We start from the raw sequence: 57,671 nt of genomic DNA, 5'->3' as shown, positions 1-57,671 counted from the left end.
ATAGAAGATGATTATACATCTAATTAGACCTGCAATAATTTTATTTGACCCCAAATTTTTTCTTTTTCTTCTTTTTACTAAAAATTCTTTTAAGCAAGTTATCTCGTTTTTCAGGCTCGCAGTCCAGATCTCTTATTACTTGCGCAGAGGGTTTTTCAAAACTACTTTTAGTAATTGTATTAAAGGTAGTATCCGCATTCATTTTTTGATATAGTTTAGCAAAGATGGGCAGCGCAGAGTTAGCACCTTGTCCTAGAGCCGTTGTTTTAAAACCAATCTGGTACATATCATTTCCTACCCAGGTAACCGCCACTAGTTTTGGTGTGATCGCAACAAACCAACCATCCCTGTTGTTCTGAGTAGTTCCTGTTTTACCTGCTATTTCATTAGTAAGCCCAAAGATGTTTCTTATACTGGTGGCGGTACCATGATTAACAGTACTTTTCATAATTTCTAACATGGTTTGCCTGGTATATTCACTATATGCAGGTGTTTCTGATACAGAGGGTTCAAAAGACGCAATCAGGTTACCGTTTTTATCTTCAATTTTAGTAATGTAATACGGGAGCACACTTTTAGATTGATTTACATAACTAGCATATGCACCCGCTAATTCTTTAATTTTTATACCGGCGGTACCTAAGGCAATAGATGGCTCTTTTGGCAAGGGCTCATTAATTCCCATTTTTTGTACCTGATTCAATACCTTATCTACGCCTACTTCATTCATTACTTTCACAGCGATTGTATTAACGGAGTTACTCAATGCGGTTTCTAATGTATAGTTAAGATAAGGATCTTCTTGTGCAGTAGCGTTTTTGGGAGTCCAATTTTTCAGGTTCGTATAGGTGACCTCTTTAATAGGGAAATAGGTGCAGGGCTTCATCCCATTTTCTATAGCAGTGGTATACACAAAAGGTTTAAAAGTAGAACCAACCTGTCTTTTGCTCTGAGAAACGTGATCATACTTAAAATATCGATAATCAATTCCACCCAGATAAGCCCGCACTGCTCCGTTAGAGGGATCGATAGCGATCATTCCAGCATTTAAAAACTTTAAATAGTGTTGAATACTGTCTGCAACTGAAACTGTTTTGGTGGTATTACCATCCCATTCAAAGAGTTCAACTTCTCGTTTTAAAGAAAAGGAATCAGTTATTTGAGCTTTGGATACTCCTTGTTTTTCATACTCTTTATATTTTGATGATTGTTGTAGGGCATGTTGGATTAATTTTTTATTAATTTTCCAGGGAGCCTGATCTCCATACGATTTTTCGTATGCTTTTTGTAAATTCCGGAGGTGTTCTTTCATCGATTCTTCTGCAAGTAATTGCATCTTACTGTCCAGAGTAGTATGGACAATCAGTCCATCTCTATAGATGTCATAAGTGCTTCCATCTTCTTTTGTATACCCGGAGAGTATAGCTTGTACTTCTTTTTTTACTGCTTCTCTAAAATAAGGAGCTACGCCCGTATCGTGATTAAAATATTGATAATCCAATTCAATATTCTTACTCATTTCTTGAGCTGCAATAGTAGCATCCAGATATTCATATTTTACCATCTGTTGCAATACAACATCTCTGCGTAGTTGGCTTCGTTCACTAAAGAGTCGTGGATTGTAGCTATGATTTGCTTTCAGACTGCCAATCAGAGTTGCTGATTCTGCTAAGTTGAGTGCTGATGCAGGTTTGTTAAAAAACTTTAGCGCGGCACTTTCTATACCATATGTGTTATCCGGAAAGGGAACCGTATTAAAGTAGAGTGTAAGAATTTCTTGTTTAGAATACATTTTTTCGATGCGTTTTGCTACAATAGACTCTTTTAGTTTATTGATCACAATACTAAAGGCTCCGTGATCCTTCCTGCCGAATAGATTCTTAACTAATTGTAATGTAACCGTACTACCACCCCCAGATGACGAATCTCCTAATAGTATAGTTTTAAAGAAGACTCTTAGTAAACTAGTATTATCTACTCCATCATGTTCATAAAACCGTATATCTTCTGTCGCAATGAGCGCATCGATAAGATGTTGAGGTAGTTGCTCATACAAGATGGGTTGTCTGTCATAAATATAATATTTACCGATCAAGACCCCATGGGTATCCAGTACTTGTGTCGCTTCTGCTTGTTTTAATGAGCTTAACTCTTCATTAGTAGGTAGTTTGCCCCAGAAACCCAAAAAAACGCTAACATACAAAGCAAGAGACGATAAGGTGCACGTAGTTATAAAAAGCAATGGCCATTTTACCCACTTTTTTCGTATTATTTCTTGTATCCTCATATCAATTATGATCTAACGTAAGAAATGATCAGTTATTTGGTAACTATAGTATCTTCTTCTTTCTTAAAATCTTTAATAAATAATAGAATCATGATCACCATGAATAGAGAGAATGGTAGCGAGGTAATGATTAATAGTTTTTGCATAGCAATTAATACATCAATATCTTCTCTTATATTTCCTAATAGGAGTATACCAATCGCAAAAATTGTAAGTATTATACTCCATAAGATTCGATGTTTTTTAGAAGGGTTTTGCTTTCCATGATCTGTAAACATACTTAAAACAAAAATAGCCGAATCTAATGAAGTAACTAAAAAGCTTATTAATAAAAGTATGGTAATCATGTTGATCATACCCTGAAAAGGATAGTTTTCCAGAAAAATAAAGATAGAACTAAATACATTATCAAATTCTCCTGAATAATTAGATAATGTATGTATGATTTGAAAAGCAGATTCACCAAATACTGTAAACCAAAAAAAAGTACCTAGTGATGGCACTAATAAGACGCCTATAATTAGTTCTCGTAGCGTCCTGCCTTTAGAAATTCTAGCGATAAAAATACCAGTAAAGGGAGCCCAGGCTAACCAAAAAGCCCAATAATAATAAGTCCAATCTGTTAAGAATTGTTCTCCTGGATTATAGGTTCCGAGGGCTAAACTTAACGGAATAAAGTCTATGATATAGTAATATAATGAGGTTACAAATTGTGTGATTATAGCAATCATGTCTCCCTGCACAAAAACAAAAAATAACAACGCTATGGTAATATAAATATTCCACGTAGAAATGAGTTTGATCCCTTTATGAACACCTTTAAAAACAGATAAAAAAGCTACTATAGAAATAATGAATAGGATCGATATGGTACCATTAGTTCCAAAATCAAATTGAAACAAATGGTGTAGCCCTCCTTCAATCTGTGTGGTACCTAATCCAATGGCAGCGACCAAACCAAATACTGTAGTAAGAATAGCAAGAATATCAATACATTTTAGTAGTATGTTCTGATGCTTTTTTGATGCGAAGACAGATTCTACAGCACTAAATGCACTACTGGGTAATACTTTTTTTGATCTTTTAAAAAGATAATGCCCTATAACAATAGCAAATATGGTGTAAAATGCCCACGCAGTAAACCCCCATTGATAAAAGGTGTACTCTAATGCTGTAGTTGCTATAGGTCTATCATTGATAATTGGCGGGTGCTGCATCATAAAAACAGGTTCTTGTACTGCACGCAATAATATTCCTGCTCCCATACCTGCGCTGTAGAGCATGGATATCCACGCAAGGTTAGAAAATTCTGGTTTATCAGCAGATGTGCCTAAACGTCTTTTTCTTAAAGGAGATATTAATAAAGCAATTAATAGCAAAACACATCCTAATCCCAGCCATAGGTAAAACCTTCCGAACCATTGTCTGATGAATAAAGAAAAAACTTCTATCTGTTCATATGTTTCTAATGTAAAAAAATAAAGAAAGAAGGAAAAAAAGAGTAAGATCAATAAAGAAATATAAAGGAGACTATTTTTTTTAAAATGAACTGTCATTATTTTATTGCTGTCAGGTTTAGTTTAAATCATTAGTGATTAATAGTTCCTTACTAGTATTAGAAAGTACTAGTTCGTTTTAGGAATCTTTGAATATATCAAAAAATTATTATTTTTTTAATAGTAATTTATAAAGTGTCATTTTTTTTATTTAGACTTGTAATAGCAATTGAGCTGAGCATTATGACACATGTTTCTAGATTCGGGCTTATGAAAGAAAGGGAGTTTCTATCATACGTAGCTTATTGGATAAGTAACCGAAATTTAAAGCGTACTTCCTTTTTCACACTTATTTTATACCAATACGAATGTTTCTTCGTGCCTACCATTTACCAACAAATCAGAGTTTAATTTAGTTTTTATATTTCAGTTTATATTTTTTGTTTATTAATACTATACTCTAAATGAATACTAAATACATTGACCTGATTAGTCAAACATTTGACTTCCCTCAAGAGGAGTTTGAGCTCAAAGAGAATGCCCTTACTTTTCATAATATTGACTTGATGGGGCTGGTAAAGAAATACGGCGCACCATTAAAATTCACCTATTTACCTAAGATATCAGAAAATGTCAATAGAGCAAAATTTTGGTTTAAGAATGCGATAGAGAAAAATGATTATAAAGGTTCTTATCATTATTGCTATTGTACTAAAAGTTCACATTTTGAGCATGTACTTACTGAAGTGCTTCAAAATGAAGTGCATATCGAAACATCTTCTGCTTTTGATATAGAGATTGTAGAGCGCTTAAAATCTAAAGGGAAAGTTACGAATGATACGTTTGTGATTTGTAACGGTTTTAAAAGAGAACAATATATTTGCAATATAAGCAGGTTGATCAATGAAGGACATCATAATTGTATTCCAATTATTGATAATTATGAAGAAGTTGATCTGTTATCAGAAAGTATAGGAAGAAAATTTAAAATAGGAATACGTATCGCATCAGAAGAGGAGCCAAAATTTGAGTTTTACACTTCCAGATTAGGTATTGGGTATAAAAATATTATTCCGTTTTATAAAAAACACGTAGTAAATAATACTCAGGTAGAGTTAAAGATGTTACATTTCTTTATCAATACAGGTATAAGAGACAATGCCTATTACTGGAATGAGTTGCAGAAATGTCTAAAAGTATATGTGGATTTAAAAAAGATCTGTCCATCATTAGACAGTCTCAATATTGGGGGAGGTTTTCCTATTAAAAATTCATTAGCATTTGAGTATGATTACCAGTATATGATTGATGAGATTGTCAATCAGATTCATAGTACCTGTCTGGAAGGAAATGTACCTGTACCTAATATATTTACAGAGTTCGGTAGTTTTACAGTGGGAGAGAGTGGAGGAGCTATTTATGAGGTGTTATATCAAAAACAACAAAACGATCGCGAAAAATGGAATATGATTAATTCTTCTTTTATCACAACATTACCGGATACGTGGGCTATTAATAAGCGTTTTGTAATGTTAGCAGTGAATAAATGGGATCATGAATATGAGCGGGTTTTATTAGGAGGATTAACTTGTGATAGTGATGATTATTATAATAGTGAGCAACATATCAATGCAATTTATTTGCCAAAATACAGAAAAGACAGACCTCTGTATATAGGTTTTTTTAATACAGGAGCCTATCAGGAAACTATAGGAGGTTTTGGAGGGTTACAACATTGTTTGATTCCACAACCAAAACATATTTTGATAAATAAAGATGAAAATGGTAACTTGAGTACCCAATTATTTAGAGAACAGCAAAAGAGTGAAGATTTTTTACAAATACTAGGCTATAATGAAAATTAAAAACTATGCTGGTATACCAGACCAGTTCGCAAAATTAGAGAATTCAAAGATTGTTTTAATTCCAGTTCCTTATGATGGAACCAGTACTTGGCAAAAAGGGGCTGATAAAGGTCCTGAGGCTTTCTTAGAAGCTTCTGCCAATATGGAATTGTATGACATAGAAACGGATACAGAAGTCTATAAGCAAGGAGTATATCTGGAAGAAGCTGTAACCGTAAATGAATCTCCTGAAGCACTGGTGGATGCTGTCCATAAGCTCACTAAAAAGCATATTACAAGAAATAAATTTGTGACCGTTTTTGGTGGCGAACATTCTGTTTCTATAGGTACGATAAGAGCATTTAATGAGTGTTTTAATAATTTAACGGTATTGCATATTGATGCTCATGCGGATCTACGTCCGGAATATGAGGGAAGCTCTTGTAACCATGCTTGTGCCGTATATGAGGCAAGTCAACAAACCAATTTAATTCAGGTTGGGATTCGCAGTATGGATCGTATTGAGAAAACAATTATGAATACAGAGAAGACCTATTTTGCGCACGATATGGTAACCGATGAATATTGGATGGATAGTGCCATAGATCAGATGACAGATAATGTATTTATTACTTTTGATCTGGATGCCTTTGATCCTTCTATTTTACCTTCCACAGGCACACCAGAACCAGGTGGTCTATTTTGGTATGAAACTATGGAGTTTATGAAGTCGGTTTTTAAAGAAAAGAATGTAGTAGGCTTTGATATTGTAGAATTATGCCCTAATGAGCATGATAAATCTTCTGATTTTTTAGCTGCAAAACTGTACTATAAATTACTTAGTTATAAATTTATGGAAGAAAATGCAGATCAGGAATATGTGGGAGCACAACAAGAAATAAATTCTTCTAAAACAAAAAAGACGAATATATACGATGAATAATAAAGGTCCTGTATCAAAATTTATACAAAAGCATTTTCTGCATTTTAATGCTGCAACCTTAGTAGATGCTGCAAAAGGATATGAAGATCAATTAAATAAAGGAGCCAAAATGCTGGTTTCTCTGGCAGGAGCTATGAGTACAGCAGAATTAGGCAAAATCTTTGCAGAAATAATACGCAAAGAAAAAGTTCATATTATTTCGTGTACAGGAGCTAACCTTGAAGAGGATATTATGAATTTAGTAGCTCATTCGCATTATAAACGTATACCCGAATACCGGGATCTGACTCCAAAAGACGAGTGGGCATTATTAGAAAAAGGATTAAATCGTGTTACAGATACCTGCATTCCAGAAGAGGAAGCTTTCAGAAGGTTACAACAACATATTTATAAAATATGGAAGGACGCTGAAGATAAAGGAGAACGATATTTCCCGCATGAATTTATGTATCAACTACTATTGTCTGGAGTATTAGAGCAATATTATGAAATTGATAGTAAAGATTCTTGGATGTACGCTGCTGCAGAACAAAATCTGCCTATGGTGGTGCCAGGATGGGAAGATAGTACGATGGGTAATATTTTTGCTTCGTATGTTATGAAAGGGGAGCTTAAAGCCAGTACAATGAAATCAGGAATTGAGTATATGACGTTTTTAGCGAATTGGTATACTAATAATTCTAAAGAAGGAATTGGATTCTTTCAGATAGGAGGAGGAATTGCAGGAGACTTTCCTATTTGTGTAGTTCCTATGTTATATCAGGATATGGAACAGACGGAAACTCCTTTTTGGAGTTATTTTTGTCAAATTTCGGATTCGACAACTAGTTACGGTTCCTATTCTGGTGCAGTACCCAACGAAAAAATAACCTGGGGTAAATTAGATATAAATACTCCAAAATTTATTATAGAAAGCGATGCGACTATTGTCGCACCTTTATTATTTGCTTATATTTTAGACATGTAATACCCATGTTTATTTCAAGTGAAAAACGGTATAGATTGATTGACCAAAAACCTAAAGCCTACCACTATGAGACGAGTAATTGTTGACTATAAAAAATTAAATAATGACATTTTAGACCTTCTTGTAGAGAAGTTTCCCGATGGCTATTCTGATAATGATATCATAGCCTTCAAAAATCAGCATAATGAAGCGATAGAAGCAGTCGAGGTGCGTACTGAAGATACTATTTATCTGGTAAAAATCAGTCAGCGTCTTGTCGATACTATGGAGAAGTATGACGATGACGATGATACTACTTCTACCTTAGCAAGCGATGAAACTGAACTCGAAGGAATTGATGATGATTCATAAAAAGATTGTTTTTTAGTGAATTGTTCTTCAGCTGATTTTAATAAATCTAGTATTACTTTTTGTATACTAAAATTTAAAGTGACATATTTGAAAACTGAATTTCTTAAATAATTGTGAAAACAGAAGTTTCAGAATTCATTTAATTACTTTAGTTAAATCACAATGAAATAACGTTTCATTTCTTTAGTTAAAGTGAATGACACGTTTATGAACAATATATTTTATTTGCTACTTATTTTTATCGGACTAAACCTAAACGGTCAAACAGCAAATGGTCATACAAAAAAAACATTCTTTTTTATACCGGAAATTTTAACAGGAAAAACGATGGAGGCTAATACACTCTTTCCTACATCTAGTTTGCAAAAAGGAGTGTTTCTAAGTATTGGTACTAACAATGATTCTGAAGATATAGCTTGGATGAGGTACTTAGGATATCCTAAAACTGGCGCTACTTTTGGAATCACTGATTTTGGAAATACTGAAAAAATAGGAATTTCATATGCATTGATGCCTTTTATAGAGTTTGGGTTATCAAAAAAGAAAACCAATCGATGGAATCTCCAGGTTGGGTTTGGAGCATCATATCAAGATACCTTGTATGATATAGAAACGAATCCTTTTAATAAAGCGATTACCACAAAATTTAATTGGTCATACAGGTCATTTTTGTATTATGATTTTATAGCACGAGCAAAAGCTAATTGGCGTTTGGGGCTAGGCTATATGCATCACTCTAACGGGCATACAAGACTACCTAATCAAGGGCTTAATTCATTACAAGTAAGTGTTTCTTCATTGATCAACTCAAAATCCGAAATAAAGGAAACACAAGGATATAAAAAACAGTCAGAGAAAAAACGAAGTTCTCAGCGTTATTTTGAAGTAAGAACAGGAATTGGTCAGAATGTTTTATCTGAAGTTTTTAATGATAAAAAGGAGGTGTATTCTGTAGCTGCTTCTACAGGCACAATAATTAATAAGACTTTCAAATTCGGAGGAGGAATTTATTATCGATTTTATGAGCACTATTATGACTACATCAAGAATGATGGAGAACTAGTGATAGAGCAAGTACCCTTTTTTCAGGAAAACCCATTTAGATATGCTACAAACTATGGATTGTTTGGTACTGCAGAACTTCTTTTAGGTCATATAGGTCTGGAGTTTGACATTGGATTGAATATATCTAAACCTTTTTATAAAATTGATTGGCAACTTAGTCAGGGGTTTGTGTATGATGATGTCTACTATTTAGGTGAATTAGATTGGTATTATGAGGTAAAAAGAACTATCTCCAGTAGAATGGGAATTAAATATTACGTTACAAATACAAACAAATCTCCAAAGAATAATTTTTTTATTTCAGCACATATCAATGCTAATTTAGGACAGGCTGATTTTTCTGAATTGAGTATAGGGTATGTATATCGTTTTAATAAAAAAATGCGAGCACAACGATAAATCACAATCGTGTAGTTTACTTCATATGCAGATATGAATTATGATAGTTTATTAGCTAAGTTTACTAATTTCTAATAAATATGCGGCCGCAGTAAACGGAGTAATCTTTTGCTGTTGTATTGCTTCTAATTGCGAGGGTAGTGTTTCTTTAATTTTTGGGTGGTTATAAAAAGAATGCTTTAATTGCTCCTCTATTGTCTGTACTAACCAAAATTCATTCTGACGAATTCTGTTTCTTTCAAAAAATCCATTTTTTTTAGTGGTATCCAGATAGGTTTGAATAATTTTCCAGATATCGTCTATACCCTCATTAGTCAATGCACTACAGGTATGTACTTCTGGAGACCAGTTGCTTTCTGCTATAGGATAGAGGTGTAATGCTTTTTTAAACTGACTTTTAGCTTCCAGTGCAGCTTTTATGTTATCTCCATCTGCCTTATTAATTACTATAGCATCTGCCATTTCTATAATTCCACGCTTAATCCCTTGTAATTCATCTCCTGCACCAGCTAACTTTAATAAAAGAAAAAAGTCTACCATACTATGTACTACAGTTTCGCTTTGTCCCACACCAACGGTTTCGATAATGATAATATCATATCCCGCTGCTTCGCATAAAATAATTGATTCGCGGGTTTTGCGAGCTACCCCGCCCAATGATTTTCCTGATGGAGAAGGTCTTATAAAGGCTTCCGGTGATCGAACAAGTAGTTCCATTCTGGTTTTATCACCTAATATACTCCCTCCGGATATAGTACTGCTAGGATCTACAGCAAGTACAGCTACTTTTTTGCCTTGTTGTATGAGAAGATTTCCAAGCGCTTCAATACATGTACTTTTACCAACACCAGGAACTCCGGTAATTCCTATTCGTATTGCCTTATTACTGTAGGGTAAGCATTTTTCTATTAGTTGTTGTGCTTTTTTGTAATGCTTTTTTTGCGTGCTCTCTACTAAGGTGATCCCCTGGCTGAGTGCGGTAGTTTTTTTAGCAATAATTGCTTCAAAAATAGCAGGTACTGATACTTCTTTTTGCTGCAACTTCATAAAACGATCCATTGCCTTCTGATTAGTTCCGGAAGGAATAATAGGAGATTGATTTTTTGATGTTGAATTATGGCTAGTCACTGTATTGTTTTATAACAATTATTTATTTTTACTCTAGTCCTGATGTGTATAGCATTTGTTGTAGAAAACTATGAAACTTTTAATGGTATAGCTATCGCCGTTCGATCCCATGCCAGATACATAATCGTAAAATCGTTTGCTTCTTCAAAATAAATAGAAAATTGTTCAACAATGTTAAGTAAAGGTAATACTGGTACTTCTATAGTAAGCGCATCATATTCTGGATTTCTAGAGGGAGTTCCATCAATCATGCTTACTCCCCAATCATAAGAGTATCCATTAAAAATGACTTTCCAGGAATCTTTACCAGGAATCGTCCATAAAGTATAGGTTCCCTCTCTTAATACAGTACCATCAACTAATATATCTCTGTTGGTTGTAAAAGTAGTCGCTTCATTTGCTCCTGTTCTCCATACTTTTTCAAAAGGCACTAAGTCACCAAAAATGACTCTCTTTTTTTTATAAGGTCTGTTATAGAAAACCGTAAAAGTAGCATCTCCGGAGATATGACTTACAGTTTCTTCCGGACTGTGTTGCTTTGTCATGGACTTAACAATAAATACCCCGATACATCCAAGGATCAGAACTCCTGTTATGATTAATATAGTTTTTTTCAGACGCTTTGACATGTGTATGGGATTTGAAGATTAAAGATACTACTTTTACATATTAATGTATATATATTTATGTATTTTTGAAACCTTACCGCATGCGTATGGTGGAGAAATCCTATAAAAAGTTTACTTCAGACTATAGTTTTACAGATGAAACCTACGTAATTGTAGGCTCTGGAATTGGAGGGTTAAGCACGGCTGTATTTTTGGCAAAAGCAGGAAAAAAAGTTGTGATTTTAGAACAACATTATACTCCGGGAGGCTTCACACATACTTTTAAGAGACGTAATGGGTTTACTTGGGATGTAGGAGTTCATTATGTAGGTAATATGGCTAGGGATTCTCAACTTCGTAAAATATTTAATTACCTGTCTGATAAAGAATTAGAATGGGATGCATTAGGGGATCCTTATGATGTGGCGTATATAAACGGAAAGAAATTTGAATTCGTAAGTGGAAGAGAAAATTTCAGACAAAAATTTCACTCTTATTTTCCTAAAGATACTATTGCTATAGATGATTATTTAGATTTGCTTGATAGATCTTCAAAAAGTAATCTCCTTTTTTTTGTGCAAAAAGTATTTCCTTTTGTCTTGCGTAATACTGTAGGACATATTTTTAGAAAATTACATAAAAAATGGTCACAGAAGACAACGTATGATATACTTAGCAGTTTAACGAATAATCAAGAACTCATTGCTGTTCTATGCGCTCAATGCGGAAACTACGGTTTATCTCCTAAAAAAAGTAGTTTTGCAGCACATGCTATTGTAATTAATCATTTTATGGAGGGCGGGTACTATCCTAGAGGTGGTGCCAATAGAATTCATGAAACAATTAGCAAGCATTTGAAGACATTAGGAGTGGATATTTTGATCAATGCTAAAGTGAATAAGATTATTACTGCAGGAACATCAGTAAGAGGTTTAGTAATTAATGATAAAGAATTTACTTGTAAGCGCGTTATTAGTAATACAGGTATACATACTACTTTTTTACATTTACTGGATCAAAAGGTATTACAGAAGAAACATCAGATTTTAAAAAGCCTGAAACCTTCTACAAGCCATCTATGCCTGTATATAGGATTGGATAAAAGTGATGAGTATTTACAGTTACCTAGACACAATATATGGTGGTATGCACATAAGGATACGGATGAGATTCTGAATGATAAAGAAAGTTTATCAAAAGACCAGCTCTCATTTGCTTATATATCATTCCCTTCAGCAAAAGATAGTACCTGGGGTAGTAAACAACAGCATCGTGCTACAATTCAATTGATAAGCAATGCCAGGTACGAAAATTTTGAAATATTCGAAAATGAACCTTGGTTGAATAGGGGTGAAGAATATGATCAAATTAAGGAAAATTTCAAGAAAAAGGGAATTGCATTACTTAAAGAGTTATATCCTCAATTAGAAAATCATATCGTTCATGCAGAGGTATCTACACCCGTTACTACACGTACCTTTAGTAATTATAAGAAAGGAGAAATATATGGTTTATCGCATACTCCCGAGCGTTTTAATACACATGTTTTGAGACCCAAAACACATATCAAAGGATTGTATCTTACAGGTCAGGATATAACCCTTGTGGGACTGTGTGGAGCGATGTCTAGCGGTATTCTGACAGCATCTACTATTATTAAATGGGATATGAGTAAGCAATTTAAAACCATAATGACCAACTATTAAATATGTTTAGATAAACTTTGTTATTCTTACAAAGTTCATCACATTCACGGCACACGCGTTTCGTTGTGTTATAAGATCATTAGAAATTGATGCTGGAATTTCTTTGGTTTCAAGAATCGTATCAATATGGTTTATAATTTCTTTAGAACAATCTATATTATTCTGTATGAGATGGATCACATTATTTATCTCATTATTCTTCTGATGTTTTTGTACTGTTTTCATTTGCTTTATTACGCTATTAATTGTTGGTTTATTGATGTTATAATGCAGTATTAGTACTTACTTCTTATAAACCCTTACCTTACGAGTCGTTAATTTTTTATTAATATTTTGATAATCAGTATCTTCTGTTTTTTTAGTTATTTTTTATCTATAATTTTGCAACAAGAAGCGCAAGTGTCTCGTCTTTAGAAGAGAATAACACTTAGAACTGGTTTACACGTAGAATATCACTAACCAAAACAATAAAAGTTTGTTACAAAGCGACCTAATAGAAAAATGTAGGGCCAATGATCGAAAGGCACAGGTGACACTATACAATAAGTATAGCAATGGTATGTATTATGTTGCATTGAGATTCCTTAAGGATCCATTTGAGGCAGAAGAAGCGATGCAGGAAGGTTTTATAAAAGCATTTATGAAGCTTCATCAATTTACAGGTGATGTAACTTTTGGTGCCTGGTTAAAAAGAATTGTGATCAATAAAAGTATTGATATGCTAAAAGCGAAGAAGATGAATATGGTAGCGATTAATGAGCAGGTAATGGCTACGGTAGATGATCAAGAAGACTGGTCTGTTGCGGATTCTGTAACCATAGATGAAGTAAAAGGAGCAATAGAGAAATTACCCGAGAAATATAAGTACGCTGTGATGTTATTTTTGATAGAAGGGTATGATCATAAAGAAATAAGTGAAATATTAGATATTACTCCGGTTGCATCAAGAACACTGGTTCATAGAGGAAAGAAACAATTACAAGAACAATTAAAACATTTAAGAGATGGGACAGGATATTAGAGAGTTGTTAAAACAGGATAATCAGATTCCTTCCGAATATATTAGAGAAGGACATCAACAGCGGTTTATTTCCAGATTAGATAAAGAACTTCCTGTCAAAGAACGTACGCTTAATTTTGGATGGCTAAAGATAGCTGCGAGTATTGTTGTTATTTTATCTGTTTCGATACTTACATTTAATTATTCGGGTACAGCGATAGATGATGGAACAGAATTGGTACATACAGATGCGACAAATGCGACTGTAGTATTGGATAAGCAACGCTCACAGCTTGCAGAAATTTCTCCGGAGTATCAAAAAGCAGAAAATTATTTTTTAACCAGTATAAAATTTGAATTATCTCAGATAAAGGTAGATGATACTAATAGAGAGCTGGTAGAAAGTTTTATGAAGCGTTTAGAGAATTTAGATAACGAATATAAAGAGCTAAATACAGAGTTAATTAAAGTAGGCCCTAATATGCAAAGTGTAGAAGCCATGATGGAAAACCTGACCTTAAGGCTTTCATTACTTAACAGATTAAAAGATAAACTAAAAGAATTAGAAAAAATCCAAAATGAGAATTACACAGATATACAAGTTTAATATCATTGCACTCAGTGTTGTATGTGTAGCAGGAGTATTTGCTCAGAATAAGCAACATAAATTAAGTGAAAAGTTTGCTGTAAATAATGATGTTACTGTGCATCTTAATACAAGTCATACTTCGGTTGTATTCGAAACCTGGAACAAAAATACTGTAGGAGTAGAAGCATATATAGAAGGAGATCAGATTACAGAAGAAAATAAGGAACGTCTATTAGGGAACTGGCAAGTACAGGTTTTGGGTAATAGTAAAGAAGTAACTATAAAATCAATTACTGGTAATTTTTGGTCAGGAACGATATCGGCAACATCTAATGGTCAGAATAAAGGAACACAGGAATTCAATAAACTGGGATCTATGATTACTGATATGTTAGGGCCGATTCTACAGAAAATAGAAAATAATCCCATGCCTAGTGCACTCTCAGAGAATCTTGCCAGCATGAATTTTGATACTAATAAGTATAATAAAGATGAAGAGAAGTATATAAAACAATGGGGAGATCAGATTCGTGAGAAATTCGGAGATAATTCTGAGAATGTTTTAAAAGGTTGGGCAAAAGAATTACAAAATAATACCGTACAGGTAGGTCCGAAAATGGAAATTCCACTGGGAAGTTGGGAGGGAGGACAGTTTGCACAGCAGATGCAAAATTGGTCATCACAGTTTTCTGGAGATGTTCAGATTATGCAAAGAAATGGAAATAATGTTACAGTTTACAGGTATAGTTCTGGTTCCAATACGGCAAAGATCGATAGAGTTATAAAGGTAATGATACCAAAAGAGGCGGGTCTGAGACTTAATGTACGTCACGGAGATGTTAAGTTAGCAGAAAAGGCGATCAATGTTGTAGCATCATTAGCGCATACAGCATTAGAAGCTAATGTGATTGATGGAGACAATACCTTTATAAGAGCATCTTACTCACCTGTATCAATTAAACAGTGGAATACAGGGAGGTTAGTAATTAATTACGTTAAAAATTGCAGAATCCATAGTGCAAGAAATTTACGAGTGAATGCCGACTCCAGTAATCTATTCATACAAGAATTAGAAGAAAATGCAGCGATATCCGGAAGTTTTGGAGCTATTACGGTGGATGCTCTTTCAGAATCATTCTCTACATTAGATCTGGCAGTAGAAAACAGTGATTTTAAATTAAATTTACCGGAAACAGCTTTTAATTTAACATATAGTGGAGCTCAAAGCAGGATTTCATTACCCAAAACAGTAGAAGCAAATGCGCGTAGAAATTTCGGAAATGTATTTGTTAGTGGATTTCAGGATACACGTAATACGGATAAGATTATAACGATTAATGCTAAGTATAGTGATATAGTATTAAAGTAAGAATAGTTTATAGTAATAATGTGTTAATTTTAAAAAAGCTTTGCTATTATATAATAGTGAAGCTTTTTTTGTTTAGCTGATATTTGCCTCTATTATGTTTGCTATTATTTAATAAGAGAGAATGAAATAAGTTGTACAAGTGAACATTTAAATGATCTAGTTAATACCATATATAAAAAGTCTCTTTTAAAATACCCCTAAATAAAAAACATATATAGTATTACTCATTAATTGACAATTAGTTAGCGTTTTTTTTAGAGAGAAATATTCGCTTAAAATCGATTTTTAGTCTTTTCACCCGTATTATATGTTTTTCATCTATGTTATTATTGGTTTTTATTTTTTAATAAACTGAAAATGAGTGTATTAAGTTTTATTTTTGTACAAGAAGCTCTTTTTTGTGTCATTGATCGAAAATTGAAACCATTTGGTCTAAAAGGTGTCATTTTTTTTCGTGAAACGAGTTTTTAGTAATAATATTGTATGGTAACCACGTAATTTTATTACATTATAACGGGCATATTATGAGAATATTACTACTTTTTTTTACTTTTTTAATTACTTTGAATACCACAGCTGCTAATTTTGAAGACGATGCTTTAGAAGTAGTACAAGAAGGTTTAATAGTAACGGTTGTTAATTTTGAAGAAGGAGATAAGATTAAATTATTCGAATTAGAAACAGGTGTTCATATTTTGTCAAAAACAATTGATCAAGTAGATCTAAGTTTATTACCAATCGGTAAATATTTATTAGAGAATAGTCAAGGTAAGTCTGCAGTAATAGAAAAAACAGATCTTGAAATTATTATAGAAGAAAGTTTAGGAACTGATTTTATCGTAGATACAGATAGTGAGTTTACTTCTTACAATGAGGTAAATATAGGTGAAGAGTTAGAAAACTATTATGCTCCATCAGAATCAAATGAGTTATTAATTGCTCGAGATGGAGATTTAATTACTGTGGTAGATTTTGAAGAAGGGGATAAAATTAAATTGTTTGAGGTAAAAAACAAGGTCCATGTATTATCTAAGACTACAGGAAAGATTGATTTATCTCAATTGGCTTCCGGGAGGTATTTGATAGAGGATAACCATGGTAAGTTTATTCAGATAGAGAAAGAAGAAGAAGTAACAACATATGTTGCTGCTTTTTAAGTAAAATATACAATTTTAGAATTCAATTTTTATAATAGTAATTTATTTGGGGAAAGACCTATCAAGTATTTGATAGGTCTTTATTTTTTGATTTTCAGCAACTGGAAGTATTATCGCCAGGACTTTAGGATGCTTCTTGCTTCTCTAGGTTTTTAGTCATTGTAAACCCAGTGAATAATCCAGCACCTGCCATTAAGAATATAGTGCCTGGATATGCAATTTCTTCTTTTACTCCAATAATATCATTTAGAATTCCTGCAATAAAAATCCCTGCACCAATTCCCATTAATAATAAAGAGAAGTTGAGAATAAAAACTTTCCATACTGGTGTAACTCTTTTTTTACTACTGTAAAATATAGAAGCGTCCGCACCTTTTTCAATAAGTGCCATGCGTTCCTTATTTCTGGCAGTAATAAATAAATAAATAACACCAAAAATAGATCCAAAAAAGGCTAAAGGGATAATAATTTCTGCTAGATTCATAGTTTGATTTTTTATGATTAATACTGTTCGTTTTTTTACTATGACGAGATCTTGTTTCTATCGGTTACATAAAATGTTGTTTTTATTTTTAATGTATATCATTTTGATATAAACCAATAGAATAATAGAGTTAAATCACTGATGACGTATCCATATTTTAGTGTATAAAGTTGAGTTTTATTGTAACCAATAGTAAAAAGCAAGCGTCTTATAGATACATGAACCATCAATCAGATCAATATTATATTAATAAGATACTTGCAGGAGATATAAATGCTTTTTCTACACTAGTAGAACGGTATCAGAGTCTGGTATATACGATTGCTTACAGAATTACTAAAAATAAAGAAGAAGCAGAAGAGATCGCACAGGACACATTTGTAAAGGCATATACATCTTTGCCTAACTATAGAGGAGAGGCTAAATTTTCTACTTGGTTATATACAATTGTTTATCGTAGAAGCTTAGATATTGTTAAGTCTAAAAAGCGGAGTATAACTTCAGAGCAAGTAGAAGAAATCAGTGAAGAGCATATAGAGATAGTTCATGATGCTTTAAGTTATCTACAAGAAAAAGAAAGAAAAGAAATTATAGGAAATTGTATATTGAAATTAGCAGAAGATGAAGCTACAATTATTACACTTTATTATTTTGAAGAAAAGAATATCAAAGAGATAAAGGAAATTATAGGTCTGACTGAAGATAATATAAAAATAAAATTATTTCGAAGCAGAAAAAAACTATATTCGATACTAAAATATTACGTTTTACCAGAAATCAATAGTACAAATGGAAGAGCCATATAAAGACATACAAAAATTAGTAAAAGAGGTGGGAGCAGACCATCCTTCCTCTTATTTTGTAAAAAATGTAATGGATGAGGTTATGTTAGTTTCATCACAGAAACAATTTACATACAAGCCTTTAATTTCCAAAAAAACCTGGGCATTTATTATATTTAGTTTTTTAAGTTTAATAATAGTACTACCATTTTTTGCAACAGATACAGTATCTATGGTAGCTAATATTGATTTTTCTTTTCTTTCTAATAACCTTCTTAAAAAAGCATTTACAAAGTTTAAATTTCATAATATAACCGTATACAGCGTATTATTTTTTTCAATATTATTCATTGTTCAATTATTCTTTATAAAACGGAAAATAGACAAAATGTTCTCCTTTTAATTTTAAATTAAATCTAATTAGTATCCTAAGAATATTAGTATCTTTGCAATCGATTTTATCGGGATGTGGCGCAGTCCGGTTAGCGTACACGGCTGGGGGTCGTGTGGTCGCAGGTTCAAATCCTGTCATCCCGACTAAAACAAACCCTTCGTTGTCAATTGAGAACGAAGGGTTTGTTGGTTTTAAGGATGCAAAGGTGGCAGTAGAGGTGGCAGCAAAAACTACACTAATCGAAACATTTAAACTAGTTAATAAATGGGGATTTCAGAATATACCACAGTTCAAAAAAGCAAGGCAGGTACAATCAGATTTAGTAAAAGGAGATTATGTTTACTTTTTTATGTATCTACAAAAATAAAAAATGTTATTAATGGGAGAAGGAATAGCTACATACCATTCCCTCTTATTAATTGTCACTACTCTATTTCGATACCAGTATTCATTTCAATGAATTTTATTTTAGCATCTTCTTTTGTAATAAAAATTACCACGTAGTCAGTTAAATAATTTGAAAGATTATGATTATTCAATTTTCTGTGAATTAGTTATTTAGAAAAATCATATTTTATGCATTTATCCAACTTACCTAGTTTAGTCTCCATTATTTGTTCCACTAAACAATGTTCCTTATCCATTTTCATATTATAAATAGATTTAGGTTGAGATGTAGCATTTTTTGTAACTAAAATCCACTGATCATTTTTCTTGACAAATTTAGAAATTACTGCAAAATTCTTATAAAGTAATCCGTAGGTTACATTAAGGGTATCGTTAATTTTAAAAAGTTCTATTAAATTCAAGAATTTTTTATCTCTTTCTCTATAAATTTGGCTATGTTTTTTAAATACTACTTTTTTATCAAATTTTTTTCAAAAAAAGGTTCTTATAATAGGGTGCTACAAAATCATTAATAACAATTGTTAGCCCTTTCTCTTTTTCAGGCTGTTTGAAGAAAAAATCAATGTGATTAAGATTTAATGCACTTTGTAGAATATCATTTAACTCTTTATGATCAAAAGAAATTTCCTCTTTACCTTTTATAAAGACAGTTTGTGAGTTGCAATTAGTTGAGAATAGAGTAGTGACTATTAATAAAAATAAATACTTCATATTTTTTTTCATAAATAAAGTTAAAATCGATTCCTTAAAAGTTTAATGAGTTCAAATTTCTGAAATTTAAACTTTCTGTTCTCGTAATTCTTATACAAGAGAATCGATTTAAAATACTTTTGCCCTTGTTTAAAACGATTCTATAAAATTCTAATGAAACTTAAGTTTCTCATATTAATTTCTTCCTTGCTTTTTGTTCCTCTAACCTCAGGGGAAGTATTCAATACGCAGCCTTTAGAATGTATTACTTCAGAAGCTGAAGAAGAAATTTATCTTGATATAATTACACCTATTGTTGATGATATTAGTATTGAGGATGGTGGGAGTTTTAGAAATGAAATACTGCTTCACAAGTATAGTGATATACAATACGTAGAGATTTCTACAAGACCCAATATTTGTTCTTTTTCTAATAGTGCAGGTTTGAACAAGACACCACATTATATCACATATTGTCGTCTCAAGATTGCTTGTCAATCCTATACTTTAAAGTCCTAACGATTTAGGCATTTCTCAGTATTTAAAATTTTAATTCAATAGTCAATTAGTCCGGTGCTATGCAATCGTACTCAAAATTTCAATTCATTTAAATAATTAAAGTAATGAAAAGAATTCCCATTGTTATAGTCTTACTGATTCTGTTAGGCTACACAAGCTGTAATCAACACAAAAAAGAACATAAAGAACAGGTCAGACATTTGGTAACCAGTCCAATTAAAATGGATACTATAATTACCAAAGATTATGTATGTCAAATCCAGTCTATAAGACATATCGAATTAAGAGCTCTTGAAAAAGGGTACCTACAAAAGATATCTGTAGATGAAGGGCAAACGGTAAAAGAAGGGCAACCGATGTTTAAAATAATGCCAAATGTCTATCAGGCAGAATTACAAAAAGCTGAAGCTGAAGCCGATGTAGCCGAAATCGAGTTTAAAAACACTAAGTTATTGGCAGATAAAAATGTGGTCTCCCCGAATGAATTGGCTATGTCTAAAGCAAATTTTGAAAAAGCGAATGCCGAGGTTACTATGGCAAAAACTCATCTAGGGTTTACAGAGATTAAAGCACCTTTTGATGGTATTATGGATCACTTGCACGTAAGAGAAGGAAGTCTGCTGGATGAAGGTGAATTGCTAACTACTTTATCTGATAACAGTAAGATGTGGGTATATTTTAATGTTCCTGAAGCTGAATATCTGGATTATATTACAGATGGCCATAAAGATGACAGAACAGAAGTAAGCTTATTAATGGCAAATAACAAAGAATTCAATCATAAGGGAATTGTAGAAACCATAGAAGGTGAATTTAATAACGAGACTGGTAATATTGCATTTAGAGCGACATTTCCAAATCCAGAAAAGATTCTTAGACATGGGGAAACGGGCAGTATTTTAATGAAGATCCCACTTATGAATGCTCTTATCATTCCACAGAAAACAACTTTTGAAGTACTAGACAAGAAATTTGTCTTCGTGCTGGATAAAAATAACGTGATTCAACAAAGAGAAATTTTTATAAGTGCTGAACTACCTCATTTGTTTGTCTTAGAAAAAGGACTTTCTGAAAACGATAAGGTATTATTAGAAGGGATTCGATTGGTAAAAGAAGGAGAACAAATTGCTTATGATTTTCTTGAGCCTGAAAAAGTGATGTCAAGTTTAGACCTCTATGCAGAATAATCCACCCGTAAATAGCAAAAGAAATGTTTAGTCAATTTATAAAAAGGCCTGTATTAGCCATAGTCATCTCTGTAATTATTGTTTTTACAGGATTGCTTTCCATCAATAAATTACCCACCTCTCAATTTCCTCAGATAGCCCCAACAACAGTTAATATTTTTATTGCCTATCCGGGCGCAAGTGCTGATGTATTGGTAAAATCAACCTTGATTCCTCTAGAAACATCCATTAATGGTGTTCAGGGTATGCGTTATATTGCTTCAGATGGTACCAGTGCCGGCGAAGGTACTTTGCGTATTATTTTTGAACCGGGCACAGACCCTAATCAAGCTGTTGTACGCGTAAAAACAAGGGTAGATCAAGTCATGCCATTATTACCACCTTTGGTACAACGTGAAGGCGTCATCATTACGCCGGTTCAACCCAGTATGCTCATGTATGTGAATCTATATAGTGATGCAAAGAAAAATGATGAAAAGTTCTTATACAATTATGCTTATACCAAAATCGTACCTGAATTACAACGAATTAAAGGTATTGCTAGTGCCAAAATATTGGGTAGTCGTAAATATGCTATGCGTGTGTGGCTAAAACCGGACCGCATGCGTGCCTATAATATATCAGCTGAAGAAGTTTTGGAAGCTATCGATGAACAAAGTGTCATTGCCAGACCAGGGAGACTGGGAAGAAGTTCTGGAAAACAGGCTCAATCTCTGGAATACGTACTTACATATGAAGGAAGGTTCAATGAGGCAGACCAATACAAGAATATTATTATCAAAGCAAATGAGGAAGGTGAAATCCTCACGTTGGGAGATATTGCGGAAGTAGAATTAGGAAGTGAGTTTTTTGATATCTATTCCAATCTTGATGGAAAACCTTCCGCATCCATAGTATTAAAGCAGACGTTTGGTAGTAATGCTAGTGACGTTATTGATACTGTAAAAGATAAATTAAATGAACTCGAAGAATATCTCCCCCCGGGAGTAGACTATAAAATTAGTTATGATGTTTCTAACTTTCTAGACGCATCCATAGAACAAGTAATACATACACTAAGGGATGCATTTATCCTGGTGGCTATTGTGGTATTCCTGTTTTTAGGGGATTGGAGGTCTACACTTATTCCAATAATAGCTGTACCTGTTTCATTGATAGGAGCATTTTTTGTGATGCAGCTATTTGGGCTCTCTATCAATTTGATTACGTTATTCGCATTGGTACTGGCGATCGGAATTGTAGTGGATGATGCTATTGTTGTGGTTGAGGCAGTTCATGCCAAAATGGAGGGAAACCATAATCTCACACCTTACCAGGCAGTAAAAATAGTAATAGGTGAAATTGGTGGTGCAATTATCGCCATTACACTGGTCATGGTATCGGTTTTTGTACCAGTATCGTTTATGACGGGTCCCGTTGGAGTATTCTACAGACAATTTTCAATTACAATGGCAGGTTCTATTATAATTTCAGCCGTTGTCGCATTAACACTGACTCCGGTATTATGTGCGATGATTTTGAAAAATGACCACAACAAACAAAGAAAGAAGACACTCATCAACCGATTTATTGATTGGTTCAATAGTAGATTTGAGAAGTTAACAGGACGCTATGTTAATATTTTAAAGCGTATTGTAAACAGAAGGGTTGTCACTTTTGGGATTCTATTGGTTTTCTGTGTAGGAATCTTTGTAACAAACAAAGTCTTACCAGCAGGATTTATTCCGAATGAAGATCAGGGTACAATTTATGCGATTATTCAAACGCCTCCAGGTGCTACATTAGAACGCACGAATGAGGTTGCTAGAAATCTACAGTTGTTATGTGAGGAAATAGAAGGTATAGAATCCGTCTCATCACTTGCAGGATATGAGATTATGACTGAAGGACGTGGCTCCAACGCCGGAACTTGTTTAATAAATTTGAAAACTTGGTCAGAACGAGAAAAATCGGTACATGAAATCATGGAGGAATTAGAAGAGAAAAGCAAGGATTTAGGTGCTATAATTGAATATTTTGAACCCCCTGCAGTACCTGGTTTTGGATCCTCGGGTGGATTTGCGATGCGTCTGCTGGATAAGACCGATGATACAAATTATCAGGAATTCGAAAAAATAAACAACACGTTTATGGATGCATTACGGGAACGGAAAGAACTCACAGGTCTTTTTACCTTTTTTGCGGCAAACTATCCACAGTATGAGCTTAAGGTCAATAATAAAGCAGCCATGCAGAAAGGGGTTTCTATAGGTAAAGCAATGGAGAATCTTAATATTCTTATAGGGAGTACCTATGAACAGGGATTCATTAAATTCGGACGATTCTTTAAAGTGTATACGCAGGCAGGTCCAGAATATCGTAGACTGCCGTCTGATTTGGAAAAACTTTTTGTTAAGAATGAAACAGGAGAAATGGTTCCCTATTCTTCTTTCATGACCCTTGAAAAAAAATTAGGGCCTAATGAGATTACACGTTACAACCTGTATAATTCTGCAGCAATTAGAGGTCTTCCGGCAGCTGGGTATACTAGTGATGACGCTATCAAAGCCATACGTGAAGTAGCCAAAGAAAAGTTACCCCGTGGATATGATATTGCTTGGGAAGGACTTTCATATGATGAGGCGGGTCGCGGTAACGAATCCATTTACATTTTTGTAGTGGTATTGATATTTGTCTACCTTGTTTTAGCCGCCCAATATGAGAGTTTTCTATTGCCTTTGGCGGTGATTTTATCACTTCCCATTGGTATTTTTGGTTCATTCCTGTTACTTAAAGTAATGGGCTTGGCAAACGATGTATACGCTCAGATTGGACTCATCATGTTGGTAGGGCTGCTTGGTAAAAATGGAGTGCTGATTGTTGAATTTGCAGTACAAAGCAGACGAGAAGGTGCCACTATATTGGCAGCCGCCATTGAAGGTGCAAAGATGCGTTTTCGACCTATCCTAATGACCTCCTTTGCTTTTGTTGCGGGATTGATTCCACTGGTAATTGCTACAGGAGCAGGTGCCATTGGGAATAGAACTATAGGTGGTTCTGCTATGGGAGGCATGCTTATCGGAACCTTAATTGGTGTTTTGGTGATTCCTGGGCTGTACTACGTTTTTGGTAGAATGGCTGATGGTCGAGGATTGATTAAAAATGAGTCTGATGAACCGGTTTCTGAAGAGTTTATAAGAACTTCTGAGGGCAAAAGTGAAACCAAAATGGAATTAACCCGAATAAAGAAACTGTTACAAAAGCTTACAGCTAGAAAAAAAACGAATAAGTAATGAAAACATTTTTCAAATATAAAAAATCAGGTATACTCTTTTTTGTTCTGTTAGCATTCTTGCAATCCTGTGTGCCAATTAAGAACATACGGGAAGCAAATACTACTGTTCCAGAGTTATATCAAAAACAATTGAACGACACACTTAATAACGGAGTGGTTCCCTGGAAGGATTTTTTCTCCGACTCATATTTGAACACTCTTATTGATATCGCACTGCTAAATAATCAAGAATTAAACATCATGTTGCAACAGATAGCAGTTGCTAAAAATGAAATTAAGGCACGAAAGGGAGAATATCTTCCTTTCCTTAATTATTGGGCAGGAGCAGAAGTGGAAAAAGTAGGAGAATTTACCCGTAACGGTGCTGTGGAAAGCAATTTATCAATACGAGAAGAGGACGCATTTCCAGATCCTTTACAAAAGTATACGACAGGATTATTTGCTTCGTGGGAACTGGATGTATGGAAAAAACTCCGTAACTCAAAGAAAGCGGCTGTGATGGAGTATCTCGCCAGTATGGAAGGCAAGAATTTTATGGTAACAAATCTAGTTGCCGAAATAGCATATGCCTATTATGAATTGATTGCTTTGGATAGTCAATTGACTATCATAGAGCAGAATCTTGAAATTCAACAAAACGCCTTGGCAATCGTTAAACTCCAAAAACAGGCTGCTCGCGCTACCGAGTTAGCGGTAAAACGTTTTGAAGCAGAGGTATTGAAAAACAGGAGTGGTAAATATGAAGTTAAACAACAGATTGTTGAAGCTGAGAACAGAATCAACTTTTTGTTGGGTAGACAACCTACACCAATTAACAGAATATCAGAAGATTTCTTAGACACTCCTATTAATACTGTATCTACAGGAATACCATCGCAATTACTACAAAATCGTCCCGATATAAGAAGGGCTGAGTATGAGTTGGCAGTTACTAAATTAGATGTAAAAATAGCAAGAGCCAATTTTTATCCATCATTTAGTCTAAAGGCAGGAGTTGGGCTCGAGGCATTTAGACCAAAATTTTTGACTTCAATCCCTGAATCCCTTTTTTATAGTTTGGCAGGGGATGTTGTTGGCCCATTAATCAATAGAAATGCTATTAAAGCCGAATATAGTAATGCCAATGCCAAACAATTAAGAGCCGTTTTTGAGTATGAGAAAACTATTCTAAATGGATATATGGAAGTAACTAATGAATTGTCCAATATTGAAAACCTGAAAAAGAATTATGAGTTTAAAAATGAGCAGGTTAATGCGCTCACAAAATCTATAGAAATAGCAAACCAACTTTTTCAATCTGCACGTGCAGATTATATGGAAGTATTGCTTACACAACGAGATGCATTAGAATCTAAAATAGAGCTTGTAGAAACCAAAAAAGAGCAGATAATGGCTAGGATTTCAGTATACCGCGCTCTTGGGGGTGGATGGAAATAATAATCCTTAAAAGAAACAATAAACTTAATAAATTAATAAATATGTCATTTTCACAAATATATGAGTCTGGAACTCAGAAACGCAATATACTGCATTTTGCAGCGATAGTCAATATGGCTTTAGTAGATGGTACCCTTAATGAAATGGAAGAACAAATGTTGAATATGTTTTCGAGAAAACTTGATATAAGTAAGGAACAATATGCCGAAATATTAAATAAAGCATCAAGTTATCCTTTGCCTATTGTTACAACCGTAAAAGAGCGCTTTGAATACATCTATGAATTGTTTTGCATGGTTTATGCAGACCATGAAATCGATGAACTTGAAATGCATCTGATTAAAAGATATGCTATAGGTATTGGATTTAATGATGTTATGGCGGAGAAGTTGATACAGACATCTATCAAGATATTCAGTGGAAAGGTCTCTTTTGATGAGTATACACTTTTTATTAAACTGTTATTATATTAAACTTAAAGTAAGCACAGAAAAAAAGATGGAATACAAAGGCTTTCAGTAAACCATTGTGCTATGCTGCAATTCTATAATTTAATTCACACAGTAAGGGTGTACAAAAATATCTTAAGAATAGGAAAGTCTGAAGGCATAGGATTAGAGATGCTAGAATTATATCTATGAGCAGTACTGTTCCATAATATTGGAAATATATTGGTTTTTTAAGGTGATGATGACTATAGTAGTGACGAGACTCCTTTGGTTATAACCAAATACAAGTAAACTATTTTATATCAATGGGTATATTTTATCAAATCCAGGGAATAGAAAAACTATTAAAATGTAATTTTGTAATTCTTAATGGAGTTTTCATATAACATAATAAGCATTATGGATATCCTTGGTGTAATTCAAGGGTTGCTTTTTGGAATAATGTTGTTATTACTACACTCTAAAAAGAATAGACCCACACTCTTTTTAGGGTTATTTATACTATTGTTTTCTCTAGAACCGATTGGAAACATATTAGAGGATATGGAGGTTTTACATCAATATCCCATATTGGAACTGCCTCCTGTTCATTTTCATTTTTTGGCCTATCCATTGTTTTATATTTACATACAAAAAGTATCGGTATTCAATGGTAGAAAACTGAGTTATTGGACGCTAATACCAGGTGTGGCTGAAACTGTTATTGGACTTATAATTTTCTTTCTTCCGATTGAAACTAAACTACAACTTAAATTTTCATCCTATGCGTTGATTTATTTTGTATTTGGCTTGGGTTATTCCATTATTATTGGTGTATTGACCATTCGTTGGATTATATTGCATCAAAAAGAAGTAGACAATCAATTTTCTGAGACGGTTCATAAAGATTTAAATTGGTCCAAATTTTTTATATATGGAAGTATCTTTTTTCAACTGTTATTGTTGCTTCATCATTTTATTGATAGCCATGTCCTTTACTTCTTTGTAACCCTTGTTAATGTGATATTGATCTATTGGGTTTCTTTTAAAGGAATTACCCAGGAAAATATAGTATCGCTGTATTTGATTCTTCATGAACCAGAACAAAGTTATATACCCTATAAAGAAATAAGTTCTGAGATAGAGACATCAGTTCCATTGTTGTCCCAACCGTCAATTAAAGAAGAAAAAAATCAATTTATGGATTCCCACGAAATGTCGGAGGTCCTAACCAAAGTAACGAGTAGTATTCTAGGTACGCAAAGTTTTTTGAAGCATAACCTAACCATAATTGACATAGCAGAGGCAACCCAAATTCACCCTAGGCGAATTTCTTATGCCCTGAACAATCAATTGGAGTTAAATTTCAACAATTTCATAAATAAATTTAGGGTAGATAAAGCGAAAGAACTTTTAAGAGATGCTAAATTCAATCATTTGTCTATAGAAGGTATTGGTATGGAGGTTGGTTTTCATACAAAATCCACATTTTATTCAGCATTTAAAAAATTTGAAGATTGTACGCCGGCGAAGTATCGTTAAAACTTTTTTAGAGATTTAATCTAAAGAATTCTGCGAGGCTCTGCCTTAGAGTAGTTTGTTAAAAGCAAGAATATCAAGGCTCCAAAAGAGATGATAAAACATAATTTTTGAACCTGTTGCATATAAAGCCCTTTATGAACAACAGCTTGGCAATTTTTTATATCATTACTATAGCGCAACCATTTGTGTTTTTTTACATCTTAAAATAAATTGAAATATTATGCTAAAGACACTTAGAAGATTTATAGTAATACTGTGTATATTTTCAACGATCTTCACTCAAATATCTTGTAATAACGATGACGATGATGATAATGTAAATTTAGATTGTGAGAGTGCTATCTGTACTGAAATTCTTATAAGAATTATGGTATCTATCAAGGATCAAAATCAAAATCCTGTTATGCTGGATACTTATAAAGTAATAAATCTTGAAAATGGAGAAGATATTACCATATCACTTACTTCATCTGAACTTTCAGGGTTACAAGAGTTTGGGCAATATCCATTGATAGAAGATGGAATTCTGGGAGTAAATCAAGAACTAGATGTCCAATTTGTTGGGTATGTTGATGATCAAGAGGTCGTTAGAAGTAATTATACCGTAAGTACGGATTGTTGTCATGTAAGCTTGGATGCTGGAAATTTAGAACTTGTTTTTTAAAAAACTCCCACTTTGTCATAGCATGAACAAAATGGGAGCTTATATACAAAAGTTACTTATTGAATATTCAATACAAAAGTCATCATAAAATCAGTATCTCCATCATTGGCACCAGTTGTAGAAGTTTTTACATCTGGCTGATGCTGTAACTTAGCAGTAAATACTCCAGCTGTCGATGCAGCACCAGGAGTTGTCCAGGTAGTGGATAAACCAACGGGATTACCATTTTCATCTGTATCGTTATAATTTACTGGATCTGAAGCGGTATCTATGTTTCCGTTTCCGGTAGGACTGGTAAAAGTGCCTTCTTCAAAACTAAAGAAAAATTGGTGTTCATTGTCTTCTTCTAGGATTTCATCACCAATATCTGCTACATCTTCTGGATTTAAGGCGTTCAAGATTTCAAAAGTCAACGTATATTCAGTATCGGTAGCAAGTGTAATATCATCCAATACCTGTAATTCTTGTATCCCGGTTCCGTCTGGATCTTTTGCAGAAGCTCGCACTATATCACTGGCATCAGTCGTATTCGTAAAAATTAGGGTAACGTCAGTAAATACTTCTACTTCGTTTTCTTCTTCTGGTGCGTCGTCATCATTACTACAACCAATAATGGTAATAGCTGAGAATAAAATTGCTGATAGACGTGCATATTTAAATAGATTCATTGTTTTCATTTTACTTTTTTTTAATGTTTTAATTATTTTAATCAATAGATCTCCCTAAGTTCTGCCAGGGGTGAGTTTATAGAACCAGAACATTTAGACTCAAGAATCAATATAAAAGTCTTGTTTTATGTCTTGAAGGCGATCTTGTTCCTAATACCTCGTATCTTTGGATCGAGGTAGTTCATTTATTATGGAGATGATGCTGTAGATAATTTCAAAATTCAAGGAGCCCTGCTTGCTATAGTTTTATATGTGGGTTTATTTTTTCTACTCATTTTTAGTATTTGTTTAAAGGTTGTATTTCAATGTAAAAAGTATATTTCTGCCGGGTTCATCAGCGAAATAGCGCATTTCGTTGAGGTAATCACGATAACGTGTATTTAATATATTTTGAACCGTAATACCTCCACGTAGGTGTTTCCATTTAACATTCCATGATAGATCCAGTAGGAAGTATCCATCTGTTGCATCTGCAAAGTCGAATATTTCTGAATCTGTAGTAAGCTGCTCTAATCCGTCTACCAAGCTTTCTGGTATAATTGTACGTGGTGCTTGAAACTGCTGAAAGGTATAGCTAGAACGAATAGACCATTTGGAGGAATCAAATAGCCATACGCTACCTTGGTTCCATTGTAGCTCAAAATTTGTCGTAATAGGTGGTTGGTTGATTAGAGGATCATTATCACCAATATTTCTTGACCATAAGTAGCTTGCACCAAAAACACCAGAAATTTTTTCTGTCCATTCTTTTTTCCAACTATAATCGGCTCCAAGGAATAAAGCATCTACCTGATCAAAAATAAAAGCGGGCATTGGGCCACGTATCGTACCGAAAACACCAATGGGCCGATCAAAAACATAATTTTCTATATAATGCGAATACGCGGTTATAGTATGTGTATTTCTATTCTTATTAGTTCGAAATTCATTGATAAATTTATACCCTCTTTCTGGGTTTACATCACTTTTGTCTAAGGGAATAACTTCATCAGTACTCAGTTCACCACTGGTATCTGTAAATCTGAGCAACCCAAAGGTTGTTTTAAAACCGTGCTGTCCAAAACTGAATAGTTCTTCCATATTAGGAGTACGCCAGGCGGTGCCTAAATTTGTTCTAAAAGTTGTATTGTCAGAAAGTTGCCGAACGTATCCCAATGATCCAGTGAGATTAGTGAAACTGTAATTATCCCTAAAAATATCCTGATTAATTTCCCTGCCCCGTACATCATTGGTTTCAAAATCAAATCTCAATCCTGCTTCAACTGTGTTTTTTCCAAATGTTAAGCTTTCAACCGCAAAAGCACTATATCTGTCTGTATTATAATTAGGAATAAATGGAGTGGTCTGAGTACCAGGGTTATTATCATTGTTTTGACTAAAATACTGAACGCCTACCAAGCCATCTAGGCCATGCCACGTAGGATGCTTCCATTCCAATTGATAATCATAGGTAAGCAAATCAAGATCAATGATGGGTAAGTTGGCATTTCTTCGTACATCAAATTCATCCCTTTTATTCAATTGTACCCCCCCAATTAAGGTAAACTTTCCACCTTCAGTATACCACCAATTAATTTCCGTTTTGGCTAAATGATGTTGCGTCATCTGGTTGGGTTGGTTGATATCATAAGAGAAAGGATTCATAATAATAGGCTCATCAGAATTAATGGCTCTAATAAAGGAATCCGGACTATTAGCGATAGAAGAGCGTAAGAGTGCTAGATTTTGGTCAACAAAGCTATAGTGTAGCTTAATATCCCAGTGGTTCAGGTGGTGAAGAATACCAAAGCTAAACGCTTTTTCTTCTTTTCCAGAATTAGTCAAACTATAATCAGGGGTATTGCGATCACCTATTCTGGTATAATTTCCATTAGCAAAATAACTCCATTTTTCTATTCCATAACCAATTTCTACATTAGCATTGTATCCTTGACCATTGGTTTGGTAGCCTGTTCCTAGTTTTGCATACAACGGATTATTAAGGAGTAGAGGATTAGGCTTAATAATGATCGCACCACCCAAGCCTTCAGAACCATATCTTACTCCGGTCGCACCCTTAATCACCGTGATGCTGTTTGCCGAGGAGATATCTATTTCGGGAGCATGATCGGTACCCCAATTTTGAAAGCCATGTTTTAGACCATTATTCAGCACCAGGATTCGATTTCCATACAGGCCATGAATAACAGGTAATTGTACATTTGTGCCGGCAGATGCAAAAGTTAATCCCTGTTGCTTTGACAGAGTGGCTGCTAATGATTGAGTTGGATTGCTCGTAATTTCTGATTTCCCAATCGTAACCTGCGAAATCGTTTCAGTACCTTTTTCTTTAGTTCGTTGCGCCTGAATGGTAACTTCGTCTAATCCTGTAACCTCCTGAACTAAATAAAAGTGTATAGCAGAATCATGTTCATGGTCTTTGGTCGAATCAGTATAGCCTACACATGAAATAATAAGTGTATTATTTTTAGTACATAAACTATCGATTTTGAAATTACCCTCTGCATTGGTACTGGTATATTTTTTTTTACCCTTAACTTTAATAATGGCATTAGCTATGGGCTCTTCAGTATCGGCATCAAATACCTTTCCGCTAACGGAATGAGAGCATCTTTCTTTTTGAGCTATCATCAATGATGACCCTATTAAAAAAAATAGCAGTATTAGACAATGTTGTTTCATGTTAATGGCAGTCGAAAATTGTTATTATTGAATATGGTTTTACATCCTGCAAACTCTACTATTTAAAAAATCTCTTCCCTGAACTCTTATGAGAATAGGAAACCACCGTATTATCAAAAAAATATTGACATAACAGCGTGCTGTACTTTAATAAATGGTATGATTAGGATGCCTTTAAGATTCGAGGCAAGGATTTTTTATGAATCCTGAAGAAATAGGAGGAGGTCTGCCATAAAGGAGGTTGATGACGGTAGTTGTTATATAAACAGGTTCATAATGATTTTCATGTTTATATGAAACAGGTGTGGTATCAATTTCAAAATCCTGAAATTGAGGCGGAGTAGAAAATTCTATGTTTTGATTGTGAATAGCGTGATCACAAAGTTCACAATCATCCATATGCTCGTCGTTGTGACAGTCATGTAAGTAGATAGATGCAGCAGAAACCTTGAGAGCAATCAAGGTTACAAAAAACAACATATGTAAAAACTCTTTCACCGCCATAGAAAGTAAAACTGGTCATTTTTATATAACCAAAAGATTGCAGGGATTCGATGTTGTGGTAGAATTATATGTTCTACTACCCAATCTAAAGGTATCTCCAAGATATAGAGTGCCTTAACTGTCATAAACCGCTATTATTTATTTTTTAGAAGATTAAAAAACTCGGCACGTCTATCAGCATTAGCAAAGACTCCACCATACTCTTGCGTCGTAGTTAGACTGTCTTTATCTTTAATCCCTCTTGAAGAAACACATAAATGTTTAGCTTGAACCACAACAATTACATCTTCTGTTTCAAGGGTATTTTGCAAATCGTTTAAAATCTGTAGGCAAAGTCGTTCCTGTACTTGTGGTCTATGGGCGTAATAATCAACTAATCGATTGATCTTGGATAGTCCTACCACCTTATCTTTTGGTATATAGCCCACATGAGCATTCCCTACAATAGGCAAAAAATGGTGCTCACAGGAGGAGTCGATATTTATATCCTGTTCTACTAACATTTTTTGATAGCCATATTTGTTTTCAAAAGTGGATATTTTAGGTCGGTTAGCGGGATCTAATCCATAGAATAGTTCTGTAACGTACATTTTTGCATAGCGATAGGGAGTTCCGGACAGACTATCATCTGTAAGGTCTAATCCTAGTGTTTCCATAATTTTATAAAAATGATCCTGTATACGTTCTATTTTTTCAGCATTTGAAATGGAAAATGCATCATCACGCAATGGTGTTTGAAGTGAAGTGGCAATGTGTTGATCTCCTTGTATTTCTATCTTTTCAATATCCATGATAATACCTTTAAATTTTAAGTGTTCAATTTTTTATCAGTACAACATTGTCCTTCTCTACAATTACAGTATTTTCTATTATACAGGTGTAAGAGCACCAGAATGGTCGAAGGCACATAAATGGCCTGTTCTACCACAGGAAATAAGGACATTTTTTCATTAAGAATTATGGAAGCCAAAACTGCCCAGCTTATCCAAAGCGCATTGCGCATCCAATTTTTTGAAGTAGTTTTTACGGACCACCATATAGCTATAAAAGAAATACCCAAAAAAATCATGTCAAGAACCCCCCACCATTTGGGATGTGCTTCACCATTCTCCACCATTCCCGCCTGTGCCATAAACAATAAAGGGGTTGCTATGCAATGTACCAGACAGAGTACACTTGCTAATGCACCGATCAAATCAGATTTTAAACGTAACTGAAGGATATTCATTTCTCTTTTTACTTTTTTTAATGAAATGCAAAAGTAGACTAATTTTTTTTAAACGCAACTTAGTTGCATTTGTTTTTGTTTATATTTTTATGAAAATATTATAAAGAGTCAAAATCTTTGATTAGACTTGTTCTGGTAGAGTAATTACTTGATGTGATACCTCATTTTACTCACTTATTTTTAAAGTATAAGAAAGAAAACCACAGAATTATTACAGAACTTAGTTGTACAATTACATAATTAAAATGATGAGTTTACTCGATTTTGGTACCTTGTTGTATGATACTGATACCAAATCAAGTAGGTAAGCGGTTCTAAAAACACCAATTGACTTTAATAAAATGATCGCTCAAGATGTAATTTTGTTGTCTAAAACCGATTGCATAAAAGATATATCGTGTGAAACCATTAGGTTAAAGAAGATATGAAAATATATGTATGTATGGAGGATATAAAGGAAGAAAGACAGCCTGATGATTTGATAGCTTTTGGTACTGTAACATCAAATGATAGTGGAGTTTTAAAAATTTGTAAATGGAACTGTAGTATGGATGAAAACGGGATTTATCATAAGTCAGAATTAATATAAAAAAGATATGAATGTCTTAGAAGCCAAAGCATTAATACATAAAGAATGCATTTCTGATAATGGTCTGGACCTACTTTTTTGGTTACCACGATACGGTTTTCGAATGCATAGCAGGATCTTTCAACATAGGATTATACCAAACTAGTTTAAAACACGTAGTAAACATCGTTTGTAATAAATTAATTAAATAATACATAAACGAATTAAGAAGAGTAAATAATTATAAAAAGAGGTACTAATAAACTGGTACAAACCCCAATTTTGTGGTTTACTTACCGTGTACTTTGCACAAAATAAAATAAAATTTTACTTTTAATAAATTGAACTTAGAATTTATTAAAAAGCTTATAGATAAAATACCACTTTTTATAGAGAAAAACATAGTGAACGTCTATTACCCTTTATTATAAAGGCGCTTAGTTTCATCTTTGAAGTATTTAACAGAAAATACTTCAGAAATGAAATTGTATCTCATCCTTATAAACTTATTTGTTGTAGCATTTTCATTTGCTCAGGATTCTTCTATAAAAGTATGGTCTCTACAAGAATGTATTGATTATGCTTTAGCAAATAATATAACGGTAAAAGATGCTGAGTTAGATAAAAATAGTGCTGAGGTAGACTATGAAAGAGTCAAATCATCGAGGTTACCTAATTTATTTGGCAGTGCCACTCAAAACCTTTCTAACGGTAGTTCTATAGACCCCATCACAAGTGTTTTTGTATTAGATCAAATATATAGTACTAATGTTGGTCTGAATAGTGCGATGACGTTGTTTCAGGGAAATCAAATTAATAATCAGATCAAACAAAATAAATTATTGTTAGATCAAAGTATTTCTCAAGAGAAAGTAGAAAAAAATAATCTTGTTTTAAGTCTTTTAGAAATTTATTTACAAGCATTATTTAGTAGAGAAAGTATAGCAATCGCAGAAAATAATTTAATAGCGTCAGAAAAGGAAGTAGCAAGAGCAAAAGCACGACTAGATGCAGGAACCATTGCATTAAACGACTATACCGAAGCCCAAAGTCAGGCAGCAACTAATAAATACAATGTTATTACTTCAAAAAATGAGTATCAACAATATATAATTGATTTAAAGCAATTATTAGAGTTACCTCTTAATCAAGATATAGAGATAGCATCTATTAATACCGACTTAGGGTTAGTCAACTTACAGATTGATAAAACAAAACTTTACAATAAAGCTTTAGGTTTTTTACCAGAAATAGAGGCAAGCAATAGTAATATCGCTGCTAATGAGAAAGCATTGGATATTGCTAAAGGCGCTTACTTACCAACATTAGCACTAACTGCAAATGTAGGTACTGGATATACAAGTATACGAGAGAATACATTTTCAGAACAGTTTGATGTTAATTTTAATCAACGTCTTGGATTATCTCTAAGCATTCCAATTTTTAACAGAAAAGAAACAAAAGCCGCTGTAAAAACAGCCATGATCAATATTAAAAAGGCCGAAATTCAGAAGCAGTCTACAGAAAAAGAGGTGTATAAAAAGATAGAGATAGTATATCAAAACGCCTTGTCAGCAGAGGAACAGGTCAATGCGTCAGAAGCTGCAAAAACAGCTGCAGAACAGTCATACAAGTTAGCCCAAAAAAAGTATGAATTAGGTGATTTGAGTACTACTGATTTAGTGATAAGCCAAAATACCTTTACAAACGCACAACAAACTTATTTACAAGCTAAATACTTACATGTTTTGTATTACCAGCTATTGCAATTCTATCAGGGAAATGACATCAACCTTTAATCAAATTTAAAATGAAAACGAAAAAGAAAATCATAATAGGAAGTATCGCGGTAGTACTACTTGCTATCATAGCCTACAGTTTTATAAAAGGAGGTGACAGGATGATCATAGAAGCTAAAACCATTCCTGCAAAAAAATCAAACGTAACTACCTTGGTAACTGCGACAGGTACTATTGAGCCAATTAATCAAGTAGAAGTTGGTACACAAGTTTCTGGAGTTGTAGAAAAAATTTATGTAGATTATAATAGTGTCGTTAAAGAAGGTCAACTAATTGCAGAACTCGACAAAACAAACTTAAAAGCATCTACAGTACAAGCACAAGCGGCATACGATAATGCTATTAACCAAAGAAACTATACCAAAACCATTTATGACAGGCAAAAAACATTATTTGATAGTCAAGTAATAAGCAAATCTGATTTTGATGATGCATTATATAATTATGAAACGGCAAAAGGTACAGCAACACAACGCTATTCTGATTTGCAATCTGCAAAGACTAATCTAGGATATGCCAGTATTTATTCTCCAATTGATGGCGTGGTATTGTCTAAAGATATTGATGAAGGACAGACCGTAGCAGCAAGTTATAGTACGCCCACATTATTTACAATTGCACAAGATTTAAAAGAAATGCAAGTAGAAGCTGATGTAGATGAAGCTGATATTGGACAAGTAAAAGAAGGACAGCGTGTTGAATTTACAGTAGATGCTTACATTGGTGAGACATTTAATGGAATTGTAACACAGGTACGTTTAGATCCTACAGTTACCTCAAATGTAGTGACATATACAGTGGTTGTCAAAGCGGAAAATGAAGATTTAAAACTAAAACCAGGATTAACAGCAACCATTTCTATTTATACATTGGAGTTACATGATGTGCTGACAGCAGAAGCCAAAGCTGTTAATTTTAAACCAGAAGAAGAAACCTTAGCAACTTATAACGCGTATTATAATATACCGAATAATACGAGCAATCTATCCGGAAATGAAAAGACGCTGTGGGTATTAGGTAAAGATAGAAGTATTACGCCCAAAATAGTCACCTTAGGTGCTAGTGATGGTGTAAACGTACAGATTCTAAGTGGTATTTCTCAAGGAGAAGAATTGGTGTATAGTTTAAAAGGAGTTTCTAAAGCTGAAGCTGGGTCAAGAGATACAAGTGAAAGCCCATTTATGCCTCAGCGTCCGGGAGGAAATAAGAAAAAATAATAAGCCATGCCTAAAGAAATTATTAAAATAGAAGAAGTAAAACGTGAGTTTACCATGGGGACAGAAACGGTTCATGCGTTAAGAGGTATATCGCTTACTATTACAGAAGGAGATTTTATAACTATCATGGGATCTAGTGGCTCTGGTAAAAGTACATTGTTAAATATTTTGGGATGTCTGGATCAACCCAGTTCCGGATTATATGAGATAGATGGTGTCAACGTAAAAGATTTAAATAAGAATCAATTAGCAACTATTAGAAACGAAAAGATTGGATTTATTTTTCAATCATATAATTTATTAGCACGTACATCGGCTATTGAAAATGTAGAATTACCTTTATTGTATAACAGTAAAGTGACTGCTGAGGAGCGCAGGGAACGAGCTATTAATGCTTTAGAAATCGTTGGGTTAGGTAATCGCTTGCAACATACACCATCACAACTCTCGGGAGGGCAACAACAGCGTGTAGCTATTGCAAGATCGCTGGTAAATAATCCGGTGATGATTTTGGCAGATGAGGCTACAGGAAACTTAGATACACGTACTTCGTATGAGATTATGTCATTGTTCCAAGAACTAAATAAAAAAGGAATTACGATCACTTTTGTTACACACGAACCGGATATTGCAACTTTTAGTAATAGAACAGTCGTCTTAAAAGATGGGGGGATTATAAAAAACTATAAAAACAATAATATACGATCAGCAGCAAATGAATTAGCGCAATTGCCTAAACAAGATAATTAATTATGAGACTATTAAATTTACTTAAAATTGCCATGAAAGCGATTGTTCTTAATAAAACAAGAACTCTGCTTACTATGCTGGGCATCATTATTGGTGTAGCCTCTGTTATTACTATGTTGGCCATAGGAGAAGGTTCTAAAGAAAGTATTCGTACCACTATTTCTGCAATGGGTTCTAATATGATTACGATCAGACCAGGAGCAGATAGGCGAGGACCAGCACGAGGAAGTGGAGGAGATGTGCAAACATTAACGCTTCAAAATTATCAGGTAATAAAAGATCAAGCTCCATTATTAAGCTACATTACACCTGTTGTCAATGGTAGTGGACAAGTTATTAGTGGTTCTAATAATTGGCCAAGTACTATTTATGGAGTAAATCCAGAGTATCTCACCATTAAAGCTGTGGATTTACAAAGTGGAAGTATGTTTACAGATGCAGAGGTACAATCTGCTTCAAAAGTAGTATTATTAGGACAAACAGTTGTAGATAATATTTTTCCAGATGGTCAGGAGCCTGTGGGTCAGATGATTCGTTTTAACAATATTCCATTTATAGTCATAGGTGTTTTAGAAGAAAAAGGGGAGAATACCTTTGGACAAGATCAGGATGATGTAGTTATTGCACCTTATACAACAGTTCAAAAACGTATTTTGGCTATTGATCATTTAAATCAGATCATGGCTTCTGCGATAAGTGAGGATGATGCACAGGACGCAGTGACTCAGGTTACAGAAATTTTGCGCAGCCAACATAAGTTAACGAATGGAGCAGAAGATGATTTTCATGTACGTTCTATGGAAGAATTAATTTCAACATTTAGTTCTACAAGTGAGATGTTAACTATTTTATTAGTAGCAGTGGCAGGAATATCATTGCTAATAGGAGGAATAGGAATCATGAATATTATGTATGTATCTGTAAAAGAACGTACTAGAGAGATCGGTTTGCGTATGGCTGTAGGAGGAAAAAGCTCTGATATATTAATGCAATTTTTAATAGAAGCCATTCTAATAAGTATAACAGGAGGATTTCTTGGAGTAATCCTGGGGCTCGGTGCAACTTTTTTTATCGAAAAATTCTTACATTGGCCAACTAGTGTAGCTTTATATTCTATTGTAATTTCATTTGCAGTATGTGCTATAACAGGAATCTTTTTTGGGTGGTATCCTGCCAGAAAAGCTTCAGTCTTAGATCCAATAACAGCATTGCGCTATGAATAATCAATGATGTATAAAAATAAAAATATAACTGTCTTTTCTCATTTATTAATTTGGCTTATACTCTTTAGTATGCCTTACGTATTATCTTATGGGCAAGAACAGGAAATCAATAGATTAATTATTCATTTTTGGATACCATTATTATTTTCTGCAATTATATTTTACAGTAATTACTTTTTATTTATTGATCATTTCTTATTTACAAAAAAGATGATTCAATTCGTAGTTTTAAACACTATAATCATAATATCATTTATATTATTAAAAGTAGTAATAGAAGATTCCTTTTTCAATGATTTATTAAAAAGGCGTTCTAATAGTAATAGTGGCCCACCTTTTAAGATGTTTATATATGTGCAAATGTTATCATATATGGCTCCTTTATTATTTTCTATTGTTTTAAAAACTACTAAACAATGGGCTAAAACAGAATCTGAGCGCAAGGAAGCTGCTAATTTTAAGTTGCAGTCAGAGTTACAACATTTGCACTACCAATTGCAACCACATTTCTTTTTCAATTCTTTAAATAACATTTATGCTTTAGTAGATATTTCACCAGAGGAGGCTAAAATATCTATCCACAGGCTAAGTAAGTTAATGCGCTATATGTTATATGAAACAAACGTAGAACTAGTATCTTTATCTAAAGAAATCGATTTTATGAAAAAGTATATCGATTTAATGAAGCTACGGGTTTCTGATAAGACGAAGGTTTCTTATACATTTCCTTCTGCAGAGACTGATATTAAACTAGCTCCTTTATTATTTATTTCATTAATCGAAAATGCATTTAAACATGGTGTTTCAGCAAGTCAGGAAAGTACTATAGACATTAATCTTCATTGTGATGAAACAACTGTTTTGTTTACTATAGAAAACAATAATTTTCCTAAAGAAATAAATGATAAAAGTGGTTCTGGTATTGGACTTTCTAATATAGTTAAACGCTTAGAATTGCTGTATCCACATAAGAGTAGTTTTAAAACGTTTGAAAAAGATAATAGTTTTATTGCGCAATTAGAAATTGAAACAAATTAGAATAGATGAGCAGCTTAAAAGTATCGTGTGTTATTGTAGATGACGAACCGATGGCACTTAACCTAGTAGAAAGCTATGTTGAGAAAACACCATTTTTAGTGCTTAAAAAGAAATGTAGTAGTGGCATTGAGGCGATGACATTTATTAAAGATAATCCTGTAGATTTATTGTTTTTAGACATACAGATGCCAGATTTAACAGGGATAGAGTTTTCTAAAATGTTACCAAAAGGTATACGTGTTATTTTTACCACAGCTTTTGATCAGTATGCATTAGAAGGATTTAAACTAGAAGCGCTCGATTACCTTTTAAAACCTTTTGACTATGCTGAATTTCTCTCAGCAGCAAATAAAGCATATAGTTGGTTCGAATTGGTAAAAGGGAAGCAAAAAAACAGTACCCATCAGGAAAAAGAGTTTCTTTTTGTAAAATCAGAATATAAACAATTAAGGATTAAACTGGCAGATGTTTTATATTTTGAAGGATTCAAGGATTATATTAAAATATGGTTAAAAAATACTGCTAAACCTATTCTCACATTGATGAGTCTAAAATCATTAGAAAATGAACTCCCGGGTACTAAATTTATGCGCATACATCGTTCTTTTATCATATCATTAAAAAATATTGAGGTTATTGAGCGCAATCAGATCATTATAAATAAACAACGTATTACAATTTCAGAACAATACAGACCAAAATTCTTAACATTTATCAATAATAATTCACTTAATTCTTAATCCCTAAGTCTTCACCTCTATATAATATATCAGTTGGTATATACAATATAGGCATCTGTAGATATTCATTGTTTTACCCAGACAGTACTAATATCTTTATACTATAATAATAAATTAAGTTAATGAAATAGAAATAAAAGAAGTCTAATTATTTGAAATCTAAAAAAATGAAAATACATATAAAAACATTCGTTTTATCATCCTTTTTGTTAATAGCAATGTCAATGCAGGTGACCGCACAGACCCGAGAAAAAACGACAAACACTAATAATAGAACAGTAAAAACTACAAGAACGACTGCCACTACATCAAGAACGACCTCAAATAAAAGAGTACCAAGTACAAAAGTCACTTATAAAAAGCCAACTAAAAAAGTGGTATCTGTAAGAACCATACCTAATAAAACTGTCGTTAAGCATAATGGACAGAATTATTATTATGCAAATAATAGGTATTATACGCAATCCAGAGGACGTTACATTGCAATTGCACCAAAGGTAGGTTTTAGAGTACGTGTATTACCACAAAATTATAATAGAGTACGTTTTAATACTCATAATTATTATCATGTGAATGGAATTTTTTATTTACAGGTCAATAATGAATATGAAGTGGTAGACCCTGAAGTTGGTACGATTGTTTATGAACTTCCTAACGAGTACGAAAAGGTTACCATAGATGGACAAATCTATTATGAATATGCGAATATTCTATATGAAAAAGTACAAGTAGATGGGGCAAGAGCTTATGAAGTTGTCGGGATCATTGATATGCAATAAAGAATATTTAGTTTGTTAGTTTGATTGTAAAGGAGGATAATCTATTATGAGTATTCTCCTTTTTATGATCTTATAATCAAATAATAGAATGAGACATATAAAAACCTTTAACTAACCAAATTTCTTGACCAGAAAAATGACAAGTTGTTATAGGTGTCTATGGAAACTCGATAATTACATTTGTATAGAATGCTTTTGAGCTCGTGGAAGCTCAATAATTATTTTTAATTTTTCATCATTTTAATAGGATAAACAGGCTTGTTCTGCCGTCATTTTGTTTTTAAATCGATTGATCACAAATTTTCTTTTACCAGAAGCAAGTAAAGGAATATCCTGTACAAAATCTACGTGTATATCAGCATCTGCTCCCAGATGTTCTCTAAATTCTTCTAGGATGACTCTACTAGCATTAAATTGTGATGTTACATTTAATTTGATACGGTATTTCTTTTCACATTCCTGAATAAATTGATATTGTTTAATGTGAGGATATTTTAAGATATGATATACAAAATAAGGAGACATCATAGTGCCATTTGTATCAAAAATCATATCCATTTTTCGCCCCTCTACTTTGGTGAGTACTGGATATTTTCTTCCGTTTTTTATATGGTAACCCATTTGGCCTATATCACCAGTATCATATCGGATCATGGGCATACAATAATTGTATAAATCCGTAATTACTATACGCCCCAGTTTGCCTGGCTCTACAGGGGTATTGGTATACATACTCAAGATCTCAATATGATAACTAGCACAGTTGATATGAAATTCATCCGATCCTACAGGTTGCTGAGCTAATATTCCATTTTCTACATTAGAATATCTAGAGACTACAGGAGCATCTAAAAATTTTTCTATTTCTTTTTTAGAATGAGTGTTCAGAGTTTCGGATATAGCAATAACAGAATGTACATCTGCAATTGGTCTGGTTGTCTCTGTGTTTTCCAGATGACGTTTCATTTCATCAAGTACAGAAGCATAGCACATGATCCCCTTCGTAGACTTATCTCTTGACATCCTGTTGAGAAGCCCTTCTACATCCTCATGAGATAGTTTTGATACAGGATGTTTATAAATGTTCTTCATCCATGTTATCCATGGCTTGGATGAATTATAGGCATCCCAATGTCTGATGTAATAGAGTTTATGACCGATATCAAAACCAGCTTGTTTCGCAAAATAAATTACGTCAGCAGAATTTCTGTCTCTCTTGTTTTGATTATGGATTAAAGTAAAAGGGGTTCCTGTTGATCCACTTGTATATACAGAGTGATTTTCTTTGTCCTTGAATACTGAAGACTTAAAATCATCGTAATGGTCACGAATCATATTTTTATCAATCACTTTAAAATTTTCTAGTGAGGTGTAGCCAGCAAATTGTTTATAAAACGGAGCGGTCTTAACCGCGTGATTCAACAGTTTTTCAAGGCTTTTAGTCCTTTTGGCATTAGATTCGACAGAGCCGATATTTTCTAAAATCTCTTGAATATCCTGATAGTGATCCTTTACTCTATTTCCTTTTAGTGTATCTAATGACCAAAATAATTTTTTCCTTATATTTTGCAATGCTGTATACATAATCAATATTTTTTTGTTATTAGTACCTGTGATCTGCAATTGAAAACCCTTAACAATAATTATGAAGGTGTGGTATAGATAGGTATGTTTGAAGTTCGTCCACTAGTACCTTTGAGATAATATTCGCCGCGTTCTCTGGTGCGTATAATTTTTGCCGGAGTTCCATGAGCAACTATATATTCAGGAAAATCTTTTGTTACTAAAGAACCAGCTCCAATAATTGTATGCTCTCGTATCATTATGTTTTCTATAATAATTGCCCCTATAGACACTGCAGAAAATGTTCCTAAATAAAAGCCACCACCTATAGATACACCGGGTGCTATACTAGAAAATTCTTCTATAATGCTATCGTGCCCTAGTGATGAATTTGTATTTAGAATGCAAAAATCTTTTATTACAGTATTAGAATTTACGATAGCTCCTGGCATAATAACAGTTCCTTTTCCTATATAAGTATCTTTCCCGATTACTGCTTTTGGGTGAATGGATGTAATAAACCTGAAATCAGGAGCTATCACAGTGATTCTATCGCAAACATTTTTTCTTGTCCAATTATCGCCAATGGCAATAATACCACCGTATAAATTATTTTTTTTTGTCAGATATGGAATCTCAAATTCGTTTCCTAGTATTTCATATCCATTATGTGTTGTACCTTTCTGCTTAAAAGAATCTACAAATCCTACTACATTATATTTGCCTTCTTTTTCAATACAATCCAAAATCACACTTCCATGACCTGAAGCTCCGATGATTATTATATTTTTCATGTCTAAGATGATTTTATTTATTTTATCAAATTATCCCAATGAGTTTTATACTTCAAAAAAAGTAAAAGAGGAAAGAAATTTTAACAAACTAATAGTTTCTAAAACCAGTATGAAAAACATCTATTTTTGATGGTTTTATAAATGATATAGAGATTGTTAAGAGATCCATTGCAAAAGTAGAAGCAATAGCCATATTTGACGTGCACAAAAACGGCAAATACAATGATATTTCCGACGCTGGATAGCACAAAACCGACATCTTAATAGGTTTTACGACAAAAATGAGTATTGAAAGGGAATGGGATACTAATATGAGTATATCTTAAGAATAGATGCCTCCCGTATCATAGAATACAGGGTAGCTTATAACACCCTAATATTAAGACTCAAGAATCAGATTACATGGATTCTGCTTTCTTGATTCTCAATAGTAAAGAGGCCTTGTTGCTGATACCTTGTAGGTTCAGGTAAAGGTAGTTCATCATCTTATTTTAAATTATGATATCAGAAACTAGATTATTCCTTGTAACCACTACGATCCGAAAGTTTAGTTCAAATGATCTGTTAAATTATGATTGGATGGCTAAATAGTGGTAGTCAAAACCTGACAGCTTTCATGCTTAAAAGGAAAGATAATTTCTTAAGTTTTACAATTTTGCCTCTGTTTTTAAAGAACTTACAACGATTTTTATTCTTTTCCACAAAGCTTCGGGCATTAGTGCTGTGTCATAAAATAACCAACCTTTTTCTGATAGGTATAATGTACTGAGTAAGTATTATGTTATTTGTCCATCTAATAAATTAATAATTCGTGATCCATAAGTAGCATTTTTTTCAGAATGTGTTACCTGTATGATCGTCACGCCTTCCTTATTTAATTCTTTAAAAAGTTCCATAATCTCTTCTCCTTGCTTAGAGTTTAGATTACCTGTAGGCTCATCAGCTAGTATTAGTTTTGGTTTAGTGATTAATGCTCTTGCGATGCCTACTAATTGTTGTTGACCTCCACTGAGTTGTGATGGAAAAAGATCTTTTTTGCCCACGATATTAAAACGATCCAGCGTATCTGCTACTAATGCTTTACGCTCTGCAGAACCTACTTTTTTATATAAAAGTGGGGTTTCTATATTTTCATACACAGTAAGCTCATCAATGAGGTGATATGCCTGAAATACAAAACCAATATATTCCTGATATAGGCGTACTCTTTGTTTTTCTTTTAATTTATGAATAGATTCATCAAGAAAGGTATAGGTTCCTTCATTAAAATCATCCAGCATACCAAGGATATGAAGTAAGGTAGATTTTCCAGATCCAGAAGGTCCCATAATAGAGATAAAATCACCTTCTTGTACACTAAGATTAATACCCTTGAGTAAATGGGTTTTATTTCCACCAGACTTTACCCATTTGGAAATATCATTTAATTGTAAAATCATGTTTCTTATTTTTTTGAATTAACTTATTTTTTTATTGTAGCTTATAGTATAGCAGATCGTTCAGCTTTCTCTTTAGTTATCATACTATTTCTGCATATCCTTCCCAAATTTCCTTTGATTGGTTGCTTCAATTATGGAGTAAAACCATCATAATTATTGCATAGATATAAAATCAACAATACTCATTGTATATTGAACACATATCGAAATTAAATAGCTCATCATATTGTTGATTATTAGTTAGTAATTATTTGTTTTTATTATGCAGGTATTCTGCATTGTTTGTAGTTGATAACTAAAGTCATTGCTGTTGTATTTGTTTATGAAATGGTATAACATACGTGTTCGTTTTGAATTGTTAAAGATTGATAGGACTGGATTGATGTTTATTGTTATTCTGTTTTTAAACTTTTAATTGGGTTTGCAATTGCTGTTTTGATTGTTTGAAAACTTATGGTCATTATTGTTAGTGATAATATTCCCAATACAGCAATTACGATTATCCAGAAACTAATTTCAGTTCTGTACTCATAATGCTGTAACCAATTATTCATACAGTAGTATGTGATCGGTATAGCAATACCACAGGCAATTAATACCAATGTTATGAAATCTTTAGATAACATTCCCCAAAGATTGAACACAGAGGCTCCTAATACTTTTCGTACTCCTATTTCTTTGGTACGTCGCTCTGCGATAAAAGAAGCTAGTCCAAATAGTCCCAGACAGCTTATTAAAATAGCTAATACTGTTAAAACTTTAGCCAAGCTAGCAATTCGTTCTTCCGTAATAAATTTTTTGGCATACTCCTCATCTACAAAATCATATTGATAAGGAAGGTTAGTGAAATTATCTTTAAACACCTTTTCAATGATCTTAAGATTAGTACGTGTATCTTGATTGGGATTAAGACGGAGGTTATAAAAACCTCCATATCCATGACCAAAATGATATATTTGTGGGTTTACAGATTCATAAGGAGAATTATTGATAACGTCTTCTACCACGCCTATTATCTTTAATGGGAAGTCTTGTTCACTAGGTTCTGTATGCCTTATATATTTCCCTACAGGATCTTCTAATCCCATATAAGTAATTGCAGTTTCATTAAGAATAACAGCTGTAGAATCGGTAGGAAAATCTCTTGAAAAATTACGTCCTTTAATAAGTCTCATATTAAGTGATGGAACATAATCATAAGACACTCCCGTCTGGGCAAAACTTTCATTAAAACCTTTTGATTTTCCATCCCATTCGTAACCAGATGCATAAAACCATACTTCTGTAGATGGGCTACTAGACCAGGACATTTCTGTAATAGCACCAGAATTAAGGAACTGCATGCGTATCATTTCATATTTTCCAAGAAAATCCTGACTAGATGTAGGTATCTGAATCAATTGAGATTTATTAAAACCTAATGGTCTGTCTTTACTATATTGAATTTGACTCATAACCACAATAGTCCCTATAATCAATGCTAATGATGCAGTAAATTGTATGATAACAAGAATTTTACGAGGAAGTGTAGAAAAACCTCCAATTTTAAAAGTTCCATTAAGCACTTTAATAGGATTAAAGGATGACAAGAATAGGGCGGGATAACTTCCTGAGAGTACTGCTGTGACAGAAATAAATAATATAGAAATCCCCCAGAAAAGGATACTTGTCCAAGGAAATATTACATTTTTTCCAGACAGGGCATTAAAAGCATTTAAGGAAATAAGAGTTAATACGATAGCTACAATAAAAGCACATAAAATTAAAAGAAAAGACTCGCTTAAAAATTGATAAATTAATTGTCTGCGTGTAGAGCCAATAGATTTACGTATCCCAACTTCTAATGCTCGTTTTTGTGAACGTGCTGTAGTTAAATTCATAAAATTGATACAAGCGAGTATTAAAATAATAACACCAATAATTCCAAATAACCAAAGGTTTTCTATTCGACCGCCGGTTTGTATACCATTTTCAAAATTAGACCTGAGGTACCAGTCTTTCATCGGAAACACAAAAAGTCGCGGGTTGAATTTATCACCTCTAGGATCTGTATGTTTTTTAACGTTCTCAATTTTTGTACTCACATCTATTACTTGGGCTTCTTTAGATAATTGTACATATAAATGAAATGAGTTATAATCCCAGTTACTATTCTTGTTTTCAAGCCAACCCCAGCGAGTATTGAGATAATGTTTCCAGGGCATTAAAAAATGTACATCGTGAAAATCATTATTTGAAGGAATATCTTTAAAAACTCCGGTGACAACCATATTATGTTTATTGTCTGATTTAACGACTTTTCCGATCGCACTCTCAGAGCCAAATAATGCACTTGCTGTAGATGAAGACAACATAATGGAATTTGTTTCTTTCAATCCCTTATTATCTCCTTCAATGATTTCCAGATTTAATAGGTCTGGAGCATCAGACTGCATAAAATTTCCTCGGCTAGATAAGGTAATATCTTTATATTTTAAGTATCTGGAATTAGTATTTGAAGACATCACTATATGATCAAAGTAATCTCCAAATCTATCCCGTAATTCAAATTCTAGTGCTAATGGAATAGTTTGATTAGCTTTTGTAACTCCATTGACTGTTTGTCTTTGATGTATCTTGGCAATACGATCATTATGAATAAAATAACTATTATAATTAAGTTCGTCTGCAATCCATAAACCAACAATTAATGTAACAGCCATACCCAGTGCTAGCCCAAAAATATTGATATAAGAATATATTTTATTCTTTCTAATGTTTCTCCACGCTATTTTTAAATAATTCTTAAACATGATTTCTTTTTACTATTCTGTTCTTAAACTTTTTATGGGATTGGCTAAAGCAACTTTAATAGCTTGAAAACTTACCGTAAGTAATGCTATGCCAACAGCAACAAAACCTGCGATTAGAAAAACCCACCAATTAATTTCTATTCTATAGGCATATCCTTGTAACCAATTACTCATAGCTAACCATGCGAGAGGTACAGCTATGGCAATAGCAATCAGAATAAGTTTTAAAAAATCTTTTGATAATAAGGTGACAACTCCTGTAACACTGGCTCCTAGAACTTTTCTAACTCCGATTTCTTTACTACGTTGCTCAGCAGTATATGCTGCTAATCCAAATAAACCAAGACAGGAAATAAGTATTGCCAGTATAGCAAATAGCTTTGATAATTTACCGACTAACATCTCACTCTTAAATTTTTGATCAAATGCATCATCTACAAATTCATATTCAAATGGAAATGCCGGATTGTTTTTTTTCATAACACTTTCTATCTTAGAAAGTACATCGTTTGCAGCAATACCAGGTTTTGTTTTTATATACATAAACCGGGCATGATTATAATGATTAAAAAATAGTACCGGATCACTGGTTCCATACATATCTCCATATAAATAGTCTTTTACAACACCTACTACGGTATAGGTGTCATCCCGTGTAATCGTTTTACCAATTGCACTTCCGGTTCCCATAAGCTTAGCAAAGGATTCCGTAATCAATACATTACTGCTATCTTTTGCTATATTAGTGCTAAAATCTCTTCCTTCTGTGATACGCATCCCAGTAGTTTTTATAAAATCAGAACTTATATATCTAAAAGAGATCAAAACCTCTTCTGTATTAGTACCACCTTGCCAAGTTAACCCAGAACCGTTATTACCACCAGATAATGTTTCAGCATTGGTCAGTGCCATATGATCGATCATACCTGTAGCAAGCAAATCTTGCCGGATAGGATTAAATTTTTCAATCATACTTCCATTAACGGGTAATTGTATTAGATTGTCTTTTTCGAACCCCAGATTACGATTTTTTACATGCTGTACCTGTTGATATACTAAAATAGTACTGATAATGAATACAATGGATACTGTAAATTGACTGATAACTAATCCCTTACGGATTAAAGACGCACTGTTATTAGTTACTTTTATTCCTTTTAGTACATCCACAGGCTTAAAAGAAGAGAGATAAAATGCCGGATAAATACCTGCAAGAAGTCCACAGAGTAAAGTGATTAGTAGTAACGTCCCTATATGAAGTGGATCTGTTAATCCCAATGTTAGATTTTTTTCTATAAGGATATTGAACTGAGGTACTAATATTAATAATAGAAAAACACTTATTAAGGTGGCCAGCGTTGCCATTATTAAAGATTCTGCAATAAACTGAATAATTAACCTTTTTCTGCCGGATCCCATAGCTTTACGGACTCCTACTTCGTTAGCTCTTTTCTCACTTCTGGCGGTAGAGAGGTTCATAAAATTAATACATGCGATCAGTAAAATAATGAGTGCGATAATCGAAAATAGTCTTACATAAGTGATACGCCCACCCACTTTTTTACCACCCTCAAAATTAGATCTTAGGTGCCAATCTTTTATCGTATGTAAAAACGCATAAGTATCTACGTTTTCACTTTTTTGTTCAATTACTTTACGTATTTTGGCATCTACTACTTCAAAATTAGCTTCTGGAGAAAGTTCTACAAAAGTATCTGCAAAATTATTACCATATACTCTTGTCCATTCTTTTCCTTTAGAAAATGTCTCAAAAGGAGCAAGCCAATCAAAATCAAAGGATACATTTTCTGGAAGATTTTCTATGACTCCAGTAATTAAATAATTGGTATCGTTATTGACTCTCAAGGTTTTTCCTACCACTTTAGTGCCTGTTCCATATAACTGTATCGCTGTTTCTTGGGTAAGCACAATAGCTTCTGGATTTATAAATGCATCTTTAGCATTTCCTTCTATAAAAGAAAGACTGAAAATATCAAAAATATCTACATCTGCAAATCTACCTCTTCTGTTAATTGCTTTTTCATTAACAGTAAATAATAGATTTTCACTAGTCGTCCTTGTGGATCGTATAATCTCAGGAATCTCATCTTTTAAATCCTTTGCTAAGGGACCCGGAGTAGAGTAGAAGGTACGCCATACTCCTTCATATACTTGATTGGTAGGTACATAATATACCTGGTCTTGTTTTTCAAACGAATCATTAAAACTCATTTCGTCTTCCACCCACAAAAGAATAAGACTGGCACATACAATACCAATGACCAATCCAAACAGATTTAAAAAACTGTAGGTTTTGTTTTTTACGATATTCCTCCACGCTATTTTAAAATAATTCCTGATCATAAAGTTTATTTTTTTGTACTGTTGAAAAACAGGATAGATTGATGATGAGTATTCTGTTTATTTTTAATTTAATTGCTGGATGGTTGCTTCTCCAATCACAATTCCTTTGTCTATTGCCGGATTTCCCTCAAATGCCACAACAGCTTCGCCAAATGCGGTTATCTTAAGTTGATCAGAAACATTAAACCTGTAACTACCCGCCCCAAAAGCAGTAATTTTAGTATCATTATTATTCACACCTAGTGCATTAATTTTGCTTTCTCCATAGGCAGTAAATTTTTGCTTATTAATGGTTCCTTTTTTTATTTCCAAAAGGCTTTCTCCGTAAATAGTAGCGTGTAAAGTTTTTAATTGTACTTCATTTAGATATACCCTTGATTCTCCAAAGATTTTTAATTGAAATTCTTTTCCATCTAATAAACTTTCACAGACAAAAGTTTGTTCTCCTCGCAGCGAAAGTTCGTTCAGATTTTTGTATGTGATGATTGCTTTCACAATAGTGCCTTTATAAATGGGTGTTTTTTGTTTTGATCCATTTTTGTAAACTGTTTTAGTTTTTGTTTTAGCATCATCTAAATATATTCTGAGCGTTTTATTATGTACTTCTATATTGATTTTATCCATAGGGATTGTAGCTTCTTCTATAAATACCTCTTCTTTAGTCCCTTGTTTAAATGTAACTTGAATATGAGGACTAATAATTATTTTTTGGAAATCGTCTACAATAATAGTTTTGTTTTGTGCGTAACTATTGGCAACGTTGAAAAGAAAAATGATTAAAAATGCTAGTTTTAGAATTCCTGATTCAAGCGCTTTTATTTTTTCTAGACAAGTGTTTTTTTGATGATGGAGTGACATAATTATTTGTATTTTTTGATTATTATTACTATTTAAACAATATTTGTTTAAGAATGAATTATTATTCTGTACGTAAGCTTTTTACTGGATTGGCAATCGCTGCTTTTATGGTTTGCACACTTATGGTAAGGAATGCGATTAATATTGCTACTGCTCCTGACAGAATAAAAAACCACAAACTTAGATTGATTCTATAGGAGTATCCTTGCAACCAATTGTTGAGTAACCAATAAGAAATAGGACTACTTAGAATAAAAGCAATTCCTACTAATTTTATAAAATCTTTACTGAGCATCATTGTTAATGACAAAATACTTGCTCCAACCACTTTGCGAACTCCTATTTCTTTTTTTCGTTGTGTGATGAGTAATAGAGAAATTGCAAATATCCCGATACAGCTTAGTGCAATAGCTATTACTGAACCGGTAGTGATAATCGTGGTCATAATTCGCTCTTTACGAATAGCTCGGTCTAAATTTTCATCCAGAAATGACCCTAAAAATTCTGCATTAGGCTCGATTTTTTTCCAGGCATTCTCTACTACTGACAATGAACCTAAATGATCATTTGATTTAATTTTCACATACGCATAATATACATCCCATTCTGAGTCCATAAAAAAAGTGATCGGTTCTATTTTTTTATTTAGTTTTTCAAAATGATAATCTTTTACAACGCCAATGATTGTATATTTTGTTGAATCTCCCATACTGAAAGTTTTCTGAACTGGATCTTTTTCTGCTATTTCTTTAGCCATTGCTTCATTGATGATTACAGACAAGCTATCATTAGCATATTTTCTATTAAATGTTCTGCCTGATACCAAGGAGAGATCTAACGTTTGTAAATAATCATAATCCACTATGAGCATATTAGTTTTAACACCTCTTTCTTTGTAATCAAACCCTAAAACACTAGTATACCCGCTACCATCTTTACCTAATCCAAAATTATTGTCAGAAGCAGAAATACTTACTGCCTGAGGTGCGTTGCTTAGTTCATTACGAAGTAATTCCAAAGCCAAACGGTTATCTTTTTTTCCATTTAATGGAAAAGAAATTACTTGCTCTTTATTAAACCCCAGATCTTTGGTTCGCATGTAATCTATTTGCTTCCATAGTACGAGTGAACCACTCATTAATAAAATGGCAATACTAAACTGAAAAACCATAAGTGAATCTCTTAGTCGATTCTTGCTTACCATATTTAATTTTCCTTTTAATGATTGCAGTGTGCCTAGTTTACTTAGAATATAAGCAGGGTATCCTCCCGCTAGACATGTAATTATCAAGAATCCAAATAATGCAGATATTAAAAAAGACTGTGTTGTAATATTAGCAAAAGATGCCTCTGTTCTAAAGAGCGTTTTAAAAGGTTTTAGTAAACTACTGGCAAGTAGTAATCCGATACCAATTGAGGATAAAAAAATAAAAATACTTTCACTCCAAAACTGAAAAAATAATTCAGTTTTTCTGGCTCCCATAGTTTTTCTTACCCCAATTTCGCGAAGCCTGTATACACTTGCTCCGATACTCATATTTATAAAGTTGACACTGGCGATAAAAAGGATTAATATAGAAATACTTAAAATAAGATAAGGGTATGTTTTTTTTACTATAAGGTCTCCATTAACAATTTGAACAAAGTTTTTATCAGCAAAATTTGATAATTTGATTTCTTGATATTGATTGTTTTTAGATTTTTGTGCTCCGTCTCTTTTTGCATTTTCTATTTGATCAGCAAAATGTAGATTACTAAATTCTCTGGTATTTTTTTCAAACTGAATAGGCGCAATATTCTCCTGAAGTTTTAGATATACTTCATGATTTTTATTACTCCAATCATTCATCCTAGATGTGTAACTAGTATGGTTTTCAAAATTTACAGCAATATCAAACTCCAGACTACTTTGAAAAGGGATATTATGTAAAATTCCAGCTATAACGAATGGTTCATGTTTCCCATTGACCAAAAGTGTTACCGTTTTTCCTATTACATCCAGAGTACCGAATAACTTCATCGCAGATTTTTCGGTCAGTACAACATTTGATTTTGTTTTTAGCGCATTTGTAATATTTCCCTTTATTTCAGGAAACGAAAACATAGAAAAGAAATCATTATCTACATAAGCTATATCAATTGTGAAATCTTTTTCGCCATAAGAAACTAGTCCGTTTTGTTCTAAATACCTAGAAATAGATTGAACACCAGGAACCTCTTCTCTTAGGGTAGGAGTAAAGGGTACCGCATGAGTAAAGCTAATTTCAGACCCTTTAGCTGTTTGTTCTTTATTAATTACTTGATATATCCTACCTATATCTGTATGAAATTTGTCGTGTGATAGCTCAAATGTAGCGGTCATACTCAGCAGAATAGCAACCGTAAAAGCAATAGAAAGTCCAATTATGTTCAATAAGGTAAAGGCTTTACGTTTCCATAAATTCCTCCAGGCGATTTTGATATAGTTCTTAAACATAAGCATTCGTTTTTTAATTGATGATGATTTTTATTCTGTACGTAAGCTCTTAATGGGGTTGACGACCGCCGCTTTAATACTTTGGTAGCTAACAGTTACAATGGATATAATAATAGCTAAGAAGGAGGCAAAGGCTAGTACAGTCCAACTTATTTCTATCCGATATGAAAAATCTTCTAACCATCTATTCATAACGTACCATCCCAAGGGTACTGCTATCACTATGGCGATACCTACAAGTTTTAGAAAATCTATAGAAAGCTTATACGATATCTGTCTAATACTTGCTCCTAATACTTTTCTAACACCTATTTCTTTAGTACGTTTTTCTGCATTAAACGCAGCCAGACCAAACAAACCAAGGCATGCAATTAAAATAGAGATGGATGTAAAAATCATAAAAACACTGCCTAGTTGTTGTTCTGCTTTATAAGATTCGTTAAAAGATGCATCCATAAAATAGTAGTTAAACGGTTGACCCGGAGCGATTTTATCCCAGATACTTTTGATTTTTGTCACAGAAGAGATATAATCCGTGGTATCTAGTTTTATGGCTAATGCATTAGATTGATTACCCAATACAAGGCTTAACGCACCAATATCTTCTCGTAGTGACTCAAAATGAAAATTCTTTACGACTCCGATAACGGTTAAGTATTCTCTTTGATGATTAGCACCAATACGAGATAGTTTTGTGCCTAATATCTCATGAGCAGGCATTCCTAAAATAGCCAATGCAGATTCATTAATAATTGTACTGGTACTATCCGTCTTAAACTGCTTGTCAAAATTCCTACCTGCAATGATTTCTAAACCTATCGTAGAAATGTAGTCGTGATCCACCCTCCAGTTCTGCATACTTACTGCATTCTCTTGATCAGTAGTTCTGTCTTTATTAAAAGTATTATCACTGCGATTAGAAGGAGTAGGGAAATAACTACTCAGTGTAGCATTATTTACAACACTTAATTGTTGTATTTGCTCTTTAAATGCTTGTCGTTTATTTCCTATAGTATATACATCATCAACAATGAGTACCTGATCCTTCATAAAGCCTAAATCCTTATTTTGAATGAATTTTAATTGCTGAAAAACAACCAGTGTACTTATGATTAATAAAATAGATATTGAAAATTGAAAAACAACTAATAAATTTCTCACACCAAGACCTCCTTTGTTGTTTTTGTTTTCTCCTTTTAATGTTTTGACAAGTGAAAAGTTAGACATAAAAAAAGCTGGATAAGATCCTGAAAAAAGAGCAAGTATAAGAGTGAATATGATGAGGGTTATCCAAAATAAAGGATTAGAATAAGGAAAAGACATGTTTTTATCTGTCAATTCATTAAAAAATGGTAGTCCAACCAGGACAATGATTAATGCGAGTATCAATGATATAAATGAAATCACACCTGATTCTGTTAAAAATTGCTTGATAATACTCAGTTTATCAGATCCCAGTGTTTTTCTAATACCAACTTCTTTAGATCTTTTTAATGATTGTGCGGTAGATAAATTCATGAAATTAACGCTCGCCAATACGATTAGAAATAAGGCAATGAACGAAAGAATATAGATGTTTTGAATAGTGCCATTAGGACTTATTTCTGCTACCCGATTAGAATGCAAGTGAATATCTTTTAATGACATCGTACTGAATTTCATGTAATTTTCAGAAGCATGAAAATCATCTTTAGTAATCCCTGGAAAATAAACCTGAATTGCCGGAATCACATAGTTATTTACAACAGATGCTAACGAGGTATTAAAATCTTCAATATTGGTAGCTGGCTTTAATTTTATAAAAGTTGCAAAATTATTACTTACCCAATTGATCTCCTTTGAATTAGGTAGGCTGGCCATAGACATGAATGTAGTATGATTACGAAGAAAAGAATTTTCTGGCAAGTCATTAATAACTCCTGTAATCGTGTACACATCCTTATTATTTAAGACGAGTGTCTTCCCTAAGGCTTCATTAATTTTAAAGTGTTTTTCTACAGCGGTTTTTGTTAGTACTAAGGAGTTAGGATCTTTTAAAGCGTTTTTTACATCTCCAACTAATAATTCGATACCAAACATATCAAAGAAGGTTGAATCTGCATAGGTGCTATGAAGCTCTTTTACATTTACTTCTGTATTTGTTTCTCTGAGAAGAATACTCCCCCAGGTTCTAAATCTGGTGGCCATCTCTACTTGAGCAAAATCTTGTTGTAAGGTAGAAGCCATAGGTGCAGTTACTACTGCCAATTTATTCTCTTCTCCACCAAATTTTATATCCACATGTACACGATGAATGCGGTCAGCATCTTTAAACATGGTATCAAAATGTAGTTCGTCATAGAGATATAATGAGATGAGTAGACATCCTGCAATACCAAAGGCAAGTCCCACTATATTTAAGAATGTAAAAAATGGTTGCTTTTTTAAATTCCTCCAGGCGATTTTGATATAGTTCTTAAACATAAGTATTCGTTTTTTGATTGGTGATGATTTTATTCTGTGCGTAAGCTTTTTATTGGATTAGATAAGGATGCTTTTAGTGCGTGAAAACTGACTGTTACTAATGCGATGCAGACAGCGGAGCTTCCTGCTAGTAAAAACACCCACCATTGTATGTCAATTTTATATGCAAAATCCTGTAGCCATTGATGCATTGCATACCAGGCTAATGGAGAAGCAATGATGAATGCAATGAATACTAGTTTTAAGAAATCAATAGAGAGCAGGTTCACAATTCCGGATACAGAGGCACCGATTACTTTACGGATGCCTATTTCACGTCTGCGTTGCAGTGTACTGTAAGCAGCTAATCCTAGTAATCCCAAACAGGAAATTAAAATTGCTAATATGGCAAAGGATAGAAATAGATTGCCAAAACGTTCTTCGCTACGATACTGACGATCAAAATACTCATCCAGAAAATAGTAATCAAAAGGAGCACTAGGTAAAATAGACTGCCATTTTTTTTCTATAGATGCAATAGTCCGGGTACTATTCTCAGCATTTACTTTGACAATTAATTTATTATAATGGTTGAGCTCTATCCGCATAGTTAATGGTTGTATCGCTTCTTGTAAGGATGTGTAATGGAAATCTTTGATGACTCCAATAATTTGTCCTTCACGACCCCATTGTTTAAACTTAGCTCCGATAGCTTCGTTGGGGTCATTATATCCTAGCAGTTTTATGGTTTCTTCATTCACTATCATTGCTTCGGTAGAATCTGAAGCAAATTCTTTAGAAAATCCACGTCCTGCTAAAAGTTTTAAATCAAATTGGGATATATAATCATAATCCACAAAGTAAAGGCCTAAGTTAGCAATCTGAAGATCACCCTTTTTATTTTGTATCTCAGAGTATGCAGAAGAATTTCCACCTCCCGGTGTAGCAGATCCCAAGCTAGTAGAAATAACTCCAGGTAGATTATCAATTGCTTGCGCCAGTGTTTCTTGGGATTCTGTAGCATTTGTT

General features: G+C 33.3%; 50 protein-coding genes and 1 tRNA gene (1 of these 51 only partly in view). 29 read left to right on the top strand and 22 right to left on the bottom strand.

The features are described from left to right. Positions 1 to 40 precede the first annotated feature (40 nt). Both ABD816_RS15515 and ABD816_RS15510 read right to left on the bottom strand, forming a co-directional pair. Positions 41 to 2,287 carry a transglycosylase domain-containing protein gene (locus ABD816_RS15515; RefSeq protein ID WP_344928942.1) on the bottom strand — a complete coding sequence of 749 codons (2,247 nt, stop codon included), beginning with the start codon at positions 2,285 to 2,287 and terminating at the stop codon, positions 41 to 43. Positions 2,288 to 2,319: 32 nt separating this feature from the next. Then, a complete protein-coding gene (locus ABD816_RS15510) occupies positions 2,320 to 3,843 on the bottom strand; it encodes a BCCT family transporter (RefSeq protein WP_344928940.1) in 1,524 nt (507 codons plus the stop codon). A 404-nt stretch (positions 3,844 to 4,247) separates the two neighbouring features. Between ABD816_RS15510 and ABD816_RS15505 the strand changes: the two genes are divergently transcribed. From ABD816_RS15505 to ABD816_RS15485, 5 genes are all read left to right on the top strand, one after another. Then, positions 4,248 to 5,648, top strand: a complete 1,401-nt coding sequence (locus tag ABD816_RS15505; protein ID WP_344928938.1) for an arginine decarboxylase — start codon at positions 4,248 to 4,250, stop codon at positions 5,646 to 5,648. Next, positions 5,638 to 6,570 (top strand): agmatinase, encoded by a 933-nt coding sequence (speB, locus tag ABD816_RS15500; protein ID WP_344928936.1) that lies wholly within the window; start codon positions 5,638 to 5,640, stop codon positions 6,568 to 6,570. Before ABD816_RS15505 ends, speB begins: the two co-directional genes overlap by 11 nt. After that, the gene (locus ABD816_RS15495; RefSeq protein ID WP_344928935.1) at positions 6,563 to 7,537 is read left to right on the top strand and encodes a deoxyhypusine synthase family protein; all 975 of its coding nucleotides are present in this window, start codon (positions 6,563 to 6,565) and stop codon (positions 7,535 to 7,537) included. Before speB ends, ABD816_RS15495 begins: the two co-directional genes overlap by 8 nt. A 66-nt stretch (positions 7,538 to 7,603) precedes the next feature. Further along, the gene (locus ABD816_RS15490; protein ID WP_344928932.1) at positions 7,604 to 7,888 is read left to right on the top strand and encodes a hypothetical protein; all 285 of its coding nucleotides are present in this window, start codon (positions 7,604 to 7,606) and stop codon (positions 7,886 to 7,888) included. 207 nt (positions 7,889 to 8,095) lie between these two features. Further along, on the top strand, positions 8,096 to 9,352 hold the full coding sequence (locus ABD816_RS15485) for an acyloxyacyl hydrolase (protein ID WP_344928931.1): 1,257 nt from the start codon (positions 8,096 to 8,098) through the stop codon (positions 9,350 to 9,352). Between the two features lie 51 nt (positions 9,353 to 9,403). On the opposite strand, the gene meaB is transcribed toward ABD816_RS15485, so the two are convergent. Then, entirely contained in the window at positions 9,404 to 10,480 is a 1,077-nt protein-coding gene (gene meaB / locus ABD816_RS15480) for a methylmalonyl Co-A mutase-associated GTPase MeaB (RefSeq protein ID WP_344928930.1), read from the bottom strand. A gap of 68 nt (positions 10,481 to 10,548) precedes the next feature. Next, positions 10,549 to 11,109, bottom strand: a complete 561-nt coding sequence (locus ABD816_RS15475) for a DUF2911 domain-containing protein (protein ID WP_344928929.1) — start codon at positions 11,107 to 11,109, stop codon at positions 10,549 to 10,551. 65 nt (positions 11,110 to 11,174) lie between these two features. Here ABD816_RS15475 and ABD816_RS15470 point away from each other — a divergent pair, with 65 nt between their 5' ends. Then, on the top strand, positions 11,175 to 12,794 hold the full coding sequence (locus ABD816_RS15470; RefSeq protein ID WP_344928927.1) for a phytoene desaturase family protein: 1,620 nt from the start codon (positions 11,175 to 11,177) through the stop codon (positions 12,792 to 12,794). Positions 12,795 to 12,800: 6 nt separating this feature from the next. Here the strand turns inward: ABD816_RS15470 and ABD816_RS15465 are convergent, their stop codons facing one another. Continuing rightward, complete coding sequence (locus ABD816_RS15465; protein ID WP_344928925.1) at positions 12,801 to 13,019, bottom strand: hypothetical protein; 219 nt, start codon at positions 13,017 to 13,019, stop codon at positions 12,801 to 12,803. 250 nt (positions 13,020 to 13,269) lie between these two features. Between ABD816_RS15465 and ABD816_RS15460 the strand changes: the two genes are divergently transcribed. The 4 genes from ABD816_RS15460 to ABD816_RS15445 all read left to right on the top strand — a co-directional run bounded on the left by ABD816_RS15460 (position 13,270) and on the right by ABD816_RS15445 (position 16,909). Then, the gene (locus ABD816_RS15460; protein WP_344928923.1) at positions 13,270 to 13,815 is read left to right on the top strand and encodes an RNA polymerase sigma factor; all 546 of its coding nucleotides are present in this window, start codon (positions 13,270 to 13,272) and stop codon (positions 13,813 to 13,815) included. After that, entirely contained in the window at positions 13,799 to 14,401 is a 603-nt protein-coding gene (locus tag ABD816_RS15455; protein ID WP_344928921.1) for a hypothetical protein, read from the top strand. Before ABD816_RS15460 ends, ABD816_RS15455 begins: the two co-directional genes overlap by 17 nt. After that, positions 14,373 to 15,752, top strand: a complete 1,380-nt coding sequence (locus ABD816_RS15450; protein WP_344928919.1) for a hypothetical protein — start codon at positions 14,373 to 14,375, stop codon at positions 15,750 to 15,752. The genes ABD816_RS15455 and ABD816_RS15450 overlap by 29 nt, the downstream gene beginning before the upstream one ends. Before the next feature lie 524 nt (positions 15,753 to 16,276). Next, positions 16,277 to 16,909: a hypothetical protein gene (locus ABD816_RS15445; RefSeq protein WP_344928917.1), complete on the top strand. Its 633-nt coding sequence runs from the start codon at positions 16,277 to 16,279 to the stop codon at positions 16,907 to 16,909. A 124-nt stretch (positions 16,910 to 17,033) separates the two neighbouring features. Here ABD816_RS15445 and ABD816_RS15440 read toward each other — a convergent pair whose 3' ends face one another. Continuing rightward, entirely contained in the window at positions 17,034 to 17,393 is a 360-nt protein-coding gene (locus ABD816_RS15440; RefSeq protein WP_344928915.1) for a DUF6249 domain-containing protein, read from the bottom strand. Between the two features lie 218 nt (positions 17,394 to 17,611). Here ABD816_RS15440 and ABD816_RS15435 point away from each other — a divergent pair, with 218 nt between their 5' ends. From ABD816_RS15435 to ABD816_RS15420, 4 genes are all read left to right on the top strand, one after another. Next, the gene (locus tag ABD816_RS15435) at positions 17,612 to 18,199 is read left to right on the top strand and encodes an RNA polymerase sigma factor (RefSeq protein ID WP_344928913.1); all 588 of its coding nucleotides are present in this window, start codon (positions 17,612 to 17,614) and stop codon (positions 18,197 to 18,199) included. Continuing rightward, positions 18,183 to 18,578 carry a hypothetical protein gene (locus ABD816_RS15430; protein ID WP_344928911.1) on the top strand — a complete coding sequence of 132 codons (396 nt, stop codon included), beginning with the start codon at positions 18,183 to 18,185 and terminating at the stop codon, positions 18,576 to 18,578. Before ABD816_RS15435 ends, ABD816_RS15430 begins: the two co-directional genes overlap by 17 nt. A gap of 59 nt (positions 18,579 to 18,637) precedes the next feature. Next, a tRNA-Pro gene (locus tag ABD816_RS15425) sits at positions 18,638 to 18,712 on the top strand. 17 nt (positions 18,713 to 18,729) lie between these two features. Further along, entirely contained in the window at positions 18,730 to 18,936 is a 207-nt protein-coding gene (locus ABD816_RS15420; RefSeq protein WP_344928909.1) for a hypothetical protein, read from the top strand. A gap of 187 nt (positions 18,937 to 19,123) precedes the next feature. Here ABD816_RS15420 and ABD816_RS15415 read toward each other — a convergent pair whose 3' ends face one another. Both ABD816_RS15415 and ABD816_RS15410 read right to left on the bottom strand, forming a co-directional pair. Continuing rightward, positions 19,124 to 19,378, bottom strand: a complete 255-nt coding sequence (locus tag ABD816_RS15415) for a hypothetical protein (RefSeq protein ID WP_344928908.1) — start codon at positions 19,376 to 19,378, stop codon at positions 19,124 to 19,126. 58 nt (positions 19,379 to 19,436) lie between these two features. Continuing rightward, positions 19,437 to 19,688 (bottom strand): hypothetical protein, encoded by a 252-nt coding sequence (locus tag ABD816_RS15410; protein ID WP_344928906.1) that lies wholly within the window; start codon positions 19,686 to 19,688, stop codon positions 19,437 to 19,439. Between the two features lie 153 nt (positions 19,689 to 19,841). Between ABD816_RS15410 and ABD816_RS15405 the strand changes: the two genes are divergently transcribed. The 7 genes from ABD816_RS15405 to ABD816_RS15375 all read left to right on the top strand — a co-directional run bounded on the left by ABD816_RS15405 (position 19,842) and on the right by ABD816_RS15375 (position 28,718). Further along, complete coding sequence (locus ABD816_RS15405) at positions 19,842 to 20,186, top strand: hypothetical protein (protein ID WP_344928904.1); 345 nt, start codon at positions 19,842 to 19,844, stop codon at positions 20,184 to 20,186. Positions 20,187 to 20,290: 104 nt separating this feature from the next. After that, positions 20,291 to 21,373, top strand: a complete 1,083-nt coding sequence (locus ABD816_RS15400; RefSeq protein WP_344928903.1) for an efflux RND transporter periplasmic adaptor subunit — start codon at positions 20,291 to 20,293, stop codon at positions 21,371 to 21,373. 23 nt (positions 21,374 to 21,396) lie between these two features. Then, positions 21,397 to 24,645, top strand: a complete 3,249-nt coding sequence (locus tag ABD816_RS15395; RefSeq protein ID WP_344928901.1) for an efflux RND transporter permease subunit — start codon at positions 21,397 to 21,399, stop codon at positions 24,643 to 24,645. Next, on the top strand, positions 24,645 to 26,084 hold the full coding sequence (locus ABD816_RS15390; RefSeq protein WP_344928899.1) for a TolC family protein: 1,440 nt from the start codon (positions 24,645 to 24,647) through the stop codon (positions 26,082 to 26,084). The genes ABD816_RS15395 and ABD816_RS15390 overlap by 1 nt, the downstream gene beginning before the upstream one ends. A 41-nt stretch (positions 26,085 to 26,125) precedes the next feature. Beyond that, a complete protein-coding gene (locus ABD816_RS15385) occupies positions 26,126 to 26,557 on the top strand; it encodes a TerB family tellurite resistance protein (protein WP_344928898.1) in 432 nt (143 codons plus the stop codon). Between the two features lie 375 nt (positions 26,558 to 26,932). Then, positions 26,933 to 28,054 carry a helix-turn-helix domain-containing protein gene (locus ABD816_RS15380; RefSeq protein ID WP_344928897.1) on the top strand — a complete coding sequence of 374 codons (1,122 nt, stop codon included), beginning with the start codon at positions 26,933 to 26,935 and terminating at the stop codon, positions 28,052 to 28,054. 220 nt (positions 28,055 to 28,274) lie between these two features. Next, the gene (locus ABD816_RS15375; RefSeq protein ID WP_344928896.1) at positions 28,275 to 28,718 is read left to right on the top strand and encodes a hypothetical protein; all 444 of its coding nucleotides are present in this window, start codon (positions 28,275 to 28,277) and stop codon (positions 28,716 to 28,718) included. Between the two features lie 56 nt (positions 28,719 to 28,774). On the opposite strand, the gene ABD816_RS15370 is transcribed toward ABD816_RS15375, so the two are convergent. From ABD816_RS15370 to ABD816_RS15350, 5 genes are all read right to left on the bottom strand, one after another. Then, a complete protein-coding gene (locus ABD816_RS15370; RefSeq protein ID WP_344928895.1) occupies positions 28,775 to 29,395 on the bottom strand; it encodes a GTP cyclohydrolase in 621 nt (206 codons plus the stop codon). 279 nt (positions 29,396 to 29,674) lie between these two features. Continuing rightward, positions 29,675 to 32,017 carry a TonB-dependent receptor gene (locus ABD816_RS15365; protein ID WP_344928893.1) on the bottom strand — a complete coding sequence of 781 codons (2,343 nt, stop codon included), beginning with the start codon at positions 32,015 to 32,017 and terminating at the stop codon, positions 29,675 to 29,677. A gap of 225 nt (positions 32,018 to 32,242) precedes the next feature. After that, the gene (locus ABD816_RS15360) at positions 32,243 to 32,572 is read right to left on the bottom strand and encodes a hypothetical protein (RefSeq protein WP_344928891.1); all 330 of its coding nucleotides are present in this window, start codon (positions 32,570 to 32,572) and stop codon (positions 32,243 to 32,245) included. Positions 32,573 to 32,706: 134 nt separating this feature from the next. After that, positions 32,707 to 33,363, bottom strand: coding sequence for a GTP cyclohydrolase I FolE (gene folE, locus ABD816_RS15355; protein ID WP_344928888.1), 657 nt, complete (start codon positions 33,361 to 33,363; stop codon positions 32,707 to 32,709). A gap of 17 nt (positions 33,364 to 33,380) precedes the next feature. Further along, entirely contained in the window at positions 33,381 to 33,800 is a 420-nt protein-coding gene (locus ABD816_RS15350; protein WP_344928887.1) for a MerC domain-containing protein, read from the bottom strand. Positions 33,801 to 34,242: 442 nt separating this feature from the next. On the opposite strand from ABD816_RS15350, the gene ABD816_RS15345 reads away from it, so the two are divergent. The 8 genes from ABD816_RS15345 to ABD816_RS15310 all read left to right on the top strand — a co-directional run bounded on the left by ABD816_RS15345 (position 34,243) and on the right by ABD816_RS15310 (position 41,914). Further along, positions 34,243 to 34,389 (top strand): hypothetical protein, encoded by a 147-nt coding sequence (locus tag ABD816_RS15345; protein WP_344928885.1) that lies wholly within the window; start codon positions 34,243 to 34,245, stop codon positions 34,387 to 34,389. Between the two features lie 458 nt (positions 34,390 to 34,847). After that, entirely contained in the window at positions 34,848 to 36,167 is a 1,320-nt protein-coding gene (locus ABD816_RS15340; RefSeq protein WP_344928883.1) for a TolC family protein, read from the top strand. An 11-nt stretch (positions 36,168 to 36,178) separates the two neighbouring features. Then, positions 36,179 to 37,384 (top strand): efflux RND transporter periplasmic adaptor subunit, encoded by a 1,206-nt coding sequence (locus ABD816_RS15335; protein WP_344928882.1) that lies wholly within the window; start codon positions 36,179 to 36,181, stop codon positions 37,382 to 37,384. Positions 37,385 to 37,390: 6 nt separating this feature from the next. Continuing rightward, complete coding sequence (locus ABD816_RS15330; RefSeq protein ID WP_344928880.1) at positions 37,391 to 38,134, top strand: ABC transporter ATP-binding protein; 744 nt, start codon at positions 37,391 to 37,393, stop codon at positions 38,132 to 38,134. Between the two features lie 2 nt (positions 38,135 to 38,136). Next, positions 38,137 to 39,357, top strand: a complete 1,221-nt coding sequence (locus tag ABD816_RS15325; RefSeq protein ID WP_344928878.1) for an ABC transporter permease — start codon at positions 38,137 to 38,139, stop codon at positions 39,355 to 39,357. A 69-nt stretch (positions 39,358 to 39,426) separates the two neighbouring features. Beyond that, positions 39,427 to 40,395: a sensor histidine kinase gene (locus tag ABD816_RS15320; protein WP_344928876.1), complete on the top strand. Its 969-nt coding sequence runs from the start codon at positions 39,427 to 39,429 to the stop codon at positions 40,393 to 40,395. A gap of 5 nt (positions 40,396 to 40,400) precedes the next feature. Beyond that, entirely contained in the window at positions 40,401 to 41,135 is a 735-nt protein-coding gene (locus ABD816_RS15315; protein WP_344928874.1) for a LytR/AlgR family response regulator transcription factor, read from the top strand. Between the two features lie 167 nt (positions 41,136 to 41,302). Beyond that, positions 41,303 to 41,914 (top strand): DUF6515 family protein, encoded by a 612-nt coding sequence (locus ABD816_RS15310; protein WP_344928872.1) that lies wholly within the window; start codon positions 41,303 to 41,305, stop codon positions 41,912 to 41,914. A 240-nt stretch (positions 41,915 to 42,154) separates the two neighbouring features. Here the strand turns inward: ABD816_RS15310 and ABD816_RS15305 are convergent, their stop codons facing one another. The 9 genes from ABD816_RS15305 to ABD816_RS15265 form a co-directional block, all read right to left on the bottom strand. After that, entirely contained in the window at positions 42,155 to 43,498 is a 1,344-nt protein-coding gene (locus ABD816_RS15305) for a phenylacetate--CoA ligase family protein (protein WP_344928870.1), read from the bottom strand. 59 nt (positions 43,499 to 43,557) lie between these two features. After that, positions 43,558 to 44,271 carry an acetyltransferase gene (locus ABD816_RS15300; RefSeq protein ID WP_344928868.1) on the bottom strand — a complete coding sequence of 238 codons (714 nt, stop codon included), beginning with the start codon at positions 44,269 to 44,271 and terminating at the stop codon, positions 43,558 to 43,560. 776 nt (positions 44,272 to 45,047) lie between these two features. Further along, positions 45,048 to 45,710, bottom strand: coding sequence for an ABC transporter ATP-binding protein (locus ABD816_RS15295; RefSeq protein ID WP_344928865.1), 663 nt, complete (start codon positions 45,708 to 45,710; stop codon positions 45,048 to 45,050). A 392-nt stretch (positions 45,711 to 46,102) separates the two neighbouring features. Beyond that, complete coding sequence (locus tag ABD816_RS15290; RefSeq protein ID WP_344928863.1) at positions 46,103 to 48,502, bottom strand: ABC transporter permease; 2,400 nt, start codon at positions 48,500 to 48,502, stop codon at positions 46,103 to 46,105. Positions 48,503 to 48,514: 12 nt separating this feature from the next. Then, the gene (locus ABD816_RS15285; RefSeq protein ID WP_344928861.1) at positions 48,515 to 50,866 is read right to left on the bottom strand and encodes an ABC transporter permease; all 2,352 of its coding nucleotides are present in this window, start codon (positions 50,864 to 50,866) and stop codon (positions 48,515 to 48,517) included. 63 nt (positions 50,867 to 50,929) lie between these two features. Further along, entirely contained in the window at positions 50,930 to 51,724 is a 795-nt protein-coding gene (locus ABD816_RS15280) for a head GIN domain-containing protein (protein WP_344928859.1), read from the bottom strand. A gap of 61 nt (positions 51,725 to 51,785) precedes the next feature. Next, positions 51,786 to 54,200, bottom strand: a complete 2,415-nt coding sequence (locus tag ABD816_RS15275; RefSeq protein ID WP_344928857.1) for an ABC transporter permease — start codon at positions 54,198 to 54,200, stop codon at positions 51,786 to 51,788. 30 nt (positions 54,201 to 54,230) lie between these two features. Further along, positions 54,231 to 56,663, bottom strand: a complete 2,433-nt coding sequence (locus tag ABD816_RS15270) for an ABC transporter permease (protein WP_344928855.1) — start codon at positions 56,661 to 56,663, stop codon at positions 54,231 to 54,233. A gap of 29 nt (positions 56,664 to 56,692) precedes the next feature. Beyond that, positions 56,693 to 57,671 carry the 3' portion of an ABC transporter permease gene (locus ABD816_RS15265; RefSeq protein WP_344928853.1) on the bottom strand. Its footprint extends 1,409 nt past the window's final position, so only the last 979 of its 2,388 coding nucleotides appear in the window; its start codon lies beyond the right edge, outside the window — the gene reads right to left on this strand; the stop codon is at positions 56,693 to 56,695.

This window comes from Aquimarina addita (genome assembly GCF_039539305.1).
Taxonomy (GTDB): domain Bacteria; phylum Bacteroidota; class Bacteroidia; order Flavobacteriales; family Flavobacteriaceae; genus Aquimarina; species Aquimarina addita.
The sequence above is the reverse complement of the archived record's forward strand: the minus strand, read 5'-3'. Positions and strand labels throughout refer to the sequence as shown.

What these genes read in the sequence shown, in the direction of transcription:
- ABD816_RS15490 (WP_344928932.1), top strand. Translation starts at nt 7,604, where the DNA reads ATGAGACGAGTAATTGTTGACTATAAAAAATTAAATAATGACATTTTA.
- ABD816_RS15450 (WP_344928919.1), top strand. Translation starts at nt 14,373, where the DNA reads ATGAGAATTACACAGATATACAAGTTTAATATCATTGCACTCAGTGTT.
- ABD816_RS15445 (WP_344928917.1), top strand. Translation starts at nt 16,277, where the DNA reads ATGAGAATATTACTACTTTTTTTTACTTTTTTAATTACTTTGAATACC.
- ABD816_RS15290 (WP_344928863.1), bottom strand. Translation starts at nt 48,502, where the DNA reads ATGTTTAAGAATTATTTAAAAATAGCGTGGAGAAACATTAGAAAGAAT.
- ABD816_RS15395 (WP_344928901.1), top strand. Translation starts at nt 21,397, where the DNA reads ATGTTTAGTCAATTTATAAAAAGGCCTGTATTAGCCATAGTCATCTCT.
- ABD816_RS15455 (WP_344928921.1), top strand. Translation starts at nt 13,799, where the DNA reads ATGGGACAGGATATTAGAGAGTTGTTAAAACAGGATAATCAGATTCCT.
- ABD816_RS15390 (WP_344928899.1), top strand. Translation starts at nt 24,645, where the DNA reads ATGAAAACATTTTTCAAATATAAAAAATCAGGTATACTCTTTTTTGTT.
- ABD816_RS15350 (WP_344928887.1), bottom strand. Translation starts at nt 33,800, where the DNA reads ATGAATATCCTTCAGTTACGTTTAAAATCTGATTTGATCGGTGCATTA.
- ABD816_RS15365 (WP_344928893.1), bottom strand. Translation starts at nt 32,017, where the DNA reads ATGATAGCTCAAAAAGAAAGATGCTCTCATTCCGTTAGCGGAAAGGTA.
- ABD816_RS15505 (WP_344928938.1), top strand. Translation starts at nt 4,248, where the DNA reads ATGAATACTAAATACATTGACCTGATTAGTCAAACATTTGACTTCCCT.
- ABD816_RS15345 (WP_344928885.1), top strand. Translation starts at nt 34,243, where the DNA reads ATGGAGGATATAAAGGAAGAAAGACAGCCTGATGATTTGATAGCTTTT.
- ABD816_RS15385 (WP_344928898.1), top strand. Translation starts at nt 26,126, where the DNA reads ATGTCATTTTCACAAATATATGAGTCTGGAACTCAGAAACGCAATATA.
- ABD816_RS15430 (WP_344928911.1), top strand. Translation starts at nt 18,183, where the DNA reads ATGGAAGAGCCATATAAAGACATACAAAAATTAGTAAAAGAGGTGGGA.
- ABD816_RS15360 (WP_344928891.1), bottom strand. Translation starts at nt 32,572, where the DNA reads ATGGCGGTGAAAGAGTTTTTACATATGTTGTTTTTTGTAACCTTGATT.
- ABD816_RS15435 (WP_344928913.1), top strand. Translation starts at nt 17,612, where the DNA reads ATGAACCATCAATCAGATCAATATTATATTAATAAGATACTTGCAGGA.
- ABD816_RS15375 (WP_344928896.1), top strand. Translation starts at nt 28,275, where the DNA reads ATGCTAAAGACACTTAGAAGATTTATAGTAATACTGTGTATATTTTCA.
- ABD816_RS15315 (WP_344928874.1), top strand. Translation starts at nt 40,401, where the DNA reads ATGAGCAGCTTAAAAGTATCGTGTGTTATTGTAGATGACGAACCGATG.
- ABD816_RS15300 (WP_344928868.1), bottom strand. Translation starts at nt 44,271, where the DNA reads ATGAAAAATATAATAATCATCGGAGCTTCAGGTCATGGAAGTGTGATT.
- ABD816_RS15405 (WP_344928904.1), top strand. Translation starts at nt 19,842, where the DNA reads ATGAAACTTAAGTTTCTCATATTAATTTCTTCCTTGCTTTTTGTTCCT.
- folE (WP_344928888.1), bottom strand. Translation starts at nt 33,363, where the DNA reads ATGGATATTGAAAAGATAGAAATACAAGGAGATCAACACATTGCCACT.
- ABD816_RS15495 (WP_344928935.1), top strand. Translation starts at nt 6,563, where the DNA reads ATGAATAATAAAGGTCCTGTATCAAAATTTATACAAAAGCATTTTCTG.
- ABD816_RS15370 (WP_344928895.1), bottom strand. Translation starts at nt 29,395, where the DNA reads ATGAAAACAATGAATCTATTTAAATATGCACGTCTATCAGCAATTTTA.
- ABD816_RS15305 (WP_344928870.1), bottom strand. Translation starts at nt 43,498, where the DNA reads ATGTATACAGCATTGCAAAATATAAGGAAAAAATTATTTTGGTCATTA.
- ABD816_RS15285 (WP_344928861.1), bottom strand. Translation starts at nt 50,866, where the DNA reads ATGATCAGGAATTATTTTAAAATAGCGTGGAGGAATATCGTAAAAAAC.
- speB (WP_344928936.1), top strand. Translation starts at nt 5,638, where the DNA reads ATGAAAATTAAAAACTATGCTGGTATACCAGACCAGTTCGCAAAATTA.
- ABD816_RS15410 (WP_344928906.1), bottom strand. Translation starts at nt 19,688, where the DNA reads ATGAAGTATTTATTTTTATTAATAGTCACTACTCTATTCTCAACTAAT.
- ABD816_RS15510 (WP_344928940.1), bottom strand. Translation starts at nt 3,843, where the DNA reads ATGACAGTTCATTTTAAAAAAAATAGTCTCCTTTATATTTCTTTATTG.
- ABD816_RS15280 (WP_344928859.1), bottom strand. Translation starts at nt 51,724, where the DNA reads ATGTCACTCCATCATCAAAAAAACACTTGTCTAGAAAAAATAAAAGCG.
- ABD816_RS15295 (WP_344928865.1), bottom strand. Translation starts at nt 45,710, where the DNA reads ATGATTTTACAATTAAATGATATTTCCAAATGGGTAAAGTCTGGTGGA.
- ABD816_RS15325 (WP_344928878.1), top strand. Translation starts at nt 38,137, where the DNA reads ATGAGACTATTAAATTTACTTAAAATTGCCATGAAAGCGATTGTTCTT.
- ABD816_RS15400 (WP_344928903.1), top strand. Translation starts at nt 20,291, where the DNA reads ATGAAAAGAATTCCCATTGTTATAGTCTTACTGATTCTGTTAGGCTAC.
- ABD816_RS15335 (WP_344928882.1), top strand. Translation starts at nt 36,179, where the DNA reads ATGAAAACGAAAAAGAAAATCATAATAGGAAGTATCGCGGTAGTACTA.
- ABD816_RS15270 (WP_344928855.1), bottom strand. Translation starts at nt 56,663, where the DNA reads ATGTTTAAGAACTATATCAAAATCGCCTGGAGGAATTTAAAAAAGCAA.
- ABD816_RS15330 (WP_344928880.1), top strand. Translation starts at nt 37,391, where the DNA reads ATGCCTAAAGAAATTATTAAAATAGAAGAAGTAAAACGTGAGTTTACC.
- ABD816_RS15515 (WP_344928942.1), bottom strand. Translation starts at nt 2,287, where the DNA reads ATGAGGATACAAGAAATAATACGAAAAAAGTGGGTAAAATGGCCATTG.
- ABD816_RS15380 (WP_344928897.1), top strand. Translation starts at nt 26,933, where the DNA reads ATGGATATCCTTGGTGTAATTCAAGGGTTGCTTTTTGGAATAATGTTG.
- ABD816_RS15320 (WP_344928876.1), top strand. Translation starts at nt 39,427, where the DNA reads ATGCCTTACGTATTATCTTATGGGCAAGAACAGGAAATCAATAGATTA.
- ABD816_RS15465 (WP_344928925.1), bottom strand. Translation starts at nt 13,019, where the DNA reads ATGAAAACAGTACAAAAACATCAGAAGAATAATGAGATAAATAATGTG.
- ABD816_RS15275 (WP_344928857.1), bottom strand. Translation starts at nt 54,200, where the DNA reads ATGTTTAAGAACTATATCAAAATCGCCTGGAGGAATTTATGGAAACGT.
- ABD816_RS15340 (WP_344928883.1), top strand. Translation starts at nt 34,848, where the DNA reads ATGAAATTGTATCTCATCCTTATAAACTTATTTGTTGTAGCATTTTCA.
- ABD816_RS15475 (WP_344928929.1), bottom strand. Translation starts at nt 11,109, where the DNA reads ATGTCAAAGCGTCTGAAAAAAACTATATTAATCATAACAGGAGTTCTG.
- ABD816_RS15485 (WP_344928931.1), top strand. Translation starts at nt 8,096, where the DNA reads ATGAACAATATATTTTATTTGCTACTTATTTTTATCGGACTAAACCTA.
- ABD816_RS15310 (WP_344928872.1), top strand. Translation starts at nt 41,303, where the DNA reads ATGAAAATACATATAAAAACATTCGTTTTATCATCCTTTTTGTTAATA.
- ABD816_RS15440 (WP_344928915.1), bottom strand. Translation starts at nt 17,393, where the DNA reads ATGAATCTAGCAGAAATTATTATCCCTTTAGCCTTTTTTGGATCTATT.